Genomic DNA, 55855 nt, shown 5'->3' with positions numbered 1-55855 from the left:
CACCGAGGTCACGATGGTGGGCACCCGCGCCTCGTGCCAGCCGATGTCGGTGTTGATGATGGTGACGCCCGCCCGCTCCAATTCCTTGGCGAGCGTGACGATCTCTTCGAACGTCTGCCCCTTCTCCACCAGTTCGGCCATCGAGAGCCGGAACACGATGATGAAGTCGGTACCGACCGCCGCCCGCACGCGGCGCACGATCTCGAGCGGCAGCCGCCTGCGGTTCTCCGGCGACCCGCCCCACTTGTCGGTGCGCTTGTTGGTGCGCGGGGCGAGGAACTGATTGATGAAATAGCCCTCCCCGCCCATGATCTCGCAGCCGTCGTACCCCGCGAACTGCGCGAGCTGAGCGCAGCGGGCGTAGTCGTCGATGGTCTGCTCGACCCCGCGCGAGGAGAGCGCGCGCGGCCGGAACGGATTGATCGGCGCCTTGATCGAGGACGCCGAAACACTGCCCGGCATATAGGAATAGCGTCCGGCGTGCAGGATCTGGATGGCGATCTTGCCGCCCTCGCGGTGCACCGCCTTGGTGATGGCGCGGTGGCGGTAGGCCTCGGTCTTGTTGGTGAGCTTCGCGCCGAAGGGCAGCAGCCAGCCGGTGCGGTTGGGGGCGTAGCCGCCCGTGATGATCAGGCCCACACCACCTTTCGCGCGTTCGGCGAAGTAGGCCGCCAGCTTGTTCGTATCCCAGGCGCGATCCTCCAGTCCGGTGTGCATCGAGCCCATCACCACGCGGTTGCGCAGCGTGGTGAAGCCGAGGTCGAGCGGTTCGAACAGGTGGGGGAAGGAACTCATGGGGGCGTCTCGCCTTTCGCTCGGTCCGGGCGCGGGGCTGACGCGCCGGGACGCAGGGCTTGCAGTACCTCGTCGCACCATTCGGTGAACCCGGCCTCCACGCGGATACCGCCGCGCAGGACCAGGTACTGGTGCAGGGCCGTGCCGGAGAGCTGATCCGGCGCGGCGAAGTCGCGTTTCTCGATGAGGCGGTACACCTCGAGCCGGGCCGCGTGCTCGTCGCGGTGGCGGGTGATCTCCGCGCACAGGGCGTCGATATCGCCGTGGGCGGCGCCGCGGATCTTGACGCCGAGTTCGCTGCGCGGCAGGTCGGTGTTCGACGGCGCGGCGATCCAGCGGGCCAGTTCGGCGCGGCCCGCGGCGTTCACCGAGTACACCTTCTTGTCCGGCTTGCCCTCCTGCGCCACGGATTCGCAGTCCAGCCAACCGGATTCCTCCATGCGCCGCAGCACCCGGTAGATCTGCTGGTGGGTGGCGCTCCAGAAGAAGCCGATGGACTTGTCGAAGCGGCGGGCCAGCTCGTAGCCCGAACCGGCCCGCTCGGTCAGCGATACCAGCAGCGCGTGCTCGAGGGCCATGCGGCGACTTTACTCGGAACTCACAGTACTATGCAACCGAGTGCATAGCGTTCCGGCGCGCGTCGCGCGGCCGAACCCGGGTGCGCGACCTCCGCAGCCATTACGCTGCGTGGCATGACCGAGGTGGACGCGCGCGGCACGATCGGAGAGGCCGCCGGGCGCGGTCAGGTGGTCGCGTGGGGGCTGTGGGACTGGGGATCGTCGGCGTTCAACGCGGTGATCCTGACCTTCGTGTTCTCGGTCTATCTCACCAAGGAGGTCGGCGACGACCTGCCCGGCGGCGTGTCGGCCAGCGCGTGGCTGGCCTGGGCGCTCGCCGTCTCGGGCGTGGTCGTCGCGCTCACCGCGCCCGTCAGCGGGCAGTGGTTCGACGCGGCCGCGAAACGCAAACGCGGGCTGGGTGTTCTGACCGCGCTGGTGGTGTTGTCGATGATGGCGATGTTCTTCGTGCACGACGACCACCGCGACCTGTGGCTGGGCCTGGTGCTGCTGGCGTTCGGCGCCGCGGTCTTCGAACTGGCGAACGTGCCCTACAACGCCATGCTGCGCCAGGTGTCCACGCCCGAGACCGTCGGCCGGGTCTCCGGATTCGGTTGGGCCATGGGCTATTTCGGCGGCATCTTCCTGCTGCTCATCTGCTACTTCGGCTTCATCTCCGGTGACGGCGACACCCGGGGCATCTTCGGCATCCCCACCGACGACGGCCTCAATATCCGCCTGGTCGCGGTGCTGGCGGCGGTGTGGTTCGCCGCGTTCGCGCTGCCCGTGCTCTTCGCCGTGCCCGAATTGCCGCGCACCGGAGCCGATCCCGGCGCGGCGAGCGCGGGAATCCTCGGGTCGTACCGCGTGCTGTTCCGCGATCTGCGCGATCTGTGGCGCACCGATCGGCGCACGGTCTGGTATCTGCTGGCCAGCGCGGTCTTCCGGGACGGGCTGGCGGGCGTGTTCACCTTCGGCGCGATCCTCGCGGTGCAGGTGTACGGCATCGCCGACGCCGATGTGCTGCTGTTCGGCGTGGCCGCCAACGTGGTGGCGGCGCTGGGCGCGGTGGTCGCGGGCCGGTTCGACGACCGGGTCGGGCCCAAGCGGGTGATCGTGGGCTCGCTCGGGGCGATGCTGGTGTGCGGCGTCGCGCTGCTGATCGTGTCGGGCCCGGCTATGTTCTGGGTGTTCGGCCTGCTGCTCACCATCTTCGTCGGCCCGGCGCAGGCCTCGGCGCGCTCGTTCCTGGCGCGCCTGGCCCCGCCCGGCCGCGAGGGCCAGATGTTCGGCCTCTACACCACCACCGGCCGCGCGGTCTCGTTCCTCGCGCCCGCGCTGTTCGGCCTGTTCGTGTGGTTGTTCGACGCCGACCGGGCGGGCATCGTCGGCCTGCTGATCGTGCTCGGGCTGGGCCTGCTCGTGCTACTGCCCGTGCGCGCGCCGGAGAGGGATTCGGCGCAGACCGTCTGACGCGCCGGACTCGTCGGTGCGCCGGTCTCGTCTGAGCGTGTCGGTTCCGCCTGAGTGTGTCGGTCCGACCTGAGCGTGCCAGTCCCGCCTGAACGCGCCGAGCCCGCCTGACCACGCCGAGCCCGTCTGACGAGCCCGGCCCTCTCTCGCGTGGACGGTAGCCAGAGCCGCCGCCGAGGCGGGACTACCGGTCCGGGCCCGGCAACCGCACTACCGGTGTTCCGGCCGCCGCACGGACCACGGGAGGGAATCCCGGACTCGCCGGAGCCCGGACGAAGTCCGCGCTCACCGGTCCTTCGGCGGCCACCAGTTGTCCATGCCGAGCGCGATCAGCCGCACCTTCTGCACGGTGTTCGCGACGGCGTTGCGCTGCTCGCGCTCGTCGGCCGAGAGGTAGGTGGCGATACCGTCGGCGACGGTGCCCACCAGCAGGTCGGCGGCGATCTCCAGATCGCGCGGGCTCCAGTCGTCCAGGGTCGGCACCCGCGAGAGGTCGGCGACGAGTTCGCGCACGATCAGCTGGAGTTCCAGCGCGATCGCCTTGCGCAGGATGGCCGAACCGCCGTGCCGTTCGCGGGTGAGGAAACCGAAGATCGCGCGTTTGCCCGCCACCTGGTCGAAGACGAAGCGCACCGTGTCGGCCACGCTCGCGTCGGGCTTGCGGCGCACCTCGCGCAGCGCGAGCCGCAGCGCGGTGACGCCCTCGTCGACCAGGGCGGTGCCCAGATCGTCGAGCGAGGCGAAGTGCCGGTAGAAGGCGGTGGGCACGATGCCGGCCGAGCGGGCGATCTCACGCAGGCTCAGGGCCGCGAAACCGCGGTCCTCGGCCAGCGCCAAGGTGCCCTCGACCAGGGCCTGCCGCGTGCGCTCCTTGCGCTCGCCCCGGGTTGCTGCCTGCTCGCTCATCACGGTGAGCATACATCCGTTCACCATTCGCTTTTCCACGTTGTGTAGTTCGGGTCACATGCTTTGCCGGTTGACACCGGCCCATGTCCATCGGTCACACTAAGTGAGTGTACAGGCGTGCACTGAAATTTCGTCCAGTGACGATCCGCACGCCCGACGGCCCATCAGTACCCACGAGCAGAGGCACGGAGAACCGAATGGTGGATCTCATCGACCTGGTGCAGACCCTGACCACGCCCCACCCGCTGGACCGGTATCTCGAACTGGTCCGCCCCACCCTCACGGTGCGGCAGACGCGTGCCGAGATCACCCACGTGCGCCGCTCGGCGCCCGGCTCGGTGACGCTCACCCTGCGGCCCAACCGCCGGTGGCGCGGGCACGTCGCGGGGCAGTACGTCCAGCTCGGCGTCGTCATCGACGGCGTCCGGCACACCCGGTGCTATTCGCCGGTCAACCCCGAGGGGCGCCGCGACCGCCACATCCAGCTCACCGTCAAGGCGCATCCCGGCGGGCTGGTGTCGCAGTACCTCTACGAGCACGCCACGCCCGGCACGGTGGTGGATCTGAGCCCCGCCGAGGGCGTGTTCCGCCTGCCCGCGCCGCGGCCGGAGAAAGTGCTGCTGATCAGCGGCGGCAGCGGCATCACGCCGGTGCTGTCGATGATGCGGACCCTCGCCGACGAGGGCTACCCGGGGCAGCTCACCTTCCTGCACTACGCGCGCTCCCCGGAGGCGGTGCCGCACCGGGCGGAGATCGACGCGATCGCCGCGCGGCACCCGAACTTCCGCATCGAGATGCGCTACCCGGAACAGGGCCACGGCCCGTTCGGCTACGACGAGCTCGAGCGCGTCGCGCCCTGGTACGCCGAGGCGCAGACGTTCATGTGCGGCCCGCCGCCGATGATGGAAGCGGTCCGCAAGGTGTTCGAGGCCGAGGATCTCGGCGAACGCCTGCACTCGGAGGAGTTCACCCTCTCGGTCGCGCCCGTCGACGCGAGCGAGGTGACCGGTGCGACCACGTTCAGCGCCAGCGGCGTGACTTCCGAGAACGCCGGGGCCAGCCTGCTCGAGCAGGCCGAGGCCGCCGGACTGAACCCGGAGTACGGCTGCCGCATGGGGATCTGCTTCTCCTGCACGGCCGTTCGCCGCACCGGCTGCACCCGCAACCTGCGCACCGGTGAACTCGACAGCGACCCCGACCAGCCCATCCAGCTCTGCGTCAGCGCCGCCGTGGGCGATGTCGACATCGAAATCTAGACACGAAGGGGACTCTCGACATGACCATCCTGACCGAAACCAAAGACGGCCCGCTGGTCCTCACGCCCGAACAGGTGGAGGAGATCGGCAAGACCCTCGACGAGCTGCGCGCCCGCATCGTCGCCGACCTGGGCGATCGCGACCGCGAATACATCTACTCGATCATCAAGGCGCAGCGCGGACTCGAGATCGCCGGGCGCGGCCTGATGTACCTGGGCTTCCTGCCCCCGTTCTGGCTGGCCGGCGTCGCCGCGCTCGGTGTGTCGAAGATTCTCGACAACATGGAGATCGGCCACAACGTCATGCACGGCCAGTACGACTGGATGCGCGAGCCGGACCTGAACTCCCGCGAATTCGAGTGGGACACCGTGTGCCCGGCCGACCAGTGGCGGCACTCGCACAACTACATGCACCACACCTACACCAATATCCACGGCATGGACCGCGACATCGGCTACGGCATCCTGCGCATCGATGAGGGCCAGAAGTGGAACCCCTACTACCTGGGCAACCCGCTCTACGCGTTCCTGCTCATGGTGTTCTTCGAGTGGGGCGTCATGCTGCACGACGCCGAGGCGGAGAACATCGTGCAGGGCAAGCGCAAGTGGAGCGACCTGAAGCCGCTGGTCAAGGGCTGGTGGCGCAAGGCGGGCAAGCAGTCGCTGAAGGACTACGTGATCTTCCCGGCGCTGACCGGCCCGCTGTTCGTGAGCACCCTGCTGGGCAACGCCGCCGCGAACATCGTCCGCAACGTGTGGGCGTACTCGATCATCTTCTGCGGGCACTTCCCGTCGGGCGTACAGACGTTCACCGAGGACGAGACCGCCGAGGAGACCCGCGGCGAGTGGTACGTGCGCCAGATGCTGGGCTCGGCGAACATCGACGGCGGCAAGCTGTTCCACATCATGAGCGGCAACCTGTCGCACCAGATCGAGCACCACCTGTTCCCCGACGTGCCCGCCAACCGGTACCCGGAGATGGCGCCCGAGGTGCGCGCGCTGTGCGAGAAGTACGGCCTGCCCTACAACAGCGGGCCGCTGCGCAAGCAGCTCGGCGATGTGTGGCTGAAGATTTTCAAGCTCTCGCTGCCGGATCGTTTCGTCAAGGGGTCGCCATCACCCGGTGTTATCGTGATGCGACAGCGGAAGGCAACCGAAGTGGGCGTGTGAATGATCGGGAAATTCGAGACCAACAAGGATTTGATCCAGGAATTGACGTCGTCCGGTGCCCGGCACGTCGGAAATATCGCGACGATCATCACCGGCACCGTGCAGGAGGTCACCCGGGAGATCGGTGAGTGGATCACCGACGCGATCGAGATGAACGAGGCGGCCGCGGCGGCCCGCAAGGACGCCGCCGCGCACCGGGAGGCGGCGCTGTTCGACGACGAGGACGCCGCGGCCGGGTTCGACGAGCCCGCCGCCGCGGCCCCCGCCACCGAAAAGCCCACCGCCGAAACGTCGTTCGTGGAGGCCGAGGTCGTCGACACGGAGGTCGACGACCGCCGGTGATCACCACACCGGCAGCCTGCGCCGGTGTTCGGCGACGTCGGTGATCAGATCCTGATAGCCGTCGGCCAGCTCGGCCAGCCGGGTCCACTGCAGGCGGGCCTGGCCGTCCAGCCCGGCCGGCGGCCGATCGGTCGCGTCGGTGAAACCCAGGGCCTGTCGCGCCGCAATCCATTTCGCCGCCATTCTGTCGATCACCGCGCCGAGCGTCTCGGTGTGCAACGAGGCGCCGGTGCGGTGGACGACGTGGGTGGCCACCCAGCCGTTGATCCGGTCCACGAGTTCGGCGCGGTGCCCGTCGATGTCCTCGAGTGCGGTGCGCTGCGGGTCGCCCGCGCCCGCGGTCAGCGCCCGCCTGCGCTCGTGGCAGGCGGCCAGTTCGCGGGCGGTGTCCAGGACCGGGTGCCCGCGCCCGTCCCGGTCTCGGAAGGCGCGCAGCAGCGCCGAACTCGGCGGCAGCTCGTCGGCCCGGACGCGGCTCACGGCGTATTCGGTCGGCATGGCGCTCTCGCGATCAGGATCTCGGCGTGGATGCGCCAGGGCCGAGGGGGATTTCGGGGAGGAGCAGCCCCTCGGCGCCGGCGCAGCCCCGAGTCCGCGCGCCCCCACTCGATCCCCCGGCACGCCTCGGGGCGACCGGGAAATACGCGACGGTGCGTTGAGGAAGACGACCCGGTGAATCGGGACACTTTCAGGAAAGCGCGAGCGCGGAAACCGCGCAATAGTATGGTGTAAAAATCAACGCGCCGGCGGGAAATCGTTATCGTCCGTTACGTTTCGGTCACCGGGAATCCGCGGGGATCCGCGCCGGAATGGCGGTCGGCATATGCGCGGCAACCGATTCGGCGGGGCTGCTGCGCGCCTCCGGTCGATGGGCTAACCTCGGAGTTCGTGCCCGCCTACGTGTCGTCACCGGAGCTGACGTTCGGTTTCATGTTCGCCCTGGAAGACCCGGAGCGAATCGCGGAGGTCGTCCGCGGCCTGATCGTCCGGAAAACGGTGTCGGTGTACCGGCTCGCGCGCCTGTCCGACGACGGCGGCCCGCCCGAACGCTATGTCGTGAACTGGGGCGCCATTCCGCAGATCTCGATCACCACCACCGCGCCGGAGCCCGACGAGTTGCGCGCCAACCGGATCATGTTGGTCAACGCGTTTCTCAGCGAACGCGGTGAGGTCAGTCTGTATTCGGCGCAGGGGGAAGCGCCGACCTGATCGCACGCCTGGCCGCGAAGGCAACTGTGCCGCGAGTACAACTGTGCACCGGTACTCGCGTTCGTGCACCGGGATCCGAGTTCGGCTTGTCATTCGGGCGCCGGCGCCCTTCGGCTCCGGAAGCGCTGAGCTTCGGGGGTGGGCCGGACGCGACGCACCCGGCCCACCCCGTGCGCTCAGCCGACCGGGACGGGTGACTCCAGCCGCCCCGTGCGCGCCAGGCGGTACAAGCCCGCCGCCGAGGCCAGCCCGATCGCGATCAGCGCCGCCCACGCCAGCGAACTCACACCGGCCGCGCGCGCCGCGTCGAGCACCGTGCCGGTGCCCAGGTTTCCGAGCAGGATGCCGGTGCCGACGATGGTGTTGTACAGCCCGTAGTGGGTGGCCACCAGCCGGTCACCGCACAGCGCCACCACGGTGTCCATCTCGAACGGGAACACCGCCGCCGCACCGATGCCCAGTCCGGCGGCGGTCAGCAGCAGTGCACCCACCGCGACCGGAACGCCGAACGCCGTGCCGGGCACCAGCAGCAGCGGCACGAACGCCGCCGCCAGCACGCCCAGCCCGATCACCAGGCTGCGCGGCCTGCCCCAGCGCGCCGCGAACCAGCGGGTGATGCGCAGCTGCCCGGCGATCGCGATCACGCCCGACACCACGAACACCGCCGTCATCAGCGCGGCCGCCGCTCCCGCGCCGACCACGCGGTCGGCCTGCATGGGCAGCGCCAGATACACCTGGAACGAGAGCACGTAGCAGCCGATCATCGCCGCCGAGAACAGCAGGAACGGCCGGTTGGCCAGCGCCGTGCGCCAATCGTCCAGCACCGAGGCCGATTTCGGGGCCGCGCGGTGCTGGGGCAGCGCGCGCAACTGGGCCACCGTGAGCACGGCGAACACCGCGGCCGCGGCGGCGGCCGTCACCTGGAAGTCGAACGCCATCAGTACCAGCCCGAGGATCGGCCCCAGCAGGGTGCCCGCCTGGTAGAAGATGTTGAACAGTGCGAACGCCTCCAACCGGCGTTCGCCCGCGTCGACCGCCAGGTAGGCGCGCACCGCCGGGTTGAACAGCGCGCCCGCGAATCCCGTTGCCGCCGAGGCGATCAGCAGCGCGGTGAGCGAATCGGCGACGGCCAGCAACGCGAAACCGCCGGTGCGCAGCAGGCAGCCCGCGACGATCAGCGGTTTGTAGCCGAGCCGGTCGGCCAGCGTGCCGCCGACCAGGAACATGCCCTGCTGGGAGAAGTTCCGGATGCCCAGCACCAGTCCCACCGCCCACGCGGCCAGTCCCAGCGGGCCCGCCATGTGGGCGGCCAGGTACGGCATGAGCATGAAGAACCCGGTGTTGATGGCGAACTGGTTCACCATCAACATCCGGCTGGGCGCGCCGAAGCTGCGGTAAGTGGCGTAGAAGTTCCTCACCGCGCGGCTCCGGGCCGGGCTGGTACGTCGGGCATGTGCGGGTCCTCGGTCGGGTCGGTCAGCGGGCGCGCCTTCGGGTCCACCACCGTCGCGCAGCGCGTCCACGAGTCCACCACGGCCGCCGACGGGTGGGACAGGGTGGCCGGTTCGACGGGTGGTTCCCCGCCGAGCAGACCGTGTTCGCGGCAGTACGCGTCGTTGTAGACGGTGTCGAAGTAGCGCAGCGGCCCGTCGGGGAAGATCGCGGCGATGCGCTGGTCGGGGTCGCCGGTGCGGGCCAGCCAGCCCGCGACGAGCGCGACCGCGCCCACGCTCCAGCCGCCGCCCGTGTGGTGGGTGGCGGCCAGCGCCCGGCACGCCCACACGGCCTCGGCGGGCGCGACCCAGTGGACCTCGTCGAACGCCGGGTAGTCGACGTTCGCGGGATGGATGGAGGAGCCCAGCCCGCGCATGAGGCGGGGCCCGGCGGGCTGGCCGAAGATGGTGGAGGCCACGGTGTCGACGCCGATCAAGCGCAGGTGCGGAAACCAGCGGCGCAGCGCCCGGGAGATGCCCGCGGAGTGCCCGCCGGTGCCCACCGAGCACACCAGCGCGTCGATCCGGCCGAGCTGGGCGACGAGTTCGGTGGCGAGGGCGGTGTAGGCGTCGCGGTTGTCGGGGTTGCGGTACTGGTCGGGGCACCAGGCGCGCGGGTCGGCGGCGAGCAGGTCGGTCACGCGGTCGCGGCGGGCCTGCTGCCAGCCGCCCACCGGGTGCGGTTCGGTGACGGTCTCCACCCGCGCGCCATAGGCGGCGAGCATGCGCGCCACGATCGGCTCCAAACCGGGGTCGGTGACCAGCGTGACCGGGTGCCGATACACCGTGCCCGCCAGCGCGAGCCCGAGTCCGAGTGTGCCGCTGGTGGATTCGACGATCGGCGCGCCGGGCGCGAGTTCACCGCGCGCGGTGGCGCGTTCGACCATGTGCAGGGCGGGCCGGTCCTTCATCCCGCCCGGATTGGCGCCTTCGAGCTTTGCCCAGAACCCCCGGCCCGCGGGCGCGAGTGGTTCGGTGATCCAGAGGACGGGCGTGTTGCCTACCAGGGTGGCGGGGCGGGGGCAGCGCTGGGCGCTGGTGAGCAGTCCGGCGGGGCTCGGCGTCGCGTCGGGCGACGCGGGCAGGGGGTACTGCAAGGCTGCGGTCATGGAATCGTCCGATTCTGTGCGGGTCGGGGCGCGCGGGGACGCGCGTCACCGACGGGGTGTGGTGCGGGACGCACGGACACCGGCCGCGCACGCGGGCGCGGCCTGACGCGAACCGATCAGTTCCGATCGATCCCGAATCGGACGAGGAGATCCCGGCCGCCGAGAACCGGAAGGGCGCTACCGGGTGGCGCGCGGGGCGCCGCGCCGAGCCGCTCGGGGGCGGGCGGCGCGGCCGAGGGAGTGTCGAGGCCGGGCAGCAGATCCGGCCAGGACGGACCGGAGCGCGGCGGGGCGACGAGCAGCGCGTCGCCGGGCAGGTGCCGTTCCGGCGGGTTGACGTGCGCGTGCCGGTCGGCCGCCGCCCAGAGCGTGACGGTGTTCTCGACTCCCGGGCCGACGGACTCGATGTGCTCGTGGACGGCGGCGGCCCTGGCGAACACGTGACAGTCCGGCAGCACGAGGGCCAGGACCCACGCCGCGAACACGAACGCGACGACCGCCCGCGGGGCGGGGCGGCGTGCGGCAGCGAACGTCACGATCGCCGATGGTACAAGCCGAGGCTGAGTGCCCCGCTCAGGATTTCGGGCGCACCAGGCAGGCGACGCCGTCCTCGGCGCCGTCGAGCCGGTCCAATTGCACCGAGTAGCCGGGCTGATTGCGGCGCAGCGGGGCCTTGCCCGCGTTCCACGCGTCCTCGCAGGTGCGGTACGCGGGCGCGGCGGTGGTGCTGGTGGCGGCCGCCCCGCCGCCGGAGGAGGAGTGCGAGCGCTTGCGCTTGCCGTTGCTGCCGCCGCAGGCGCTGACGACGAGCACGGTGATGAGCAACAGGCCGACGACGGCCACCAGGGTGCGCGATCTACGCATGGTCGGATTCCCCCCAATCGCAACGGATTTCGAAACAACCGCCGAACAGTATTGCGCGGCCGTCGCGGTGGCGCAACGAAGCCCGCCGCGATTCGTCGGCGTGTCGAGCCCGCATCGTGGCCGGACCGCGCTCTTCGTCCGCCAGAATCGTGAAAATCCTCACAGCATGCTGCCGCCCGAAGGAGCCTCGACCATGGACATGGAGCTCGGCAAGCCGGAACCGGCCGCGCACCCGGTGCGGGTCAGGGGCGATCTGGACCCCGGACTGTCCCGGTGGATGTGGCTGGTGAAGTGGTTGCTCGCCATCCCGCACTACTTCGTGCTGTTCTTCCTGCACATCGGGTACGCCGTCGTGACGGTCATCGCGTTCTTCGCGATCCTGTTCACCGGGAAGTACCCGAAGGCGTTGTTCGAGTTCAATGTCGGTGTGATGCGCTGGAATTGGCGCGTCAGTTTCTACGCGCTCACCGTGCTCGGCACGGACAAGTATCCGCCGTTCTCGTTGCGGCCGGACCCGGAGTACCCGGCCGATCTGGAGATCGACCACCCGGAGAAGCTGCATCGCGGGCTGGTGCTGGTGAAGTGGTGGCTGCTGGCCATCCCGCACTACCTGATCATCGGTGTGCTGATGAGCGGCACCGTGGCCAGTGCGGTGCAGGACGAGGGCACCGGCGCGTGGAACCTGGCGATGAGCTGGCCGGTGATCCACGTGCTGGTGGCCATCGCGCTGATCGGCCTGCTGTTCACCGCCCGCTACCCGAAGGGGCTGTACGACTTCGTGGTCGGCATCAACCGGTGGCTGCTGCGCGTGCAGGCCTACGCGGGTCTGATGCGCGACGAGTACCCGCCGTTCCGGCTCGATCAGGGTCCGCGCGAACCCTGATCAACCGGCCGGTGATCCCCCGCGTGCCTCGGCATGCGGGGGATTCGTGTATTCAGCGGGCGTTCTCGTAGACGCGGCGCACCACGTCCTCGATGCCCGGTTCCTCGATGGACAGGTCGCGCACCGCCGCCCGATCCGCGACGGCGGCGAGTAGCTGTGCGGCCGTGACGGATTCGGCGTCGAACGCCAGCCGCTGGCGCATCCCGTCGGCCTCGCTGGAGAGCAGTTCCGCGCCCGGGGGCAGGTCGCGCAGATCGGGGGCGGGCTCGGCGAGGTCGAGCACGAGGACCCGGCGCGCACCCACCGTCGCGCCGAGGCCGGGCAGGGTGCCGTCGTAGACGAGACGGCCGTGATCGACGACGAGCACACGGTCGCAGAGCCTTTCGATATCGCCCATGTCGTGGGTGGTGAGCAGCAGGGTGGTGCCGCGGTCGGCCCGTTCGGCGCGCAGGAACTCGCGCAGCCGCTGTTTGGAGAGCACGTCGAGTCCGATCGTGGGCTCGTCCAGGATGATCAGCTCGGGCGAATGCAGCAGGGCGGCAGCCACTTCCGCGCGCATGCGCTGGCCGAGGGAGAGCTGCCGCACCGGGGTGCCGAGGGTTTCGGCCATCTCCAGTTGTTCGACCAGTTCGTAGGTGCGTTTGCGGGCGAGGTCGGGATCGAGCCGGTGGATGGCCGCGAGGATCGAAAACGATTCGCGCAGCGGCAGATCCCACCACAGCTGGGAGCGCTGCCCGAACACCACGCCGATCCGGGAGGCCAGCGCGCGCCGCCTGCGCACCGGCTCCAGCCCGCAGGTGCGCACGTGTCCCGAGGTGGGCACCAGGATGCCCGTGAGCATCTTGATGGTGGTGGACTTGCCCGCGCCGTTGGCGCCGATATAGCCCACGGCCGCACCGCGTTCCACGCGAAAGGTCATCCGGTCCACGGCCGTGATCACGTCACGTTCGCGGCGCCACCGGCCGTTCTTGCGGTAGAGCGTGAATTGCCTGGTCAGATCCTCGATATCGATGATCGCGTCGGGTAAGCCTGCCGCCGCCGTGTTCATCCCCCACCTCCCTGATAGTGCCTGGTGCCCAGCCGCCAGAGTCCGAAGGCCAGCAGCCACACCCACAGCGTCGCCACCGGGACCCACCACGCGAGCCAGGCGGGCAGCAGCGCCGGGCCGGGCAGGTCCAGCAGCGCGAGGGTGGGCAGATACGCGGTGAACGCAACCGGAATCGCGAAGCCGAACAACAGTTTCAGCGGCGTCGGGAACACCGACGCGGGCTGCGTGGCGGCGAAGGAGCCGCCGTAAGTGAAGCTGTTGGTGAGTTCGGAGCCGTCGATCAGATAGAACTGGAGTCCGGCGGCGCACACGAAGATCCCGGCGAACATCAGGACGCCGCAGACGAGTGTGGTCACCAGCAGCGCCACCGTGGCGGGGGTCCACGCGATGTCGTTGTGCGCCAAGCCGATCACCAGCACCACGATCGCCACGGCGGCGCGGGCGCAGCGGCGCAGCGAGATGTCGCCGGTCACGAGCTGGGCCAGCAGTGGTTGCGGGCGTAGGTGATACGCGTCCAGGGTGCCCATCCGGATCAGCGTCGGCAGGGTGTCGAGGTGGCCGACGAGCACCTGCGCGAGCGCGAACGCGGTGTTGGACAGGCCGAACAGCAGCAGCGCCGCCTTCAGGTCCAGCCCGCCGAGCACGTGCACGTTGTGGAAGATCACCCACACCTCGGCGAATTCGACGAGACCGACCAGCAGCGCGCTGAACATCTCGCTGGCGAAGGAAAGCCGGTAGGCGCGCTGCGCCCGGATGCGCGAGCGCAGCACGGCGGCGTACGGGGTGAACCAGGTGCCCGCCGGTGCGGTGCCGAGACGTTCAGCCACCCTGGACCTCCAGCTTGCGCCGGCCCGCGCGCAGCAGGAACCGGCCGAGCAGGCCGATGGCGAGCACCCAGAACGCCTGGGTGGCCACCACACTCACCGCGTCCATGCCCAGGACGCGGCCCGACAGGACGTCGATCGGCGCCTGGAGGATGGACGGGAACGGGGTGGCGTGGGCGAGCGCGCGCAGCCAGTCGGGGAACATGTGCACCGGCACGAACAGCCCGGCCAGGAAGGTGCCGAGGATCTGGTACAGCGTCCGCACGCCGCGCGTCTCCACCACCCAGAACCCGACCAGGCCCACGGCGAACAGCCCGAGGAACGACAGCGAGACGGCCAGCACCATCGAGATCAGGCCCAGCACATAGGGTCCGGGCGTGCCGGGCAGCGCCAGCCCGAAGGTGACCACCCCGAACAGCACGCTGGGCAGGAAACGCGGGATGAGCGCGCACGTGGCGCGGCCGAGATCGGCTGCCAGGTAGGCGAATTGGATGTCGACGGGACGCAGGAAGTCGACGGCCACGTCGCCGTTCCTCACACGCTCGGCCAATTCCAGTGGCGGGCCCATGAATTGGGTGAGGGCGATCATGCCTTGGGAGAGCCAGACGTAGGCGGCCATGCTGCCCTCGTCGTAGCCGCCGAACTCGCTGCCCGCCCGCACCGCCGCCAGCAGCACCGAGGCGCGGACGAGTCCGAACACGCAGTTGGTGAACAGGCCGGCGAACATGGCCAGCTTGTACTGCGATTGCCGGCGGAATCCGGCCACCGCGAGGCGCCAGTAGAGGGTGGTTTCGCGGCGGGTGCGGGTGGTCGCCGTCAGTGAATTCCGGCCTACCTCACCCCAGCGCACAAGGAGTTGACATTACAGCCCGCGCGCGGCACGGGGAAGTGTTCGGCGCGGATTCGGCCGAAACCGCCACGGATCCGTCGCGCGAGTGTTAGAAACGCACTCACTTCACATATGTGGAGAGGTCGCGCACGACAGGAAGGATCGTCGATGACTGTCGCCGAGTCGACCGTTTTCGAGGCACTCGAATCGAACGTGCGCGGTTACTGCCGGTCCTGGCCCACGGTGTTTCGCACGGCCAGCGGCGGCTGGCTGCGTGACGAACAGGGCCGCGAGTACCTGGACTTCTTCGCCGGCGCGGGCGCGCTCAACTACGGCCACAACAACCCGGTGCTCAAACGCGCCCTCCTCGACTACATCGCGGGTGACGGGATCACTCACGCGCTCGATATGTCGACGGTCGCCAAGCGTGCGCTGCTCGAGACCCTGCGCGACCGGGTGCTCGCGCCGCGCGGGCTGGACTACAAGGTGCAGTTCCCCGGTCCGACCGGGGCGAACGCCGTGGAGGCCGCGCTGAAGCTGGCGCGCAAGGTGACGGGGTGCCAGGCGGTGCTGAACTTCACCAACGCGTTCCACGGGATGTCGTTGGGCGCGCTGTCGGTGACGGGAAACGCCGCGAAGCGGGCGGGCGCGGGCGTGCCACTGGTGCACGTGACGCCCATGCCCTACGACGGGTACCTCGAGTCGGGCGACGAGTTGGCGTGGATGGCGCGCGCCCTCGACGACCCGTCGTCCGGCGTGGACAAACCTGCCGCCGTGATAGTGGAGACCGTGCAGGGTGAGGGCGGCGTGAACGTCGCGCGGGCGGAATGGTTGCGCCGGTTGGCGGAGCTGTGCGCGGCGCGCGGGATCTTGCTGATCGTGGATGACGTGCAGATGGGGTGCGGACGCACCGGGCCGTTCTTCTCGTTCGAGGTCGCGGGCATCACCCCCGACATCGTCACGCTGTCGAAGTCCATCGGCGGTTACGGATTGCCCATGGCGCTGGTGCTTTTCAAATCCGAACTGGACCAGTGGGCGCCCGGGGAGCACAACGGCACGTTTCGCGGCAATAACCCGGCGTTCGTCACCGCGCGCGTCGCGCTGGAGCACTACTGGTCGGACGACGCGCTCGAACGTTCCACCAAGGCGAAGGGGGAGCGGATCGCCGGGGTGTTGTCGCGGATCGCGGCGACGGTGTCCGGTGTGTCCACGCGCGGGCGCGGGCTGGTGCACGGGTTGGTCTTCGAGGACGCGTCGCGCGCGGGGAAGGTTTGTCAGGCGGCCTTTGAGCGTGGCCTTTTGGTGGAGACCTCCGGGTCGTTCGACGAAGTGGTGAAGCTGTTGCCTCCGCTCACGCTCGCCGACGACGAGCTGGATCATGGCCTCGATTTGCTGGGGAGTGCCGTGGACGTCGTTTGCGGCTGATTGTGAAGCAACTCATCTCCTGATTGCTGGCATCCCGCGGAGTCCGAGGCTAATCTGGAGTTATTCCAGAAAAGCCCTACCGAGGACTTTCCACGAGAGGAGCTGCAATGACTTCGACCCTGCCGAAGAGCCCCATCACCAGCCCGTTGGGGAAGGCGGAGCAGAAGGCCGTCGGCGTGGTGTTGGCGGACGCCCTGTCCGATCTGATCGACCTGTCGCTGATCGGCAAGCAGGCGCACTGGAACGTGGTCGGCAAGAACTTCCGTGAGCTGCACCTCCAGTTGGACGAACTGGTCGGCAGCGCCCGCGAGTTCTCCGACTCGGTGGCCGAGCGCGCCGCCGCCCTGGGCATCTCGCCCGACGGCCGCGCCGCGACCGTGGCCGCCACCTCGGCGCTGCCCGAGTTCCCGGCCGGCTACCTCGCCGACCACGACGTGGTCGAGGCGATCACCGACCGGCTGGACCTGCTCGTGCGCCGCATGCGCGAACGCGTCGAGGCGACCGATACCGCCGATCCGGTGACCCAGGATCTGCTCATCGGCATCACGGCCGAACTGGAGAAGCAGCGCTGGATGTTCCAGGCGCAGCTCGCCTGATCGGCTCGAAGTAATTCGCGCAGCGGGAATTCGCCATGGCGGCGGGTTCCCCGCTGTTGCGTTTCCGGACAAGCGGGACCTGGGCTTGATCGCGGCGATGTCGGGTCTATGGCCGTGCCCCGGTGAGCAGGCGTTCGGCGGCGTCGCGGGCCTTGCGTGCCACGTCCGGATCGCCCGTGATACCCGCCGTCACCATCGCGCCCTCCGCCAGGAGGTAGATCGCTTCGCCCGCATCGGATCCGGCCGCGTCCACCCACCCCGTGATGTGAGCGTGGAACGCCTCCTTGTGGGCGCGGACTTCGGCGAGCACGGCGTCGGAGGTCGGTCCGAGTTCGCCGTGTGCGTTGATCCAGGCGCAGCCGCGGAAGCCGGGTTCGGCGAACCAGTCGCGCAGCCAGTCGAAGAGGGCGAGCACGCGCCGGGTGGGGTCGGCGAATCGTTCGACGTAGTCGACCAGGCGGGTGCGCCAGCGGAGGTCGCGGCGGCGCAGGACCGCGACGGCGAGGTCGTCCTTGGTGGGGAACATCGCGTAGATGCGCTTGAGCGACAGGCTCGACGCCGCGCGGAGACGGTCCATGCCGACGGACTGGAAACCGTGGGCGTAGAACAGCGATTCGGCGACGTCGAGGAGCGCCTCGCGGTCGCCTGCTTGTCGCTCGGCGGTGAGGGCGGCGGGCATCGGGGCTCCCTTGACGTGGAGAACGGTCGTTCCCTACTGTAGCGCGGGAGTGGAGAACGTTCGTTCTCCACCTGTGAGAGGAGTGCCCATGCCGGACGTTCGCCCGCCCTTCCCGCCGTTCACCCCGGAGACCGCGGCGCAGAAGGTCCAAGCCGCCGAGGACGCGTGGAACACTCGCGATCCGGAGCGCGTAGCCGCCGCGTACACGCCGGATTCCTTGTGGCGCAACAGGGACGCCTTCGTGAGCGGCCGTGCGGAGATCGTGGAGTTCCTCACCGCCAAGTGGGAACGCGAGCTCGATTACGCACTTCGCAAGAGCCTGTGGGGTTTTCGCGAGAACCGCATCGCCGTGCGCTTCCAGTACGAGTGGCACGATCGCGCCGGACAGTGGTGGCGCAGCTACGGAAACGAGTTGTGGGAGTTCAGCTCCGAGGGTCTGATGTCGCGACGGGAGGCCAGCATCAACGACGTGGCCATCGCCGAGGCGCAGCGCCGGATCTTCGGCCCGCGCCCCGCCGGCCAGCACGGCGTCGACATTCCGCTGCGGTAGCGCCGCGCGCCACCGCCGGGCCGGGTCAGGCGAATCGGGTGAACCCGGTGAGGAACGGCCGCACGGTCGCCTCGCCGGCGGGCCCCGACCGCAGACCGTCGAGCACGTCGTCGGACATCTCGCCGAAGGTCTCGAAGGACTGGACGGTGCAGTGCGCCATCACATCCCGGATGTAGGGGTCGGACAGCTTCCAGTGCGCGAGGACCGCGTCGGAGTCCGCGTAGAGCTGGAAGCTGTGCGCGAGCCCGCGCGCCTCATCCAGGAAGACCTGCACCACCAGCTGCGGCCCGTGCTCCTCGACGAAGGCGACCGCGCGACGCACCGCCCCCTTGAACTCCTCGAGATGGCCGTCGGTGATCTTCATGGTGTTGTGGAACAGGATGCTCATGCTCCCGATCCTGAAACATCAACCGAACTCGAGGTCAACTCATATCCCCCTCAGCGGAAGGCGGCGGCGTTCTCCTCGGCCCACTGCCGGAACGAGCGACCGGGAGCGCCCGTGAGCCGGGTGACGGTGTCGCGCACGGTCCGCAGTTCGTCGTTGACATCCCCGCCGGTCACGTCGAGCACCGCGTCGGCGGCGTCCTCGCCGAAGGCGTCCACCATGCACGGCGCCGGGCAGATCCAGCTTGCCGCGCGGCCCGCGCACCGCGTTGTCCACGCCGCGCAGCACGGCGAACACCGCCACCGCGACGAACACCACGTTCACCCACATCACGGCGCGCCACCCCACGTACTCCGTGAGCAACCCGTTCAGCACCACACCGGCCGCACCGCCGGCCGCGCCCGCACCGCCCCACGCGGCCATGGCCCCGGACCGTGCCGGCCCCTCGGCGAACTCCGCGGTGACCAACGCCGGCGACATCGGCGCCAGCACCGACGCGGCCACACCTTGAATGGCCCGCGCCGCCAGCAATTCCGGTGCGACTTGGGCCAACCCGCCCCACGCGCTGGCCACTCCGAACACGGCGAGGCAGGCGAGCAGGAGCGTGCGCCGCCCGGTGAAGTCGGCCAAGCGGCCGCCGAACAGCATGAGGCCCGCGACGGGGAGCAGATAGGCGTTGAGCACCCAGCTCAGCCCCGACGCCGAGAAGTCCAACTCGGCGTCGATATCCGGCAGTGCCACGTTGACGATCGAAAGATCCAGGGACACAAGGAACATCACGGTGAAGACGGCGGCGAGGGTCCAGCCCGCCCGGTTCCGGTCCGTGTGGTCACGGCGACCTCCATAATTTAGTAACGCGTGTGTTTATTATGGTCAGCACAGCCTTACCTCGCTGTCGAGACCTTCGCATCGAAGAATGGGCCCATGACAGGCGCGACTACACCCCGGCGACGCGGACGCCCCGTGCGGGTGACCCGCGAGGAAGTCGTGGCCGCCACCACCCGCATGCTGAAACAGGACGGATCGGCCGGGTTCAGCATGCGCAGACTCGCCGACGAACTCGGTGTGAGCACCGCCGCCGTCTACCACCACTTCCCGGGCAAGGCGCAGCTGTTCATCGCCGTGCTGAGCGAGGAGGCCGAGCGGGTGCCGCGCCCGGACCTGCCGGACTCGCCCCGCGACCGGTTGATCACCCTCGTGATGCACGTCATCGAGGTGCTGCACGAATTGCCGTGGGTGGTGGACGTACTCGTCGCGGGCGAATCGTTCGGTCGCGCGGCGATGTGGATCCTCGACGAGTTCGTCGGCGCGGCAATGGAACTCGGTGCCGACATCCGCCACGGCACCTACATGTACTCGGCGATGTGGCGTTTCGTGCTCGGCGAGCTCATGATGCGCCGCGTCGCGGACGAACGCGCGGCCGCCGCCGCGGCGGGGGACCCGCGCCCGCTGTGGAGCGATCTGGTGGCACCGGACGAGTTCGCGGAATTCGACCGCGTCGGGGAGTTGCTGCCGGAACTGTCGCGGATGCGCGAGGAGTTCCGCGCCCGCACCGCCGTGGCCGAGTTCGTGGACGGGATGGTGCTCGGCATCCCGCGCGGGTGAGTGGCTCGCTCAGCGAATCCTGTTGTTCGCCTTACCCAGTGGGCTCCTCGATTGTCGGGGAGTGCGACCACCCGCGCGCCGCCGGGTCGAGCGTCGCGGATCCGCTCACGCGTCAAGCGATTCCGATCGCTCGGCGCAACACCGCCTCGATGTGCTCGACATCGGCGGGCATATCGTCCAGCAGCACGGCCGTGCACAGCCCGTCGGACGTCGCGACCAGCGACGCGATCGCCTCGGGGTCGTCGGTGCAGTGCCCGCCGAGTTCGGCGACATTCTCCCGCCAGCGGCGCGCGACCGGCCGCAGCGCGGGCCTGCGCGCCGCCATGGTCGACAGTTCGCGTTCGGCCAGCGCCCGGTCGCGCCCCGGACCGGCCGATTCGGCGATGAGTTCGGCGAGGCCGCGCAGCTTGTCGTCGCGGCCGTCGATGATGCCGCGGATGCGGGCGGTGTAGTTCTCCGCGACGCTCGTGAGCGCCGCGACGAGCAGGTCGTCGAGGGTGGCGAAGTAGTAGGTGCTGAGGCTGGTGGGGATGCCCGCCTCCTTGGCGACGGTGCGATGCGTGACCCCGGCCGCCCCGTCGCGCCGCACGATCGTCAGTGTGGCGTCGATGATCTCGGCGCGGCGCCGTTGGCCTCTGGCCTTGCGCCCGTCGGTGATCACGTCCTCCTCGCCCATGCGCCCTCCTGCCCACAGGCTAGACGACGCTCACCCGCCGCCGAGGGGCCGGATCCCGCGCAACGCGACTGCGCACAGCGCCGCTACCACCGCGATCGCCACGCCCGCCACCGCCGCGGACACGTTCAGGCCGGTGGTGAACGCGGCGGCGGCGCTGTCCATCGCGGCGGCGGGCGCGCGGTCGGCCGCGGCGACGGCGGCGTCGATGCTCTCGCCGATCCGGTCGGCCACCTCGGGCGGTGTCCCCTCGGGAATCCGCACCCGAGCGCGGTAGAGAGCGGTCGTGAGACTGCCGAGCACGGCCACGCCGACGGCCAGGCCCAACTCCTGCACCGTCTCCGAAACCGCCGCCGCCGAACCGGATTTCGCGGGCGGCGCGGCGCCGACCACCATATCGGTGCCGAGCGCGGCGATCGCGCCGAGCCCGGCGTAGATGAACGCGAAGCCGAGCACGACGGCGTGACGGCTGTCGGTCCCCGCCGTCGCCAGGAGCGCGTAGCCGATCACCGAACCGCCCAGCGTGCCGGCCATGACCCACCCGGGCCGCACCCGCCTGGCCAGCAGCGGCGCGCCGATCGCCGCCGCGAACATCGCCAGCGCGGGCGGCCCCATCCACCACCCCGCGGCGGCCGGGGACAGGCCCGCGATCATTTGGAGGTACAGCGTGACCAGATACATCGCCCCGCCCACACCGACGAGCCCGGCCAGCAGCACCGCCGACGCCGACGCGAACACCCGGTCGGTGAACAACGTGACGTCCAGCAGTGGATCATCGAGGCGTATCTGCCTGCGCACGAACGCGATTCCCGCCGCGATGCCGACCCCGCCGGTCAGGACGACCGTGACGTCCGGACCGTGCGCCGCGAGATGTTTGACCGCGTAGACGACGGGCAGCAGCATCGCCAGCGACAACGCGACGCTGACCGGGTCGAGCCGGCCGCGGCCGGGCGAGGTGTACTCGGGCAGCAGCCGGGGCGCGCCGGCCAGGACGATCACCGCGATCGGCAGCGCGGGCAGGAACGCCGCGCCCCACCAGAACCGCTCCACCAGCAGGCCGCCCACCACGGGTCCGGCGGCCATGCCGAGGGCGAACATCGTCGCCCACACGCCGATCGCGACCGCGCGCTGTCGCGGCTCGGGGAACAGCGTCGCGATCAGCGACAACGTGGAGGGCATGAGCGTCGCGCCCGCGATGCCCAGCAGGGCCCGCGCCGCGATCAGCGCCTCGGCGGTCGGGGCGAACGCCGCCAGGACCGACGCCGCCGCGAACGCGGCCATGCCGAGCACCAGCAGTCGTCGCCTGCCGATCCGATCGCCGAGTGTGCCCATGGTGAGCAGGAATCCGGCGATGAAGAAGCCGTAGGAGTCCATGATCCACAGCGTTTGGGTCGCCGTCGGGTCGAGATCGGCGGACAGGGCGGGCAGGGCGAGGTAGAGCACGGTCAGGTCGAGGCCGAGCAGCACGGTGGGCAGGGCGAGCAGGGCCAGGCCCGCCCATTGGCGCGCGGTGGCGGGTCGGGTGCCGGTGCGGGTCATGCGGTCCTCCTCGGGATGAGATATTTGAACGATAGTACAAATAGAACTATCGTTCAAATATCTCTGCGAGGGCCGACGCCGGGCGAGGTGATCTCGGAACCGGATGCGTCGGGCGGAGTTGGCGCCGCGCTCGGATGACGAGTTCCGCTGCGGATGCCCCTCCGGTTCCGAGGTGGCCGGCCCACCGAAAGCGCGAGGCGCATTCGATGGGCCGGCCGGTTCCGGGATCAAGCGGGCGGGACCCCGGCAGTGGCCGAATCGTCCTGCGCTTCAGCCTCTTCCGGGTCCGGCGTCTCCGCCGGGACCACCGTCCTCGCGAGCACCACCACCCCGAGCAGCAGCACCGCGCCGAACGCGCCCGCCAGCGCGAACCCGGCCGTGAACGCCGAGCGGGCGGCCTCGGCGAGTGCCGCTCCCAGCTCGCCGGGGAGTCCCGCAGCGATGTCGAGCGCCGACGCGACACCTTCCCGCGCGTTGTCCAGTACACCGTCAGGCAGGCCGTCGGGCGCGGCTTCCGGGAGCCGCGAGCGATACGTCGCGGCCAGCAGGCTGCCCGTGGTGGCGATGCCGAGGGCCACGCCGAGTTCCCCGGCGGTCTCCGACACCGCCGCCGCCGACCCGGCGCGTTCCGGCGGCACCGAGCCGACCACCAGGTCGGTGCCGATGACGCCGGTGGGGGTCGCGCCGAACGTCGCGAGCGCCACGCACGCGAGGACCAGGGGCAACGCGGTGCCGGTCCCGATGAACAGGATGCCCACGCACGCGCCCGCCGCGATGAGGGCGGCGCAGGCCAGCACGGCCCGGCGGCCGTAGCGCCGGGCGAAACGCGGCGTGAGCAGCGAAGCGACCACCGAGACCAGCGCGACCGGCACCAGCCACAGGCCCGCGCCGAGGGGCGAGATGTCGCGGACGAGTTGCAGGTACTGCGGCGTGAGGTAGTAGATGCCGTTCACGGTGAGCGTGCCGAGCATCATCAGCGCCACCGCGCCCGCGAAGGCGCGCCGGGTGAACAGCCGCACGTCCAGCAGCGGGTCCGGCGACCGCAGCTGACGGCGCACGAACAGCACACCCGCCACGATCCCGGCCACGAGCACGAGCACCGCGTCCACCGAAACACCGCGCGCCGCCATCTCTTTCACGCCGTAGGCCACGGGCAGCATGGTCGCCAAGGACAATCCGACGCTGAGCGGGTCGATCCGCTTGGCCCCGTCGGCCTGCCGGTGTTCGGGCAGCAGCGCGGGTCCGAAGACCAGCAGTACCAGCATCACCGGCACGCCGATCAGGAAAACCGCACCCCACCAGAAGAATTCGAGCACGACACCGCCCACCACGGGGCCGATCGCGACGCCCGCCGAGAACACCGTCATCCAGATCGCGATGGCGAAGGTGCGCTGGTGCGGATCGCGGAACATCGTGGAGATCAGCCCCAGCGTCGAGGGCATCAGCGTCGCGCCGGCGACACCCAGTAGCGCCCGCGCGGCGATCAGCAGTTCCGCGCTGGGCGCGTAGGCCGCGATCACCGACGCCACGGCGAACGCCGCGCCGCCGAGGAGCAGCAGCCTGCGCCTGCCGATCCGATCGCCGATGCCGCCCATCGTGATGAGGAAACCCGCGATGAGGAAGCCGTAGATGTCGAGGATCCACAGCTGCTGGGTGGCGCTCGGGCGCAGTTCGGCCGACAGGTGCGGGGTCGCGAGGAACAGCACGCTCACATCCAGCGCGAGCACCAGCAGCGGTGCGGCGAGCAGGCCCAGGCCCAGCCATTCCCGCCGGCCCGCCTTCGCGGGGATCTCCTGCGCGGTCACTGCCCGCCTCCGGTCACCCGCAGCGGACGGTGGGCGCGCTGGCGGCGCAAACCCTCTGCCCACCAGACCAATTCGTCCAGCATGCCGTCGGCGTAGCGGTCGTAGCGCGGCGCGTCCACGGGTTCACCGTCGTCGCCGAACAGCTCGGGGTAGTTCGGGAACGCCACGCTGGTGCGCACCGACATGGCGTGCACCTCGTTGAACACCAGCCGCAACTGCTCCACGGCGCGCAGCCCGCCGCTGATCCCGCCGTAGCTGACATAGCCGACGGGTTTGGCCTGCCATTCGTCGGAGAACCAGTCGATGGCGGTCTTGAGGGCGGCCGGGAAGCTGTGGTTGTACTCCGGCGTGACCACCGCGAACGCGTCGGCGGCGTCGAGCCAGCCGGACAGCTCGCGCACCGGCGCGGGCGGTTCGGTGACGTCGTCGCCGGCCAGGACCTCGGGCAGCCAGGCCGTGGCCAGGTCGATCACGTCGACCTTCAGGTCCGCGCGGGCCCGCGCGCGGGCGGCGAACCACTCGGCCACGGTCGGGCCGAAACGTCCGGTGCGGGTGCTCGCGATCAGCACGGCCAACCGGATCGGTGCGGTGTCGTCGGGCATTGCGTCCTCCTCGTTCGGAATCCGTCCCGAGGGTGCGGCCGGGCGGTTCGGGTTCGCTTCGGACGCGCTTCGGGTGCGTCCGAGGTCCGGTAACGTCGGCGGCGTGCGTTTCGGTGTGCTCGGCCAACTCGAGGTGCGCACCGAGCGCGATGAGCCGGTGCGGGTCCCGGAACTGAAGGTCCGGCTGCTGCTGGGCCATCTGCTGCTGCGGTCGGGCGAGCCCGTGCCGGTGGACCGGTTGATCGAGGAGTTGTGGGGTGCGCGCCCGCCCGCCGATCCCAAGGGCGCGGTGCAGGCGAAGGTGTCCCAGCTGCGGCGCGTTCTGGACGACGCCGAGCCGGGCGGGCGCGACCTGGTGGTGTTCGACGCGGCGGGCTACCGGTTGCGCGTGCCCGGCACGGCCGTCGACGCCGGACGGTTTCTCGAACTGGTGGAGCGGGCGCGCGCCGAGGGCGATGCCCGCGCGCGGGCGGCACTGCTCGACGACGCGCTGAACCTCTGGCGCGGACCGGCTTTCGCCGATCTGGGCGACGCGCTCACCGCGCAGCCGGTGGTGGCCCGGTTGCACGACCAGCGGATCGCGGCCGTCGAGGAGCGCGCCGAGACGCTGCTGGCACTCGGCGAACACGTACTGCTGGCCGACGAATTGGCCGAGGTGGCGGCCCGGCACCCGCTGCGGGAACGGATGCGCGCCGCGCAGATGCGTGCGCTGTACCGGTCGGGGCGGGGGCACGAGGCGCTGGTCGTCTTCGAGGAGTTGCGCACCGGGCTGCGTGACGAACTGGGTGCCGACCCGTCACCGGAGCTGGTCGAACTACACCGGGAGATGTTGCGGCACAGCCCCTCCCTGCGTTCGGCGCCCGTGCCGTCGGCGGGGTACCGGCCGCCGCCGCTGCCCGCGCCGCTGACCCGGTTGATCGGGCGCGACGAGGACGTCGAGCGCGTCGTGGCGCGGCTGGCGGGTGCGCGGTTGGTCACGCTGACCGGATTCGGCGGTGTCGGTAAGACCCGGCTGGCGCTGGCCGCGGCGGCGCGGTGGGCGGAGCGGCTGTCGGACGGGGTGCGGTTCGCCGAACTCGCCGGGCTGGGCGCGGGCGAATCCGTCGCGGCCGTAGCGGGTGTGATCGGCACGGCGCTCGGGGTGAAGGCGGGCACCAGCGTGGGCGCCGGGGCGGGGTCCGCCGACGCGCTGGCGCAGCTGATCTCGGTGATCGGCGACGTGCGCGGCCTGCTCGTGCTGGACAACTGCGAACATCTGACCGGCGCGGCCGCCGAGGTGGCGGGCCGCGTGCTCGCCGCCGCGCCGGGCCTGGTGGTGCTGGCGACCAGCCGGGAACCGTTGGGGCTGGCGGGCGAGGCGCTGTTCCCGGTGGCGCCGCTGCCTCCGAGCGGCGCGGCGCTCCTGTTCGCCGAACGCGCCGCCGACGCCGACCCGGGCTTCGTCCTCGACGAGCACACCGAGCCGCAGGTCCTCGCGATCTGCGAAAGTCTCGACGGCATCCCTCTCGCTCTGGAACTCGCCGCCGCCCGTCTCCCCGGGCTCGGTCTCGGCGAACTGACCGTGCGGCTGTGCGACCGGTTCCGCACCCTGTCCGCGCCCCGCCCCGGCGTCCCCGAACGCCAGCGCACGCTGTGGTCGATGATCGACTGGAGCTGGTCGCTGCTCACCGAACCCGAACAGGTTGTGTTGCGCCGGTTGTCGGTCTTCGCGGGCGGGTGCGCGCTCGAGGCGGCGGAGGAGGTGTGCGCAGAGCGATCGCGCGCGTCGGTGGAGTCCCCCTGCGCGGAGGGGAATGCGATTGCGGCCGAAGGTGATTCGACCGACGCGAAGAGGGAAGGGGTACCGGCTTCCGGCGGTGACGGTGGCGTATCGGGTTCCGGGCCGAGCGTTCGTGGGCCGGAGGGTTTCGGGCACGAGGGTGGCGCGCGAGTCGGCGGCGGGGCGGAGAGCGGAGCCGGGATCGCCGTGGCCGATGTGGCCGGGGTGATGGCCCGACTGGTCGACAGGTCGCTGCTGGTCCGGGCCGACGGCGACCGGTATCGCCTGCTCGAGTCGGTGCGCGAGTACGCGGGCAAGCGATTGGCCGAGGCGGGGGAGGACGAGCGGTTCGGCGAGCGGCACGCGGAGTACTTCCTGGGGTTCGCCGAGTGCGCGGAGCCCGGACTGCGGGGGCGCGAGCAGGGCACGTGGCTGCGCGCCTTGGACGCCGAAGAGGCGAATATGCAAGCGGCGCTGGCACGTTCACCGGTGGACCGGCGTCTGCGGTTGGTGGACGCGCTCGCCTGGTACTGGTTCCTGCGCGGCAGGCCCGGGGTCGCGCTCGACGCGGCCGACGCCGCGCTGGCGCTGCCCGGCGGGGACGACGACGTGCGGGCCGGGGTCACGGTGTGGCGCACGGGATTGGCGCTGTGGTCGCGACCCGGTGCCGCGGTCGAGGACGAGGGGCAGGCGGCACTGGACCTGCTCGGTCCCGACAATCCGCGCCGGGCGCGGGCGCACTGGTTTCTCTCCTTCGCGCGCTGGGGTTTCGGCGATATGGGTGTCGCGACGCGTTGGGCGGAGGTCGCATTGGCCGCGTGCCGGGCGGCGGGCGACGAATGGGGTTGCGCCGCCGCGCTTTCCACCCTGGCGAGCTATGCGTCGCTGCGCGACGACATCGCCACGGCACGCCGCGACGCCCGGCGCGCGGAGGAACTGTTCGCCGCCCTCGGCGACCGCTGGGGGCGACTGCAAGCGCTCGACACCCTGGCCGGGACCTCCGAGATCCTCGGTGACTACGCCGAGGCGATCCGATTGCAGTCGACCGGCCTGCGGATCGCGGAGGACCTGTCCTTCGATCCGGAGATCGCCGGACGTTTGTCCGCTCTGGGCCGGGTCATCATGCTGACCGGCGACCTCGACACCGCCTACGCCCACCACGAGCGAGCCCGGGCGCTGGCCGTGAACCAGGGCAACGCGGGGCTGATCGGCTACGCCGAGTTCGGCATGGCGCTCGTCGCGCGCAGGCGGGGCGACCTGACCACCGCCGAACGGCTGCTGACCCCCTGGGTGACCGGCGAACGGGCGTCCGACACCTTCGCCGCCCTCACCCCGCTGGCCGAACTCGGCTTCATCGCCGAACTCCGCGGCGACGGCGCGACGGCCCTCGGCCTGCACGAACAGGGCTACCGCATGGCGCTGGCCACCGGCGGCGGCCCCCGCGCCCTGGCCCTCGCGCTGGAAGGCATGGCTGGCGCGAAAACGCTGCTGGGCGACCCGGATTCGGCCGCCCGCCTGCTCGGCGCCGCCGACGCCGCCCGCCGCTCGGTGGGCGCCCCGCTCCCGTCCGCCGAACGCTTCGACGTCGACCGCATCACCGGTGCGGCCCGAAAATCCTTGGGAGCGGACGGCTTCGATGCCGCCTTCGCCGAAGGTGCCACGTCTCCACCTCGTGTAGGTGAGGCTGATCGGCCACGGCAAGGCGCCGCTCCACGGTGAGGTGCCGCTCCACGGTGAGGTGCCCACTGTGGAGGCGGACCGGCCACGTCGGGGCGTCACGCCATCGGCCCAGCCGCGACAATCCGCTCGGCGCGCCGGATCGTCGGCGACCGGCCCTCCGCTCGCCGCGGGCGACGCCCGTTCTACTGTGGGGAGATGATTCGCACGGCTGCGTTGGCGCACGTTCGGGACCGCCGCCTGTTGCAGGCGCGGTCCACCGGTAAGGACGTCTTCTACATGGCGGGCGGGAAGATCGACGCGGGGGAGACGCCGGTGGCGGCGCTGCACCGGGAGATCCGGGAGGAGTTGGGGGTCGGGGTGGCCGCCTACGCGCACCTGGGGGATTTCGAGGCCGAGGCGTACGGGCACGCGCCGGGCACCCGCCTGCACATGACCTGCTTCACCGCCGACCTCGACGGCGACCCGCACCCGAGCGGCGAGATCGCCGAACTCCGCTACTTCACCGTGGCCGAGTACGCCGCCATGACCCACGTCGCCCCCGGCTCGATGCTGGTCTTCCGCCACTTGCAGTCGCTCGGCCTCATCGACTGATCAGGCGCGGTCACCCTGGATGAGGGTCAGCCGGGCTTCGAGTCCGTCGAGTACCCGATCCAGGGCGTAGCGGCAGTATTCGGCGTGGGCGGCGGCGCGCTCGGCCGCACCGGAGGCGAAACGCGCGGCCATGCGCCGCATCTGCTCGGCGCCGGGGCCGGGGTGGGCGTCCAGGGAGTCCAGCAGCGCGGTCAGGCCGGGGTCGTTGCCGTCGGGAAAACGAGTGTCGCCCAAGGCGATCAGGCCAAGGCAGGTGTTGAACGCCACCGTGTAGGCGGTCACCGCCTCCTCACCCCAGCCCGCCTCCAGCATGCGCGACACCCCGGCGTCCATCACCGGCACCAACTGCTCGGTGCGAGGCCCGTTGCGCAGCAACCACGACGCCACGCCCGGATACTCGGCGAGCCGATCGATCATGGGGTACAGCATGTTTCGCAGCAGCGCGCGCCAATCCTCGTCGTCCGTCGGGAGATTCATCTCCGCGTAGACCTTGTCGACCACCGCCGCGCACACCTTCTCCCGGTCGCCCACGTGGTGGTAGATCACCGACAGCGACGTGTCGAGCCGGGCGGTGAGCTCCCGCATGCTCCACCCGTCGAGCCCGCGTTCGGCCGTGAGCGCGGCCGCGGCCGCCACGATCGCGTCGCGCGAGAGGCCGGTCCGATAGGCGCGCCTGGTACCGCTGGGCATGCCCGCCACCCTAGCGGGCGCGTCGGGCGGCCCTGATCGCCGCCGAATCGCACCGGTCCGGTGCGGCTGCCTGCCGTGCACTTGCACCGAACCTCGCTCGGTCCGGTTGGACGCCCGCGCACCCCTTGCGCCCGCTCCGCCCATCGGTACACTCCAAATTAGAACACTGATCTAATTTGGAAAGGGGACCCATGAGCAACCGCATCCGGCGCGCTGCCCACCGACCGGGCGAGGTGCGGGCATGACCGCGCCGAGCCCGACACCGGACGAGGCGAACCAGCCAGAAGGAGGCCTCGGGGTCGTCCTCGGCCCGGTGCGCGGCAGATTGATCGCGGCGGCCGCACTCCAAGCCGCCGCCTCCCTCGCCGGACTCGCCCCCTTCGTCGCCGTGGTCGAGATCGCCCGCGAATTCCTCCGTGACGGCCCCACGGATCGCGGCGCGGTCTGGGCGTGGGTGGCCGTCGCGGTCGCGGCGTTCGCCGTGCGCACCTTCGGCAGCGCGGCCGCCTACACCCTCAGCCACGCCGCCGACGCCGACCTGGGCCTGCGGCTGCGTCGCGAAATGGCCGCGCACCTCGGCCGCGTGCCGCTCGGCTGGTTCGCCGACCGCGGTTCCGGCCGGGTCAAGCGGGCGCTCACCGACGACGTGGGCGCCGTGCACCACGTGGTCGCGCACGCGTTCAACGACCTGGTCGCGGCGGTGGTCACCCCGCTGGCCGCGCTCGGTTACCTGTTCTGGCTCGACTGGCGCCTGGCCGGGCTGAGCCTCGTGCCGTTCCTGCTGTGGGGTGCGGCGGTGGCGCTGATGACGCGCGGCGAGGCCGAGCGCCAGCGGAGGTGGAGCGCCGAACTGGACCGGCTGGGCGCCGCCGTCGTGGAATTCGTGGACGGGATCGCGGTGGTGAAGGCGTTCGGCGGCGCGGGCAGCGCGCAGGACCGATACCGCAGGGCCGGCGACGATCTCGCCCGATTCCTCGGCGAATGGCTCGTCCCGTTGCGCGGCCTGGAGGCGCTGGCGGCCACCGTGATCTCACCGCCCGTCCTCCTCGTCACCGCGTTGGCGGGCGGCGTGTGGCTCGGCTCCGACCCCGTCGACATCGTCGCCTTCGCCATGCTGACCGTGGGCCTCGGCGCGCCGATCACCGCCCTCGGTTTCGGCGCGCTGTCGCTGCAAGCGGCGACCGCTGCGGCGGGGCGCCTGGCCGCCTTGCTGCGCACGCCGGAGCTGCCGCCCGCCACCGCGCCGAAGTCGCCGGACGGGGCGCGCGTCGAGTTCGACGGCGTGCGCTTCTCCTACGACGGACGCACCGACGTGCTCGACGGCGTCGACCTCACCCTCGAACCAGGAACGGTGACCGCCCTGGTCGGGCCGTCCGGCTCCGGCAAATCGACACTGGCACGGCTGCTTCCGCGCTTCTGGGATGTTACCGACGGCGCCGTGCGCATGGGCGGCGTCGATGTCCGCGAGATCGCCGAACGCGACCTCTACCGGCAGATCGGCTTCGTCTTCCAGGAAACGTCGTTGCTGCGCACCAGCATTCGCGACAATATCGCCCTGGCCCGGCCGGACGCCACGCTCGCCGAGGTCGAACGGGCCGCACGCGCCGCCCAGATCCACGAACGCGTCACGGCCCTGCCGCGCGGCTACGACAGCGTGGTCGGCGATGACGCCCACCTCTCCGGCGGTGAAGCACAACGGGTTTCGATCGCCCGCGCGCTGCTCGCCGACGCGCCCGTCCTGGTGCTGGACGAGGCCACCGCCTTCGCCGACCCCGAATCCGAAGCGGCCGTGCAGGACGCGCTGTCACGCCTGGTGGCCGGCCGGACACTGCTGGTGATCGCGCACCGCCTGAACACGATTCGCGACGCCGCCCGCATTGTGGTCCTCGCGCGCGGCCGCGTCGTCGAATCGGGCGCCCACGACGAATTGCTCGCCCGCGACGGCGAATACGCGCGCCTGTGGCGCGCCCAGACCCCCGCCTGGGAGGAATCACGATGATCGCCAAGCTCTTCCGCCTCGTCGATCCCGGTGACCGGCCGCTGTTCGCGCGCTGGATCGGCTTGATCGTGCTGTTCTCGGTGCTGCAAGGCCTGTGCGTGCTGCTCGTGGTCCCGGTGCTGCGCCCGCTGCTCGACGGCGACCGCGACGCCGCGATGCCCTGGCTGGCCGGGCTGGCAGTGGCCGCAGCGGCGTCGGGCGTTGCGTTCTACGTGCAGTCGATCGAAGGTCAGCGCGTCGCCGACCTGCTGCTGCTCGGCCTGCACCACCGCATCGGCGACCACCTGGCGAAGCTTCCGCTCGGCTGGTTCGACACCGACCGCACCGGCCGTCTCACGCACTCCGTCTCGCAGGGCACCACCAATATCATCGGCGTGCCGGCGCACCTGATGCAGCCGGTGGTGAGCGCGGCGGTCACGCCCGCCGTGGTGGCCGTGGGCATGATCGCGTTCGACCCGGTGCTCGGCCTCGCGCTGGTCGTGGCGGGCGTGGCGCTGCTGGGCACGCACCGCGCCGCGCAGTCCGCGATCGCCCGCGGTTTCGACGCCATCGACGCGACCGCCGTGGAGGCCGCGAGCCGCGTGGTGGAATTCGCGCAGCGCCAACCGGTTCTGCGCGCCTTCGGCCGCACGGGTGAGGGGCACCGGCTGCTGGACGACGCGCTCACCGGGCAGCGCCGCGCCTACGGGGAGATGAATCGCGGTGCGGTGCCGGCGCTGGTGCTGTTCTCGGTGGCGGTGCAGATCGCGTTTCTCGCGCTGATCGTGGCCGGGGTGCTGCTGGCGTTCGGCGGGTCGCTGGACGCGGCCGAACTCGTCGCGCTGCTGGTGCTCGTCACGCGGTTCCTCGGTCCGCTGGTCGAGATCGTGGATCACGCGGCGGCGCTGCGGATGGCCGCGGAAGACCTCGACCGGATCGATGAAGTGCTCCGCGTCCCGCCGCTGCCGGAAGGTGAGGCGCTGCGTGCCACGACACCGGGCACGGTGTACTTCGATCGCGTCACCTTCGGGTATGGAGACCGGAAAGTGCTGCGGGACATCAGCTTCGAAGCCAGCCCCGGCACGGTCACCGCGATCGTCGGGCCGTCCGGCGCGGGGAAGACCACGATCCTGCGCCTGGTGGCGCGTTTCTGGGACGCCGACGCGGGCACCGTGACGGTGGGCGGTGTCGACGTGCGCGAGTACGCCGCCGACGCCCTGTTCGACCAGATCGCGCTGGTGTTCCAGGACGTCTACCTGTTCGACGACACCATCGAAGCCAATATCGGCGTCGGCAGGCCGGGCGCCACCACCGCCGAGATCCGGGAGGCCGCGCGGCGGGCGCGCGTGGACGAGATCGTGGACCGGCTGCCCGACGGGTGGGACACGCGCGTCGGCGAGGGCGGCGCGAACCTCTCCGGCGGTGAGCGCCAACGTATTTCGATCGCCCGCGCGCTGGTCAAGGACGCCCCGATCGTGCTGCTCGACGAGGCGACCGCCGCCCTCGACCCCGGTAACGAAGCGGCCGTCGCCGACGCCCTGCGCACCCTCGCCGCCGACCGCACCGTGCTGGTGGTGGCGCACCGCCTGCACACCATCGCGGGCGCCGACCAGATCCTCGTCCTCGACGGCGGCGAACTCACGGCGGTGGGCACGCACGCCGAACTCCTCGCCGCGCCCGGGCGCTACCGCGACTTCTGGCGGGAACGCGAGCGTGCGCGGGGGTGGCGAATCACGGTGTGAGGTAGGGGCTTGTGCGCGGACCCGTCCGCATCGCAGCGCTCCTCTACCCGCGCCCCGCCCCGAGCCCATCGACAAAAAGGGCGACCAGACTGTCGATCCCGCGCTCCGGATCGCCCGTCCAGGACCGGACCATCGACTCCGCCGCCGCGGCGATCATGCCCGCCGTCACCTCGGGGTCGGCGGGCAGCCGGACGCCCGCCGCGGCCAGTTCGCCCAGCCACGCCACCCACGGACACAGCTGTTCGGCGCGGAAGGCGCGCATCCGCTCGGCGAAGGCGGGCGCGGCCAGCGCGGCTTGATCCATCGCCGCGATCACGTCCCGGTTCGCCGCGAAGGTGTGCCAGAAGATCGAGAGGTGGGCGCGGGTGGTCCGGCGCAGCGCGGCGGCCGGGTCGTCGCCGGTGCGGGCGGCCGGTGTGCGCTCGGCCCGCACGTCGGCGTCGGCGCCGATGTCGTCGGCCAGCGCGGCGAGGATGTCCTCTTTGCTCTGGAAGTGGTTGTAGAACGAGCCCGCCGCCCGCCCCGCCTCCGCCGTGATGTCGGAGATCTTGGTGTTGAGGTACCCCTGGCGCGCGAAGACCGCCCGCGCCGCGGACTTGAGCTCGCTGGTCGTGCGCGCCGCCTGCAACTGCCTGCGCGTCGGCCCGGCCGATGTGGCGATGTCGATCCCTCCTTGACAGCGTTCCCGGGCAGTGTACTGTGATGAATCGTAATTCACTGAATGTTGATTCATCGAATGGAGGCGGCATGAAGGCCGCGATTCTGCGTCGTTTCGGCGCACCGGAGTACGGGGAGTTCGACGCCCCCGATCCGGCCGCGTTTCCCGGCGCCACCGCGATCGAGGTGGCCGCCGCGACGATCAACGCCATCGACCGGATCACCGCCGCGGGGGAGCACTACCTGAGCCCGGAGTCCTTCCCGGTGATCACCGGGATCGAGGGCGCCGGCGTCACCGCCGACAACCGGCGCGTCTATTTCGGCAGGCCGCTCGCGCCCTTCGGTGCGATGGCCGAATACACCGTGGTACCACCGGGTTTCGCGATACCGATACCCGACGGTGTCGACTTCCCGGTCGCGGCCACCCTCGGCAACAGCGGGATGGCCGCCCTCATGCCGCTCACCGATGCCGCGCGGATGCGCCCGGGGGAGCACGTCGCGCTGCTGGGTGGCAGTGGGGTGGTCGGCAGGCTCGCGGTGCAGGCGGCACGGTTGCTCGGCGCGGGCACCATCACCGTCGTCGGCCGCGACCCCGAAGCCCTGGCCGACACGATCGAACTCGGCGCGACCGCGACGGTGTCGACCGCAGGGGGGTCGGACATCGTGGGTCTGACCGAGGCGATCCGGCGGGCCTCGGGCGGCGGGGTCGACATCGTGGTCGACTACACCTGGGGCGATCCGGCCGTCGCCGCGCTGGCCGCGGGCAATCCGGGCGTCCGGTTGGTGCAGGTGGGCGACCGCGCGGGGGCTTCTGCGTCGCTGCCCGCGCAGGTGCTGCGCTCGCTCGGCGCGACGGTCGTCGGGTTCATGCCGGTCCACCACGGGCCCGAGGCCATGACGCGCTCGTACCGGCAACTGGCGGAATGGGCCGATCGGGGCGAGCTGCGGGTCGACTGCGAGCGCGTCCCGCTGGCCGAGGTGGCGCGGGCATGGGAGCGGTCGGCTCGGGTGCGGCACAAGATCGTCCTGGTGCCGTGAACCCGGTGAACGACCGCCGCGCAAGCGAAGATGGGGGAGATGATGGGCGACATCCGGCTCGGCGCGGTGCTCATCGACCGGAAACCGTTGTCCCACCCGGAGTTCCGGCGATTGTGGCTGAGTGGGATCGTGTCGGTCTCCGGTGCGCAGCTGACCGTGATCGCGGTGCCGTTCCAGATCTACGCGATCACCGGATCGTCGGCCTACGTGGGACTGGCGGGCGTGTTCGTGCTCGCGCCGCTGGTGGTGTTCGGGCTGTGGGGCGGGGCACTGGCCGATGTGCTCGACCGGCGCACCCTGTTGCTCGCCAGTTCGGCCGGGATGGTCGTGGCGACGGCGCTGCTGGCCGCGCAGGCCTTCCTGCGGCTGGACAACGTCTGGCTGCTCTACGCCGTCCTGGTGTTCCAGCAGGCGTGCATCGCGGTGAACCAGCCGACCCGCAACGCCATCTTCCCGCGCATTCTGCCCGCCGATCGGCTCGCGGCGGCGAACACGCTGGAGATGACGGTCATCCAGATCGGCGGAATCGCCGGAAGCCTGTGTGCGGGAGTCCTTCTCGCCGGTGGCGGCCCCGCCTACGCCTACCTGCTCGATTCGGTGGCGATGCTCGCGACGGTGTGGGCGGCCTACCGCCTGCCCGCGTTACCGCCGAGCGGACGGGTCACCGCGTCCGGGGTTCGTGAGATCTGGTCCGGCCTGGTCTACCTCTCCTCGCGGCGGCTGCTCGCGGCCGTGTTCCTCCTCGATCTCGTCGCGATGGTGGCGGGACTGCCCCGGGTGTTGTTCCCGGAACTGGCCGACGACCATTTCGCCGCGGGCGGGGACGGTGAAATGGTCGTCGGCGTCCTGTTCGCCGCGCTGGCGATCGGCTCGGTGCTCGGCGGCGTCTTCTCCGGCTGGGTGTCGCGGGTGCGCCGCCACGGCGCGGCGGTGGTGGTCGGCGTCGTCATCTGGGGCGTGGGCATCACCGGTTTCGGGCTGAGCGCCCTGCTGGGCAGCGGCGGCCTGATCCCCGCGCTCCTCTTCCTCGTCCTGGCGGGCGTGGGCGACCTGATCTCGGTCATCTTCCGCTCCACCATGATTCAGCAACTCACCACCGACGACATGCGCGGCCGCCTCCAGGGGCTGTTCAACGTCTCTGTCGCAGGCGGCCAGCGTCTCGGCGACCTCGCCCACGGCGTCACGGCGGCCTCGGTCGGCACCACCCTCGCTGTCTCCGGTGGCGGCGTCCTGGTCGTCATCGCGGCAATCCTTGTGGCGCTTCTCATCCCGATCACCCTGCGGTATCGCTTCGACCCGGCACGCGTGGGCAATGGCACCCCGGTCGATCATCCGGCCGCGGTTGAGCTGGATTGACGCGCGCAGACAGTCGCGGTCGAAAAACCGCTGCCGCCTCTCCTCGAGTAGCCGCGTCCGTGCCCGCCGCGCTGCGGAAGTGCCGAACGGCGGTCGAGGCGCCGGTACCGGCGAAGGAGTCCTGACACGGCGCACCGGCCGGGTCGCGGTGTCGGACGCTGCCGGCGATCCGATTCCGGTGCGCTCGCCGAATGCGTTGTGCCACTGATGATCAGCGGCTCACGGTGCTACACCGACGTGTCCGGCACGAGTTCGAGCACCGTGATGTCGGAGGGGGCGGCGACGCGGGTGGGCGGGCCCCAGGCGCCTGCGCCGCGGGTGACGTAGAGCTGGGTGTCGCCGTAGCGTTCCAGGCCCGCGACGGTCGGGTTGGCCAGGCCGGCGAGGAGGTTGCCGGGGAAGAGCTGGCCGCCGTGGGTGTGGCCGGACAGTTGCAGGTCGACGCCGTGGTCGACGGCGTCGTGCACCAGGACCGGTTGGTGGGCGAGCAGCACGCACGGGCGCGTGGTGTCTCGGCCGCGCAGGGTCGCCGCCATATCGGGACCGCGGCCGTAGGCCTCGCCTTCCACGTCGTCCACGCCCGCGATATCGAAACTCGCCAGCGAGACACGGCTGTTCAGCAGGACCCGCATGCCGAGTGAGGGCAGGTATTCGATCCATTCGTCCGGGCCGGAGTAGTACTCGTGGTTGCCCATGCCGAAGAACACGCCGTGCGGGGCGCGCAGGTCGGCCAGTGGCGCGGTGGCGTCTCGGAGATCGGCGACCGACGCGTCCACGAGGTCGCCCGCGATCGCGATCAGATCCGGACGGGTGCCGTTGACGGCGTCGACCACCGTCCGCGTGAAGTCGCGGCCCAGGACCGGGCCGAGGTGCAGGTCGCTGACCAGCGTGATGCGGAATCCCGTTGCGTCGGCGGGCAATCGGCGCAGCGGCACGGTGACATAGTTGACGGCCGGGCCCTTGAGTACGCCGTAGGTGCCGCCGCCCACGGTCGCGACGGCCGCCACCGCGGTGACACCGGCGAGCGCCCTGCTGACGAACACCCGGCGGGAGAGGGGAGTGGGTTGTGTTGTGGTTTCGGCTTGCTCCGTGGCGGGCGAGGCGGGGGTGACCGCCACGGTTTCGTTCGACGCGGGAGCCGTTCCGGCGGTTCGTGATTCGGACGAAGTTCGCTCGGTCGTGGCGGTTCCGGCGTGGGCGCGCTCGGGTGTGTCCGTCGCGGAGGACGCGGATCCGGTGGTGAGCGCAGGCGTTTCACGATCGCTCGGTGCCCGAGCGGCACCCTTGGATTCGGCCGAATCTCCCACGGCTGCAAGGTCTCTCGCCGTGCTCGTCGCCCGACCGTCCTTCGACCGGAACGGCAACCGCGCCAGCAGCGGCCGCACCACTTCCCCCACCAGCACGCCGAGCAACAGGTAGATCAGCACCGCCGCCCACAGGAACCCGACCGTCGACACCACCCGGACGAGCGCGAACGGCACATCGCCGATCCGGGTCGCCAGCATGGCGCCCAGGGACAGCCCGCCGAACACGATCACCCCGGTCCCGAGCCGCCTGCCCAGCGACCCGGTCGCCGTGCTGTCTCGCACCAACCGCCGCCACACATACCAGTGCATCCCGGCGACGATGCCGAGCATCACGACACCCACCAGCACCGCAAGAACCGTTCCCACGCGAATACCTTCCGGAACTCCCGAAACTCCCGACCCCGCCGAATCTACGCGTTCAGGCCGTAGTTGCGCTCGGGCGCAGGTCGGCGGCCCCCGTCAGACGACGAGCTGAGCCGACACCACCACGGGCAGATTCATCGGCAGCGCCGTGACCCCGATCGCCGTGCGGGCGTGCGCGCCGACGTCTCTCCGAACACCTCGAGCACGAGTTCGGAGAACGGGTTGATCACGGCGGTCGTCTGCGGTAGCCCGCGTCGGCGTTGACGAAGCCGTCGACCCGCGCCCACGCCCGGATCGCGTCCAGGCTCCCGAGTTCGCGCCGGAGCGCGGCGAACATCGCGAGCGCGGCCGAGCGCGCCGAGGACTGCGCGTCCTCGAGCGACACCTCGGAGGGCACGCGGCCGAACGGCGGCGCGGGCGCCCCGACCCGTCGAGCGCGCCGTGTCCGCTGACGAAGCACTGGCCGCCGACGACACGCACCCACCGGAAGGGGACGGACACGTGCGGCGGCAGGCGCGGCTCGGGTGGGAGTACCAAGCCCAGCTCGGTGCGGCGTCGGTGCGGCGCTGCTCCGGCGTCATCCGTCCATTGTCCGCCGTCACAGCCGTTTCGTGGCCGAACGGCGAATATCGGGCAACCCCGCGTCGGTGCCTTGTGGAGTGTGCCAGTGCGGGGGTACCCGTGCTCGTGGTGTGTACCGAAGTGCGCGGTCCGCCACTTCCGGGCCCGGGTTTCGGCTATCGTGCCGGGAGTTTCGTTCCTCGACCAAGGATGGGGTCACCGTGAGCTCGGCAGTGCAAATGCCCGACGTCGCGTCGCAAGTGGGGTACTACTACCAGGCGGAGGGCACGTTCGAAGTCGGGCGCGAGAAGATCCGCGAATACGCGCGCGCGGTGCAGGACTTCCACCCGGCCCACTGGGACGAGGGCGCCGCGGCCGACCTCGGCTACTCCGGTCTGGTGGCGCCGCTGACCTTCGTCTCGATTCCCGCGATGGCGGCCAACCGGCGGCTGTTCGAGGAGGTCGTGCGCGGCTACGACACGTTCGTGCAGACCGAGCAGGTCTTCGAGCAGTACAAGCCGATCGTGGCCGGGGACCGGCTCGTCACCGACGTCGAACTGTCCTCGGTGCGCCAGATCGCGGGCAAGGATCTGATCACCGTCACCAACACCTTCACCGATCCGCTGGGCGAGGTCGTGCACGCCATGCACACGACGGTCGTCGGCGTCACCGGCGAGGGCGTGGATCCCGCGCTGACGGGTGCGGTGGCCGGCGTCATGATGCACGGCATCACCGTGTTCACGCCCAGGGACGAGGTCGTGTCGAGCGACGAGCCGATGCCGCGCCGCCCGGAAGGCGAGGTCCGGTACTCCCTGGAGGGCGCCGCGCGCACCCCGGCGACCACGCTCTCGTTCGACGACCTGACCGTCGGCCTCGAGCTTCCGCTGCGCGAGGCCACCGTCTCCCGCGGCGACCTCGTCAACTACGCGGGCGTCTCCGGCGACAGCAACCCGATCCACTGGGACGCCAGGATCGCCCGCCTCGCGGGCCTGCCCGACGTGATCGCTCACGGCATGCTCACCATGGGCCTGGGCGCGGGATTCGTCTCGGCCTGGTCGGGCGACCCCGGCGCCGCCGCCCGCTACGGCGTCCGCCTCTCCAACTACACCGTCGTGAGCGCCGAGTCCGGCGGGCGGATCGAATACACCGGCCGCGTGAAGTCCCTCGACCCGAACACCCGCACCGCGGTCATCGCCATCGTCGCGAAGTCGCTGGGCCGCAAGATCTTCGGCCTCGCGACCACCAACGTCAAGTTCCGCTGAGCCCGGCCCTCGCCGGTCCGCACCCGCGGACCGGCGCTCGGCGCGCTCGGCTCTGGCGTCGGTGATCCGATAGTTCGGGCCGGAATCGGTTCACTGTGGAGCGGTGCCGGACTAGCGTTTCTGCTGGAAGCTATCGGTGGCGGGATCGAGAAGGCTGTACCGATGACCAAGCGGATTCTGCACGTTGTCACGAATGTCGCCCATTACGACGACCCGTCCGAGCCGACCGGGTTGTGGCTCTCGGAGCTGACGCACGCCTATCACATCTTCGAGGAGCAGGGGTATGAGCAGCGGATCGTCAGTCCGCAGGGCGGGCTGTCCCCGCTGGAGCCCCGGTCGCTCTCGTTCCCGAACTACGACAAGACCGCGAAGGCGTGGCGGGCCAGCGCGGAGCGGATGGCGCTGCTGGCGAACACCGCCGCCCCGGACGACATCGACTCGGCCGACTTCGACGCGATCTACTTCACCGGCGGCCACGCCGTGATGTGGGATTTCCCCGACAGCGAGGGCTTGCAGCGGATCACCCGGGAGATATGGGAGCGCGGCGGGATCGTGTCGTCGGTGTGCCACGGCTACTGCGGGCTGCTCAACACCGAACTGTCCGACGGCACGCTGCTCGTCGCCGGACGCAAACTCACCGGCTTCGCCTGGCAGGAGGAGGTGCTGGCCAGGGTCGACAAGCTGGTGCCGTACAACGCCGAAGAGGAGATGAAGAAGCGCGGCGCCCGGTACGAGAAGGGGTTGATTCCGTTCACGCCGAAGGTCGTCGTCGACGGCAAGCTGGTGACCGGCCAGAACCCGCAGTCGGCCAAGGCGACGGCCAAGGCGGTCGTCGCCGCGCTGTGAGCGCCTATTCCACGGAGAACGGCGCCGTGGCGGCCTCGGTACGCCCCACGTAGATGATCCGATAGGTGCCCGGATCGCCTGCGGTCCAGGTGATGTCGGCGGTGAACCGCAGTTTCCGGTCGCGGCGCCAGACGATCGTGGTGTCGGGGGCGGCGTCGTCGGCCACGGTGGTCCACCCGTTGTCGGTGCGGCGTTCGACGCGCAGGTAGGTCGGGCGCAGTGCGGCGTTCGGATGGTCGGCGTCGAACGTGGCCGTGACGGTTCCGCCCGGGCGCGCCGACGTGGCTGCCCGGCGCGCCCGGACCGGCCCGCGCCGTTCCCAGCGCGGCGAGCCGACGGGACTCTCGGGAAGCCGGAATCGGCGCGGCGGCGGGGGAGTGCCCGGCTCCACCGGGTGTCCGTCGCGCATCGCGGCCGCCAGTGAGGTCGCCGCGTCGATCAAGGTCACCAACTGGTGCCGCCCGAAGATCGTCGCGCCGCCCTCGTAGAGTTGCTCGTCGTACTCCTCGGGCGTCGTCACGTAGTGGCCGTAACCGTTGGCATAGCCTTGCAGCACAACGTGTTCGAGGTCGATGTCCAACGCGTCGGCCACGGCGCGCCGCAGGCGCAGACCGGCGACCACGGTCACCTCGAACGGCAGGCACAGCAGGTGGAGCTGCCCGAGCCGGACCAGCTGCACCAGGTAGGTCTCCTGGACCCAGCGCAGTTGCCCGACCGGCAGGAAAAGGTCCTTCGGCGCGTGCGCCGCCGCGAGACGGGGGAAGCGGGCGTAGAGGCGCCGGCTCAGCCGTTCGAGCCGGGGGTTGCGTTTACCCTCGTGGAACCACGGCGAGCCCGGACCGTCGGTCATCTTGCCCGAGGCGAAGCTCGCGCCGAGGATCGCCCGCGCGGGGAAGCGGACGTAGCGGTGCCGGGTGTCGAGGCCGGGCGCGAGCTCGTCGCCGGGGGAGGCGGCGGCGCGGCGGGCCGCGGCGAGCTGGCGTTCGCCGATGAGCCGGGTGTTCTCGCGTTCGTCGCCGGTCGGGCCGGTGCCGGGCTCCAGGTCGAGATTCGGGGAGAGGTCGCCCGCGTTGGTCTGCGCGAACGCCGCGACGAGACCGGGCGCCTCGGACTCCCACCGCGTCGCCGCCCACCCTTTGTTGTCGGCGCTGATGAGCCGGTTGCGATTGGTCATCGACGTGTTGTGCACCGGGAACCAGTGGACGACGCCCACCAGTTCGCCGTCGCGCTCGACCCGCAACAGCAGGCCGCGCGGATCAATGCCCTCGGGGAACGCTTCCCGGTCCTCGGACGGGTTGCGCTCGAACGCCGCACGGGCCCGATTGGCGCTCGCGTCGGTGAGCCGCTCACTGGCGAGCACCGCCCGCGCGGGCGCGACATCGGCGTCGGCCGCCGCGATCGCCTCCACCACACCGGACACCAGACGCTCGAACGTGCGCCCGTGAAACCCGGCTGTCGTGAGGTTGTAGAGCACATCGTGCCCGTGCCCACCCGGCCCGCAATGCGTATGCGTCGCTGTCAGAACAACATTCGCGGCCGTGTACCGCGTCCCGAACCGCTCACCCAACCGCTTGTGAATCGCCTCGACAGCCGCCTGAAAGAACATCCCGATTTCGGCCACCACGAACGCGACCCGCCCCCGCCCACCCTCGAACACGAACGCCCGCGCATACTGCCGCGACAGAATCCCGCACGTGCGCTGATCAGGCATCCCATACCCCATCATCGCCACGCCCCAAGGCTCCCCGGTCACGTCGGCGACACCCCGCCCGATAGCCCATGCGTCGGTCATACGAGGTGATGGTAGTGAGGTGACCCCATGTCACACTCCCCGTTCGCGCTTCGTCTCCTGGGTGGACCATTCGCGAGTAACAGGAGAGTTCCATGGCGCTGACCATCAGCAACCCGTCCGAACTGCACGATCCGACCGGCTTCGGCTACAGCCATGTGGCGCGGGTGAGTGGGGAGCTCGTGTTGATCGCCGGGCAGTATGACTCCGATGCCGAAGGGCACGTCACCAGAGAAGATTTCGGTGGGCAGGTCGAGCGGGCGTTCGTCAATCTGGGGACGGCGTTGCGGTCGGCCGGGCTCGGCTACGGTGATGTCGCTCAGTTGCGCACGTTCATCGTGGACCACGATGTGGACAAGCTGGGGGTGCTCGGCGCGAAGATCGCCGAGATCTGGGGCGATACACCACCGGTCCAGACCTTGCTCGGCGTCGCATCGCTGGCCTTGCCGGGAATGCTGTTCGAGGTGGACGCCGTCGCGGTCCGGGGGTAAGGGGCCGAATCTGCGTCGGCCGGTGCGGCCACCCCGAATCAGCCCGGGTGCGCGGCGGCGTCGGTCACCGACGCCGCCGCGCGGGTGGCGATGGCGGTGGCCAGTTCGTCGGTGGTAGAGGTGCCGTCCAGGTCGGGAGTGCGGACGTTCCCCTCCGCGAGGACTTCGTCGACGGCGCGGTGGATGGCGGCGGCCGGGGCGTGCGCCCCGAGGTGGTCGAGCATCATTGCGCCCGCGAGGATTTGGGCGACGGGGTTGGCGATGCCCTGACCGGCGATGTCGGGGGCGCTGCCGTGGACCGCCTCGAACATCGACGGCGCGCTCCGGTCGGGGTTGATATTGCCGGAAGGCGCGAGGCCCAGCCCGCCGGTGACGGCGGCGGCGAGATCGGACAGGATGTCGCCGAACAGGTTGGACGCCACAATCACGTCGAGCCGATCCGGACGCAGCACGATCTCGGCCGCCAAGGCGTCCACGTGCACGGTGCGCGTCGTGATATCGGGGTAGTCGGCGGCGACGTCGGCGAACACGCTGTCCCAGTACGGCATCGAGTGGATCAGCCCATTGGATTTCGTGGCCGAGCACACCGAGCCGTCGCGTTCGGCGGCCCGCTCGAACGCGTAGCGCATGATGCGTTCGCACCCCACCCGGCTGAACACCGATTCCTGGAGGACGAATTCCTCGGGCCGCCCCGGATTGTGGATGCCGCCGATCTCGGAGTACTCACCCTCGGAGTTCTCGCGCACGATCAGGATGTCGAGGTCGTCGGCCGTGCGGCCGCGCAGCGCCGATTCCGTGCCGGGGAGCAGCCGCACCGGGCGCAGGTTGACGTACTGGCCGAACGCCCGGCGCAGCGGGATCAGCAGGCCCCACAGCGAAACATGGTCGGGCACACCGGGAAAGCCGACGGCGCCGAGCAGGATCGCGTCGAACCCGGCCAGCAGGTCCGGCCCGTCGGCGGGCATCATCGCGCCGGTGCGCAGGTATTGGGCGCAGGACCAGTCGAATTCCGTCCACTCGATCCCCGGCTGCACGGCGTCGAGCACGGTGATGGCCGCGGCGGTCACGTCGACGCCGATCCCGTCGCCGGGGATGGTCGCGATTCGATAGCTCACAGTCGCACTCCGATGTATTTGGTCTCGAGGAATTCGTCGATGCCGGTCAGGCCGCCCTCGCGGCCCAGTCCGGACTCTTTCACACCGCCGAACGGCGCCGCCGGATTCGACACGACGCCCTGGTTCAGCCCCACCATGCCTGTCTCCATCGCCTCGCACACGCGCAGACCGCGCCGCAGGTTCTCGGTGAACACGTAGCTCACCAGGCCGTACGGTGTGGCGTTGGCGCGGGCGATCACCTCGTCCTCGGTGTCGAACGGGGCGATGGCCGCGACCGGTCCGAAGATCTCGGTGTGGCACAGCTCGGCGTCGTCGGGGACATCGGTGAGCACGGTGGCGGGGTAGAAGTGCCCGGGGCCGTCGAGGGCGGTGCCGCCGGTGCGCACGGTCGCGCCGCGCCGGACGGCGTCCGCGACGAGCCGTTCGACCTTCGCCACCGCCGCGCCGTCGATGAGCGGTCCGACCACGACGCCGGGCTCGGTGCCGCGCCCCATCGGCAGCGCCGCCAACCGCTGCGCGAGCCGCCCGGCGAACTCCTCGGCGACGGAGCGCTGCACGAAGATCCGGTTCGCGGCGGTGCACGCCTGCCCGATATTGCGCATCTTCGCCGCCACCGCCCCCTCCACGGCCGCGTCCAGGTCCGCGTCCTCGAACACGAGAAACGGCGCGTTGCCGCCGAGTTCCATCGACGTGCGCATGACGGTGCGGGCGCACTGTTCGAGCAGGCGTTTGCCGACCTCCGTCGACCCGGTGAACGACAGCTTGCGCGAGCGGTCGTCCAGGATCAACGGCGTCATCACGGCGCCGGGATCGGAGGTGGTGAGCACGTTGACGACCCCGGCGGGCACCCCGGCGCGGTCGAGGATGTCGGCCAGCGCGAGCATCGAGAGCGGGGTCTGCTCGGCGGGTTTCACCACGCAGGTGCAGCCCGCCGCGAGCGCCGGCCCGATCTTGCGGGTGCCCATGGCCAGCGGAAAGTTCCACGGGGTGATGAGCAGGCTGGGACCGACCGGCTGCTTGGTGACCAGGAACCGGGAGCCGCCGCCGGGGGCGGGGAGGTAGCCGCCGTCCATGCGCACCGCCTCCTCGGCGAACCAGCGGAAGAACTCGGCGGCGTAGGCGATCTCGCCGCGCGCCTCGGCCAGCGGTTTGCCCATCTCCAAGGTCATGATCACCGCGAGGCGTTCGGTGTCGGCGAGCAGTGCGCGGTGGGCGCTCATGAGCAGATCGCTGCGGTCGCGGGGCGGGGTGCGCGCCCAGTCCGCCTGCGCGTCGGCGGCGGCGGTGAGGGCGTCGAGACCGTCGGCGGGGGAGGCGTCGGAGACCTCTCGCAGCAGCGCGCCCGTGGCCGGGTCCGTGACGGGTAGCCGCGCCGCCGTCTCGCGCCACCGCCCGCCGAGGTAGAGGCCGGTGGGCACGGTGGCCAGTGCCTCGCGTTCCGTCGCGGCGAGCGTGGTGTCGGCGAGCATCGGTCGCGCTCCTTCCGTTCCGCCGCGGCGGTCGTTGCCGCGAACCCTCCGGCCATGTTATGCATATTGTCAACAATCCGACAATATGACAGTCGATATCGACGACCGCGCGCGGGCCACGCTCCGCGCGCCGGGAGGCGGACCACCATGACCGAACTATCGCCAGTCCTCAAGCAGGCCACCCCGGTGACCGTCGACCACGGCGAGGGGTGCTACCTCTACGGCACCGACGGCAGGCGCTATCTCGATTTCACCGCCGGGATCGGCGTCACGAGCACCGGGCACTGCCATCCGCACGTCGTCGCGGCGGCCCAGGCGCAGGTGGGGAAGCTGATCCACGGGCAGTACACGACCGTCATGCACCGGCCGCTGCTGGAACTCACCGAACGCCTGGGCGCCGTGCTGCCCGAGGGACTGGACGCGCTGTTCTTCGCCAACTCCGGCAGCGAGGCGATCGAGGCGGCGCTGCGGCTGGCGCGGCAGGCCACCGGACGCCCGAACGTCATCGTCTTCCACGGCGGTTTCCACGGCAGGACCGTGGCCGCGGCGACCATGACCACCTCCGGCACCCGGTTCTCGGCGGGGTTCAGCCCGCTGATGTCCGGCGTGCACGTGGCGCCGTTCCCCACCGCGTTCCGCTACGGCTGGTCGGAGGCCGAGGCCACCGAGTTCGCCTTGCGCGAGCTGGATTACCTGTTCGCCACGCTCACCTCGCCCGCGGAGACCGCCGCGTTCATCGTGGAGCCGATGCTCGGCGAGGGCGGCTACATCCCCGGCAACGCCACCTTCTTCCGCGGCTTGCGCGAACGCGCCGACCGGCACGGCATCCTGCTGGTGTTCGACGAGATCCAGACCGGGTTCGGCCGGACCGGAAGGTTCTTCGGCCACCAGCACTTCGGCGTGCGCCCGGATGTGATCACCATCGCCAAGGGCCTCGCCAGCGGGTTCCCGCTCTCGGGGATCGCCGCCCCGCGCGAGCTCATGGCGCGGGCCTGGCCCGGTTCGCAGGGCGGCACCTACGGCGGCAACGCGGTGGCCTGCGCCGCCGCCGTCGCCACCCTCGAGGTGATCGAAGCGGAGGGCCTGGTCGACAACGCCGCCGCGCGCGGTGCGCAACTGCTGGCCGGTCTGCGCGCAGGCGCCACCAAGGCCATCGGTGACGTGCGCGGCCTCGGATTGCTGGTGGGCGCCGAATTCACCACGGCGACAGGCGAACCCGACACCGAGACCGCCTCGGCCGCGCAACGCCTGGCCGTCGAGAAGGGATTGCTGCTGCTCACCTGCGGCGCGCACATGAACGTGGTGCGGATGATCCCGCCGCTCGTCGTCACCGAATCCCAGATCGAGGACGCGCTCGCCGTCTGGTCCGACGTCCTCGCCGAACTCTGATCGCCCGCACCGACTCCCGGAAGCAGGTTTCATGGCCCGCTACATCAGCATCACCCTCACCAAGGCCGCCGTCAGCTGCCGCGCGCGACTGCTGGACGACGAAGCGCCGGCCACCTGCGCGGCGGTGTGGGACACGCTGCCGCACGAGGGCGCCGCCTTCCACGCCAAATACGCCCGCAACGAGGTGTACACCCTCGTGCCGCGCATCACGGCCGCACCGCGCCGGGAGAACCCCACCGTCACCCCGATCCCCGGCGACGTCTGCCTGTTCGATTTCGAACCCTGGGAGATCGGCAACCCCGCCTACGGCTACGAACCGGGGTCGGCCGCGCATCACGAACTCGGCGCGACCGACCTCGCACTCTTCTACGGCCGCAACAACCTGCTGATCAACGGCGATCTGGGCTGGGTGCCCGGCAATGTCTTCGCCACTATCGAGGAGGGGCTGGCCGACATCGCCGCCGCCTGCAACGACCTGTGGATCCACGGGGTGTACGGCGAGACACTGGCTTTCGCGCGCGCGTGAGTGGGTTCGCGAGCGGACCGCCGGTCTGGTCCCTCGGCCGCCTCGCGATGCTGCCGAGCCGCCCGCTCACGACGACAGCACGTGCTCCGCGTAGCGGGCCACCGCCAGCACCAGGTCGTCGGAGTGGCGGGGGCCGACGATCTGCAAGCCGACCGGCATGCCGGTGGCGGTGGTCCCCGCCGGAATGCTGATCGCGGGCTGCTGGGTCATGTTGAACGGGTAGGTGAACGGCGTCCAGCGCGCCCAGCTGTCCATGCCGCTGCCCGGCGGCACGTCGTGGCCCGCCTCGAAGGCGGTGATCGGCACGGTCGGCGTCACCAGCACGTCGAAGGCGGTGTGGAACGCGCCCATGGTGATCCCGAGCTGGGCCGCCTCGTCTCGGGCGGTGAGGTAGTCGATCGCCGAGACGCGCTCGCCGCGCTCCCACACCGCGCGCAGCCCGGGGTCCACCCGCTCGCGCGATCCTTCGGGGAACTTCGCAAGCATGGCCGCCGCCCCTGCCGCCCACAGCAGTTCGAACGCCGCGCAGGGGTCGGTGAAGCCGGGATCGGCCACGGTTACCCGCAGTTCGGCGTCGGCCAGCCGGTGCACGGCCGCGTCGACCACGGCGGCCACCTCGGGATCGACCTCGGCGTACCCGAGGGTGGGGGAGTAGGCCACGGTGATGCCCCGCACGTCGCGGGTGATCTGCCCGCGGAACGTGGTGATCGTGGGCGCCAGCGCCGTGGGGTCGCGCGGATCGGGCAGCGAGAGGATGTCCATCAGCAGCGCGGCGTCGTCGACCGTCCTGGTCATCGGCCCCGCGTGCGCGAGCGGGCCGAACGGGCTGGCCGGGAACAGCGGAACCCGGCCGTGCGTCGGCTTGAACCCCACGATCCCGCAGAAGGAGGCGGGGATGCGGATGCTGCCGCCGCCGTCGGTGCCGACCGAGACCGGCCCCAGGCCCGCCGCGACCGCCGCCGCACTGCCGCCGGAGGACCCGCCCGGTGTCTTCGACGGGTCGACGGGGTTGCGGGTGACACCGGTCAGCGGGCTGTCGGTGACCGCCTTCCACGCGATCTCCGGCGTGGTCGTCTTGCCGAGGAAGACCATGCCGTCGGCGCGCAGGCGCGCCGCGACCGGGCTGTCCACCGGCCACGGCCCGGCCGGGTCGATCGCGGTGGACCCGCGCCGCGTCGGCCAGCCCTCGGTGAGGAAGACGTCCTTGATGGAAATCGGCACGCCGTCGAGCAGCCCGCGCGCGTGACCGGAATGCCAGCGCGCCTCGGAGTTCTTGGCCTGCACGAGGGCCCGGTCGGGGTCGACGAGGCAGAACGCGTGCAGCGCGCCGTCGCGGGCCGCGATCGCGTCGAGCGCCGCCTCGGTCACCTCGACGGGGGACAGGACGCCCGCCGTGTAGGCCGAGACGAGTTCGGCGGCGGTCATCGCGAGCGGGTCGGCGGGCAGATCGTTTCCGGGGTGGCTCATAGCAGGGCTCCTTCAGCCGGGCACGTACCCCAGCTCCTTGTCGACCACATTCTCCATTGGCCGGGCGGCGATCCAGTTGTCGAAGTTCGCGCGGAACGCGCGCACCACCTCGTCGCGCCACCCGGCCACATCCCCCGAATTGTGCGGGGTGATCAGGACGTTGGGCAGCTGCCACAGCGGGTGCTCGGGCGGCAGTGGTTCCGGGTCCACCACATCCAGCGCCGCCCCGGCGATCGCCCCGCCGGCCAGCGCGGCCACGAGGTCGTCGGTCACCACGAGTTCCCCGCGGCCCACGTTGACAAACCTGGCGTGCGGCTTCATCGCGGCGAAGGCCTTGGCGTCGAACATCTTCCGGGTGTCGGGCGTGAGCGGTGCGATGGCGATGACGTAGTCGGCCCCGGGCAGCTCGGCGAACAGGTCGTCGCCGACGGAGCCGAAGTCGGGGTCGTGGTCGCGGGCGCGCCTGCCGACGCCGCGCACCGACATCCCGGCCGCGCGCAGCAGCCGGGCGATGGCGCGCCCGATCGGACCGGTGCCGACGATCAGCGCCGTGGCGCCCGCGATCCGCTCGGAATCGCGGTGCTGCCAGGTGCCGCGCTGCTGCAACCGCAGCGAGCCGGGCAGGTCTTTGGCGAAGGACAGGATCTGCCCGAGGACGTATTCGGCGATGGCGGTGTCGAAGACGCCCCGGGTGTTGGTGATGACGACATCGCTGGCCAATGCCTCGGGGAACAGGACCGGATCGACGCCGGTGGACCCCATGTGCACCCAGCACAACCGGTCGGCCGCGTGCCATGCTCCGGGGAGCGCGCTGGTGAGGAAGTCGTAGACGAACAGGATCTGCGCGCCGCGCAACGCGTCGGCGAGTCCCGACGCGTCGGTGTAGCGGAGTTCGGCCCGGTCCGCGATCGGGGCCATGAGATCGGCGTCGGGCACGGCGTCGTCGTGCAGGACGGTGATGATCGTGCCCTGGTCCACATTGACACGGTAGAATCACATCGTATGATTGTCAACAATCCGATCGTGTTCGGAGGTCTACCCGGCTGAGCGCGAGAGGGGCCGCAGTGGAACCCAGTTTTCCCGACATAGAGGGCCCCGTCGCGCAGCGGGGCATCGGGATCATCGCCCCCTTCGACCTCGCGCTGGAACGCGAACTCTGGCGGTGGGCGCCCCTCGACGTCAGTCTGCACCTGGCCCGCACGCCGTACGAGCCCGTGCCGGTGTCGCTGGAGATGGCCCAACTTGTTTCCGATCCGGCGCATCTGACCGCCGCGACCCGCAACGTCTTGCACGTGGAGCCCGAGGTGGTGGCCTACCTGTGCACCTCGGGCAGTTTCATCAACGGACTCGCTTACGAACGATCCTTGCGCGACACCATCTGCCGAGCCGGCGCCCGCGATGCCGTCACCACCTCGGGCGCGCTGGTCGAGGCGATCGGTCACCTGGGCATCGGCAAGATCTCCGTGATCACCCCCTACGACGAGATCCTCACCAACAAACTGCACGACTTCCTCCACGAGGCGGGCTGTGAGGTGGTGCGCTCGGACCATCTCGGGCTCGGCGGCGGCATCTGGAAAGTCAACTACCGCACCATCGCCGAGCGGATCGTCGGGGCCGATCATCCCGACGCGGAAGCGATTTTCGTCAGCTGTACCAACCTGCCCACCTACGACGTCATCGAGCCGCTGGAACGCGCGCTCGGAAAACCCGTCCTCACCGCCAATCAGCTCACCATGTGGGCTTGCCTCGGGCGCATGAAACTCCCGATGATGGGGCCGGGTAAATGGCTGCTCAACGTCTTCTGAACGGAAACCACTCCATGCGCGCACCCACCATCGGCTTCATCTACCCCGACCACGCGGCCGAGGACGACTACCCCCTGGCGGCGTCGATCCTGGCCGGCTCCGGGCTCGAGGTGGAGCTCGAGGTCGCGCACATCTACGGCACCGACCTGCACGCCGTCCCCGAATTGCTGGACCTGGGCAGCCCCGACAAGCTCCGCCACGGCGTGGAACTGCTCGCCCCGCGCCGCCCGGCCGCCGTGGTGTGGGCCTGCACGTCCGGCAGTTTCGTCTACGGCCCGCGCGGCGCCCGCGAGCAGGCCGCCGGCCTCGCCGCCGCGGCGGGTGTGCCGGCGACGAGCACCGGCATCGCCTTCGCCGACGCGGCCCGCGCGCTCGGCGTCGGCACGGTCGCGGTCGCCGCCAGCTACCCCGACGACGTGGCCCGCCTGTTCGTGGACTTCCTCGCCGACGCGGGGGTGGAGGTGGTCCACATGGCGAGCGCGGGCATCGACACCGCCGCCGAAGTGGGCACGCTGGACGCGGCGCGGGTGCGGGAGCTGGCCCTGTCCAACGACCACCCCGACGCGCGGGCCGTCTTGATCCCCGACACCGCCATGCACACCCTGGCCGTTCTCCCGGAACTCGAAGCCGCACTGGGCAAACCGGTCCTCACCGCCAACCAGGTGACCGTCTGGGGCGGGTTGCGGCTGGCCGGTCTGCACGCGGACTGCCCCGCGCTCGGCGCCCTCTTCGCGGAAAGGCGCGCCCGTGTCGCTCCTTGATTTCGAGCCCGTGAACCGGCGGTCGACCGCCGAGATGATCGCCGACCGTCTCCGCGAGGCGATCATGCGCGGCTCCCTCGCGCCGGGAGTCCAGCTCGGGGAGGCAGACCTGGCCGCCCGATTCGCGGTCTCGCGCGGGCCGATCCGGGAAGCGATGCAGAGGTTGGTGTCCGAGGGCCTGCTCTACAGCGTCCGCAATCGCGGCATCTTCGTCATCGAGCTGACCGACGACGACGTGGCCGACATCTACCGGGCCCGCACCGCGATCGAAGGCGGCGCGCTCGAACTCGTCCTCGACGGTCGGCGCGAGCACGCCGAGGCCGCGCTCGGCCCCAGCCTCGCGCGCATGATCGAGGCCGCCGAGAGCGGCGACGCCGTCGCGGTCTCCGACGCCGACCAGGAGTTCCACGAGGCCCTGGTGGAGAGCGCGGGCAGCCCGCGCCTGGTCCGGGCCGCGCGCACCCTGCTGATCGAGACGCGAATGTGCCTGGGCGCCCTGCAAACCACCTATCCCGATCTGCGCGAGCAGGCGCGCGAACACGTCGAACTGCGCGAGGCGATCGCCTCGGGACCGCCGCGCCGGGCGCGAGCGCTGCTGGTGGAACACATGGACGACGCGGTGCGGAGGTTGCGGGAACGCACGACCGTCTGACGTCGACGGTTTCGCGACGTCCCCGCTCGCGCGCCACGGCAGCCCGGAGCACCGGTGAGTCGATGGTCCTCGACGGCGGGATCACGCTGACCGGCGTTGTCCGACCACAGTATTCGACTCCGGACGAGGCCACCGTCGACGCTGGCGTTGCCCCCGCGGGGCGATTGCGGAGAAGCGCGACGCGCAAGCCCAGCCGGGCGGCCGAGGGTGTGTCCGCCGTTGGTGACGGTGAAGCGCCCCGGGTGGTGCGAGGGCACTCAAGCCTTGGTGCGGACCCAGAGGTGATGGGCGCCCGATCGAGGGATCTCGATCGTCGCGCGGGCGTCGGCCACCGGCACCCCGAGTCCGTGCGCCAGCAGACAGGGCATCTCGACGTCGAACTGCGAGTCGAGCAGCCAGCCGCCGTGGTCGTGAAAGCCCTTGGCTTGCAACAGAATACCGGCCGCGCTCGGAGCATCTTGCCGGGCGATCGTCGCGTGCGCCGGGCGGCTCACCGAGAGGGGCTGGGACCGATGGCCCGTCGTCGTCTCCCTGATGCAATGGGGAGACAAGTACACCGCCGACCCGGAGGGCTGGTTCCTGGACGTTCGGCACGCCGGCTGTGGCGCGCCCGTCCGAGTGGTCGTCGAATGCCGCCGCGATCACGCCCCCTCACCCACACGCACGTGGATGTTCGCCCCGGCGTATCGGCCCGCCCGCGCTCGGTGTCCCTGCGCCGGGACACCGAGCGCCGCACCACAGAAGCGTGTCCGCCGAATCGAGTTCTTGAACAGGTCCGGATCACGATGGGCGCACCCTCAACAGCGCCCGTGCGAGGGAAACCCGTTGGCGCTCAACGCCCGGCAGGTGTGCGTCGCCTTCGCCGACCAGCGCGTTCCACCCGTCGAAAAGACGCTCGATCACCTCGTCCGGACCGGCCGCGGTGGCGGCGGCCCGCATCTGCGCGTCGGTCGCGCCGGGCCGGCTGAGACTCCGCGACATCCGGACCGGACCTTTCCGCGCCGATTTGGGCGGGGGAGTACAGGGTGAGACTGTCGTAGCAGTGCGGCCAGGACTCGACGGGGTCGGGCCCGGCTTCGAGCATCACCGGGGTCAGGTGGTGGTCGGCGAGGGTGCGGGCGGCGGTGAGTCCGGATTGCCCCGCGCCGATGACGATCGCGTCGATCACGAATGACGTTCTTTTGCTCAGTATTTCGGGATGGTGGTCAGCGATAGTGCCGCGGCGAGGGCAGCGGCTGTGCCCAGGATCAGGAACGTGGCGGGATAGCCGCCCAGGTTCGCGGCCAGGGCCGTGGCCACGAACGGTGCTGAGGCCACGGTGGTGGTCATCGGCGCGGAGACGAGTCCGGTGAGTCGCCCGTAGTGGGCCGAACCCCACCGATCGGTGATCGCGGTGGCTTGCAGCAGGGTGAACACCCCGCGTGCCATGCCCGACAGGATCGCCGCGACGGTCAGTGCTGCCGCGGTGGTGAAGATTCCGAGCAGCATCGTGGTGGCGGCGATCGCGACCAGGATCACCGCCGTGCGGGTGCGCACACTCGTGCGGTCGGCGAACGCGCGGTAGCCGATCCGGCTCACGACCTGCCCGAGTCCGCCCAGTCCGAGAGCGACCGCCGCGGTGGTGGTGGAGATCCCGCGCTCGGTCATCAACGGCACGAGGGTGACCACGACCGCGAAGGACGCGAAGCCGGCGACGCTCAACGCGATCGCCAGGCAGATGAATGCCCGGCTGCGCGCGATGCTGCCGGGGTTGTCCAGGTGGGCGTGTTCGGCGTTCTCCTCTGGCCGGGGCGGCCAGGCCGATCGCAATCCGAACCAGTGACCGGGAATCGTCACGACCGCGAGGATCGCGGCGAGGATCAGATAGGTTGCGCGCCAGTCGAACCTGGTTGCCAGGGCTGCGGTCAAGGGTGCGAAGACGGTGGAGGCCAGCCCACCTGCGAGGGTCAGCACGGTCAGGGCCCGCACCCGGTCAGGCCCGTACCAGCGGGTTAGCGCCGCGAAGGCCGGGGGATACAGCACCGCGCCCATCGAGATCCCGGCCAGCGCCCAGCCCAGAAGAAACGCTGTCAGGGTTTGCGCGGTGGCGACGATGATCAGCGCCGTGACCGCGAGCGCCGAGCCCGCGGTCATCACCGTGCGGGGTCCGTGGTGGTCCAGGCGTCGGCCGACGAGTACGCCGGTGAGCGCGGTGAGTAGTTGTCCGGCCGAGAACACCCCGGTCAACGCGGTCGCCGACCAACCGGTGTCGGTGGCGATGGATCCCAGCAGGACCGGGAAGGCGTAGAACAGGATTCCCCAGCTGGTGATCTCGGTGACGCACAAGACCACCAGCACCCGCCGCAACCCGGTCGCGGCGGGTGCCGTCGGTGTCGAAACAACCTGCATCGCAGTGGATCAGCGCGCAGGCGAGGAGGTCAGGGGCAGTTCCTGGATCGCGGTCGGGACGCTGAGGGTCAGCTCCTGCACTGCGGTCGGGGCCCCACAGCATCCGCCCGCTGATTCATCGGCCGGGGCGTCGAAGAGGCCGGATCCGCCGCAGACACCGGTGTCGGGAAGGCTGAGTTCGACTCGTTGCGCGGCTTCGTGGTCACCGGCGAGGGCGGCGACGATCGAGCGAACCTGTTCGTAGCCCGTCATCGCCAGGAAGGTCGGTGCGCGCCCGTAACTCTTCATGCCGACCAGGAACACCCCGGGTTCGGGATGGGTGAGTTCCTTGACGCCGTGCGGGTAGACGGTGCCGCAGGAGTGTGCGTTCGGGTCGATGAGAGGTGCCAGCTTCGCCGGTGCCTGCAAAGTCGCATCGAGATCGAGGCGGATTTCCGAGAGCCAGGACAGGTCCGGGCGGAACCCGGTCAGCACGATCACTTCATCGACATCGGTGACGGGATCGCCTTCGGCGGGGATGAGCGTGAGTTGACCGTGGTCGGTGCGTTCGACGGCCTCGGTGCGGAAACCGGTGACCACGTTGATGTGTCCGGCCTCGACCGCAGCCTGAGCGCGCAACCCGAGTGCACCGCGAGCGGGCAGTTCGTCGGCTTGCCCGCCACCGAAGGTCGATCCGATCGTGCCTCGGCGCAGCAGCCACGTGATGCGAGTCCCCGGGTGCTCGCCGGCCAGTTCGGCCAGCACGACCAACGCGGTGAGCGCGGAGTGCCCGCTTCCGGCGACGACCACGTGGCGGGCGGCGTGGCGGGCCGCGATGTCGGGGTAGGTGAGGTCGGGAACGCGGTAGGAGATGCGGTGTGCGGCCGCGGCTTCGCCGACGGCGGGCAGCCCGTCTCCGCCGAGTGGATTCGGTGTCGTCCAGGTACCGGAGGCGTCGATGACCGCGCGGGCGGTGAGGCGCTCCTCGTGGCCGTCGGCGGTGCGCACGTGCACGGTCAACGGTTCGCTGTCGCGCCCCGCGTCGACGACTCGGTCGCGGCCGCGGCGCGCCACACCGGTCACTTCGGTGTCGAACCGGGCCGCTTCGCCGAGCGCTTCACCGAGCGGGCGCAGGTAGCCTTCCACCCACTCCGCGCCGGTCGGGTAGCCCTCGAGGTCGGGTTCGGTCCAGCCGTGAGCGTCGAGCAGGGGCCGTGCGGCCGGGGCGATCAGTTCGGCCCAGCGCGAGAACACGCGCACGTGATGCCACTGCGCGACAGCAGCACCGGCGTGCTGGCCGCGTTCGAGCAGCAGGAACGGCAGCCCGCGGCGGGCCAGCTCGGCGGCGGCGGCGAGACCGACGGGTCCAGCTCCGATGACAACAACGGGCAGGGAGTTCATGACGACCTTCTTCCATCGATGCAGATCGATTGACTGAGCCTGAGAGTATCGACCGGCATCGATGAATGCAACCATCGATCTACGTCGATATACTGGCCCCATGCCCATCGCTCTGCCTCAAGCTCAGGTCCTGCCGACCGGCGAAGCCGCCACCTACGCCGAGTGGTTCGCCTGCCT

Annotated in this window: 55 protein-coding genes (1 of these 55 cut by a window edge); 24 read left to right on the top strand and 31 right to left on the bottom strand. The window is 70.7% G+C overall.

All coding sequences use genetic code 11. The features are described from left to right. Both DFR74_RS32530 and DFR74_RS32525 read right to left on the bottom strand, forming a co-directional pair. Nucleotides 1–795: the beginning of an NADPH-dependent 2,4-dienoyl-CoA reductase gene (locus tag DFR74_RS32530; protein WP_067511273.1), read on the bottom strand. Its footprint begins 1236 nt before the window's first position; the window shows 795 of its 2031 coding nt (coding positions 1–795); the start codon lies at nt 793–795; the stop codon falls past the left edge of the window. After that, nucleotides 792–1373: a PadR family transcriptional regulator gene (locus DFR74_RS32525; RefSeq protein WP_067511272.1), complete on the bottom strand. Its 582-nt coding sequence runs from the start codon at nt 1371–1373 to the stop codon at nt 792–794. Before DFR74_RS32525 ends, DFR74_RS32530 begins: the two co-directional genes overlap by 4 nt. Before the next feature lie 114 nt (nt 1374–1487). Between DFR74_RS32525 and DFR74_RS32520 the strand changes: the two genes are divergently transcribed. Continuing rightward, nucleotides 1488–2825 (top strand): MFS transporter, encoded by a 1338-nt coding sequence (locus tag DFR74_RS32520; protein ID WP_067511271.1) that lies wholly within the window; start codon nt 1488–1490, stop codon nt 2823–2825. Nucleotides 2826–3110: 285 nt separating this feature from the next. Here the strand turns inward: DFR74_RS32520 and DFR74_RS32515 are convergent, their stop codons facing one another. Further along, nucleotides 3111–3731: a TetR family transcriptional regulator gene (locus tag DFR74_RS32515; protein ID WP_228801575.1), complete on the bottom strand. Its 621-nt coding sequence runs from the start codon at nt 3729–3731 to the stop codon at nt 3111–3113. 197 nt (nt 3732–3928) lie between these two features. Between DFR74_RS32515 and DFR74_RS32510 the strand changes: the two genes are divergently transcribed. From DFR74_RS32510 to DFR74_RS32500, 3 genes are read left to right on the top strand one after another with little or no spacing between them, the layout of a single operon-like run. Continuing rightward, nucleotides 3929–4987, top strand: a complete 1059-nt coding sequence (locus DFR74_RS32510) for a ferredoxin reductase (protein WP_067511269.1) — start codon at nt 3929–3931, stop codon at nt 4985–4987. A 20-nt stretch (nt 4988–5007) separates the two neighbouring features. Next, the gene (locus DFR74_RS32505) at nt 5008–6156 is read left to right on the top strand and encodes a fatty acid desaturase family protein (RefSeq protein ID WP_067511268.1); all 1149 of its coding nucleotides are present in this window, start codon (nt 5008–5010) and stop codon (nt 6154–6156) included. Then, nucleotides 6157–6498 carry a hypothetical protein gene (locus DFR74_RS32500; RefSeq protein WP_067511267.1) on the top strand — a complete coding sequence of 114 codons (342 nt, stop codon included), beginning with the start codon at nt 6157–6159 and terminating at the stop codon, nt 6496–6498. Here DFR74_RS32500 and DFR74_RS32495 read toward each other — a convergent pair whose 3' ends face one another. Beyond that, entirely contained in the window at nt 6499–6996 is a 498-nt protein-coding gene (locus DFR74_RS32495) for a DUF4254 domain-containing protein (protein WP_067511266.1), read from the bottom strand. A gap of 390 nt (nt 6997–7386) precedes the next feature. On the opposite strand from DFR74_RS32495, the gene DFR74_RS32490 reads away from it, so the two are divergent. Continuing rightward, nucleotides 7387–7707 carry a hypothetical protein gene (locus tag DFR74_RS32490; RefSeq protein WP_067511265.1) on the top strand — a complete coding sequence of 107 codons (321 nt, stop codon included), beginning with the start codon at nt 7387–7389 and terminating at the stop codon, nt 7705–7707. Nucleotides 7708–7883: 176 nt separating this feature from the next. On the opposite strand, the gene DFR74_RS32485 is transcribed toward DFR74_RS32490, so the two are convergent. From DFR74_RS32485 to DFR74_RS32470, 4 genes are all read right to left on the bottom strand, one after another. Then, nucleotides 7884–9077, bottom strand: coding sequence for an MFS transporter (locus DFR74_RS32485; protein ID WP_067511264.1), 1194 nt, complete (start codon nt 9075–9077; stop codon nt 7884–7886). Nucleotides 9078–9121: 44 nt separating this feature from the next. Then, nucleotides 9122–10309 carry a PLP-dependent cysteine synthase family protein gene (locus DFR74_RS32480; RefSeq protein ID WP_198161800.1) on the bottom strand — a complete coding sequence of 396 codons (1188 nt, stop codon included), beginning with the start codon at nt 10307–10309 and terminating at the stop codon, nt 9122–9124. A 116-nt stretch (nt 10310–10425) separates the two neighbouring features. Further along, a complete protein-coding gene (locus DFR74_RS32475; RefSeq protein WP_067511263.1) occupies nt 10426–10845 on the bottom strand; it encodes a hypothetical protein in 420 nt (139 codons plus the stop codon). Between the two features lie 37 nt (nt 10846–10882). After that, nucleotides 10883–11173: an excalibur calcium-binding domain-containing protein gene (locus DFR74_RS32470; RefSeq protein ID WP_067511262.1), complete on the bottom strand. Its 291-nt coding sequence runs from the start codon at nt 11171–11173 to the stop codon at nt 10883–10885. Between the two features lie 193 nt (nt 11174–11366). Between DFR74_RS32470 and DFR74_RS32465 the strand changes: the two genes are divergently transcribed. Continuing rightward, entirely contained in the window at nt 11367–12056 is a 690-nt protein-coding gene (locus tag DFR74_RS32465; RefSeq protein WP_228801576.1) for a DUF4389 domain-containing protein, read from the top strand. A gap of 52 nt (nt 12057–12108) precedes the next feature. Here the strand turns inward: DFR74_RS32465 and DFR74_RS32460 are convergent, their stop codons facing one another. The 3 genes from DFR74_RS32460 to DFR74_RS32450 are packed head-to-tail and all read right to left on the bottom strand — an operon-like array spanning nt 12109 to nt 14778. Beyond that, nucleotides 12109–13104: an ABC transporter ATP-binding protein gene (locus DFR74_RS32460; RefSeq protein ID WP_067511261.1), complete on the bottom strand. Its 996-nt coding sequence runs from the start codon at nt 13102–13104 to the stop codon at nt 12109–12111. Continuing rightward, a complete protein-coding gene (locus DFR74_RS32455; protein WP_067511260.1) occupies nt 13101–13931 on the bottom strand; it encodes an ABC transporter permease in 831 nt (276 codons plus the stop codon). Before DFR74_RS32455 ends, DFR74_RS32460 begins: the two co-directional genes overlap by 4 nt. Then, complete coding sequence (locus DFR74_RS32450) at nt 13924–14778, bottom strand: ABC transporter permease (RefSeq protein ID WP_232331823.1); 855 nt, start codon at nt 14776–14778, stop codon at nt 13924–13926. Before DFR74_RS32450 ends, DFR74_RS32455 begins: the two co-directional genes overlap by 8 nt. A gap of 147 nt (nt 14779–14925) precedes the next feature. On the opposite strand from DFR74_RS32450, the gene ectB reads away from it, so the two are divergent. Together ectB and DFR74_RS32440 are read left to right on the top strand one after the other, a co-directional pair. Next, entirely contained in the window at nt 14926–16182 is a 1257-nt protein-coding gene (gene ectB, locus DFR74_RS32445; protein WP_067511259.1) for a diaminobutyrate--2-oxoglutarate transaminase, read from the top strand. A gap of 107 nt (nt 16183–16289) precedes the next feature. Next, nucleotides 16290–16778 carry a Dps family protein gene (locus tag DFR74_RS32440; RefSeq protein ID WP_067511258.1) on the top strand — a complete coding sequence of 163 codons (489 nt, stop codon included), beginning with the start codon at nt 16290–16292 and terminating at the stop codon, nt 16776–16778. A 106-nt stretch (nt 16779–16884) separates the two neighbouring features. Here the strand turns inward: DFR74_RS32440 and DFR74_RS32435 are convergent, their stop codons facing one another. Continuing rightward, on the bottom strand, nt 16885–17457 hold the full coding sequence (locus DFR74_RS32435) for a TetR/AcrR family transcriptional regulator (protein WP_067511257.1): 573 nt from the start codon (nt 17455–17457) through the stop codon (nt 16885–16887). An 88-nt stretch (nt 17458–17545) separates the two neighbouring features. Here DFR74_RS32435 and DFR74_RS32430 point away from each other — a divergent pair, with 88 nt between their 5' ends. Continuing rightward, complete coding sequence (locus DFR74_RS32430; RefSeq protein WP_067511256.1) at nt 17546–18007, top strand: nuclear transport factor 2 family protein; 462 nt, start codon at nt 17546–17548, stop codon at nt 18005–18007. Nucleotides 18008–18032: 25 nt separating this feature from the next. Here DFR74_RS32430 and DFR74_RS32425 read toward each other — a convergent pair whose 3' ends face one another. Together DFR74_RS32425 and DFR74_RS32420 are read right to left on the bottom strand one after the other, a co-directional pair. Further along, nucleotides 18033–18395: a hypothetical protein gene (locus tag DFR74_RS32425; protein ID WP_067511255.1), complete on the bottom strand. Its 363-nt coding sequence runs from the start codon at nt 18393–18395 to the stop codon at nt 18033–18035. A 39-nt stretch (nt 18396–18434) separates the two neighbouring features. Then, nucleotides 18435–19169, bottom strand: a complete 735-nt coding sequence (locus tag DFR74_RS32420; RefSeq protein WP_084537898.1) for an MFS transporter — start codon at nt 19167–19169, stop codon at nt 18435–18437. Nucleotides 19170–19316: 147 nt separating this feature from the next. Between DFR74_RS32420 and DFR74_RS32415 the strand changes: the two genes are divergently transcribed. Next, nucleotides 19317–19997 (top strand): TetR/AcrR family transcriptional regulator, encoded by a 681-nt coding sequence (locus tag DFR74_RS32415; RefSeq protein ID WP_067511253.1) that lies wholly within the window; start codon nt 19317–19319, stop codon nt 19995–19997. 112 nt (nt 19998–20109) lie between these two features. Here DFR74_RS32415 and DFR74_RS32410 read toward each other — a convergent pair whose 3' ends face one another. The 4 genes from DFR74_RS32410 to DFR74_RS32395 all read right to left on the bottom strand — a co-directional run bounded on the left by DFR74_RS32410 (nt 20110) and on the right by DFR74_RS32395 (nt 24616). Then, on the bottom strand, nt 20110–20673 hold the full coding sequence (locus DFR74_RS32410) for a TetR/AcrR family transcriptional regulator (RefSeq protein WP_067511252.1): 564 nt from the start codon (nt 20671–20673) through the stop codon (nt 20110–20112). 30 nt (nt 20674–20703) lie between these two features. After that, entirely contained in the window at nt 20704–22209 is a 1506-nt protein-coding gene (locus tag DFR74_RS32405) for an MFS transporter (protein ID WP_067511251.1), read from the bottom strand. A 227-nt stretch (nt 22210–22436) separates the two neighbouring features. Then, nucleotides 22437–24014: an MFS transporter gene (locus DFR74_RS32400; RefSeq protein WP_067511250.1), complete on the bottom strand. Its 1578-nt coding sequence runs from the start codon at nt 24012–24014 to the stop codon at nt 22437–22439. After that, nucleotides 24011–24616, bottom strand: a complete 606-nt coding sequence (locus tag DFR74_RS32395; protein WP_067511249.1) for an NADPH-dependent FMN reductase — start codon at nt 24614–24616, stop codon at nt 24011–24013. The genes DFR74_RS32400 and DFR74_RS32395 overlap by 4 nt, the downstream gene beginning before the upstream one ends. A gap of 103 nt (nt 24617–24719) precedes the next feature. Here DFR74_RS32395 and DFR74_RS32390 point away from each other — a divergent pair, with 103 nt between their 5' ends. Together DFR74_RS32390 and DFR74_RS32385 are read left to right on the top strand one after the other, a co-directional pair. Then, nucleotides 24720–28094 (top strand): BTAD domain-containing putative transcriptional regulator, encoded by a 3375-nt coding sequence (locus DFR74_RS32390; RefSeq protein WP_067511248.1) that lies wholly within the window; start codon nt 24720–24722, stop codon nt 28092–28094. A gap of 156 nt (nt 28095–28250) precedes the next feature. Beyond that, nucleotides 28251–28646, top strand: coding sequence for an NUDIX hydrolase (locus DFR74_RS32385; protein ID WP_067511247.1), 396 nt, complete (start codon nt 28251–28253; stop codon nt 28644–28646). Here the strand turns inward: DFR74_RS32385 and DFR74_RS32380 are convergent, their stop codons facing one another. Further along, nucleotides 28647–29336, bottom strand: a complete 690-nt coding sequence (locus DFR74_RS32380) for a TetR/AcrR family transcriptional regulator (RefSeq protein ID WP_067511295.1) — start codon at nt 29334–29336, stop codon at nt 28647–28649. Nucleotides 29337–29577: 241 nt separating this feature from the next. Here DFR74_RS32380 and DFR74_RS32375 point away from each other — a divergent pair, with 241 nt between their 5' ends. Continuing rightward, complete coding sequence (locus DFR74_RS32375) at nt 29578–31335, top strand: ABC transporter ATP-binding protein (protein ID WP_067511246.1); 1758 nt, start codon at nt 29578–29580, stop codon at nt 31333–31335. After that, complete coding sequence (locus DFR74_RS32370; RefSeq protein ID WP_067511294.1) at nt 31332–33056, top strand: ABC transporter ATP-binding protein; 1725 nt, start codon at nt 31332–31334, stop codon at nt 33054–33056. The genes DFR74_RS32375 and DFR74_RS32370 overlap by 4 nt, the downstream gene beginning before the upstream one ends. A 43-nt stretch (nt 33057–33099) precedes the next feature. Here DFR74_RS32370 and DFR74_RS32365 read toward each other — a convergent pair whose 3' ends face one another. Then, entirely contained in the window at nt 33100–33774 is a 675-nt protein-coding gene (locus DFR74_RS32365; protein ID WP_232331822.1) for a TetR/AcrR family transcriptional regulator, read from the bottom strand. A 29-nt stretch (nt 33775–33803) separates the two neighbouring features. On the opposite strand from DFR74_RS32365, the gene DFR74_RS32360 reads away from it, so the two are divergent. Both DFR74_RS32360 and DFR74_RS32355 read left to right on the top strand, forming a co-directional pair. Then, a complete protein-coding gene (locus DFR74_RS32360; RefSeq protein WP_067511245.1) occupies nt 33804–34751 on the top strand; it encodes a quinone oxidoreductase family protein in 948 nt (315 codons plus the stop codon). 30 nt (nt 34752–34781) lie between these two features. Continuing rightward, the gene (locus DFR74_RS32355) at nt 34782–36107 is read left to right on the top strand and encodes an MFS transporter (RefSeq protein ID WP_198161798.1); all 1326 of its coding nucleotides are present in this window, start codon (nt 34782–34784) and stop codon (nt 36105–36107) included. A gap of 227 nt (nt 36108–36334) precedes the next feature. On the opposite strand, the gene DFR74_RS32350 is transcribed toward DFR74_RS32355, so the two are convergent. Next, on the bottom strand, nt 36335–37780 hold the full coding sequence (locus tag DFR74_RS32350) for a metallophosphoesterase (protein ID WP_232331821.1): 1446 nt from the start codon (nt 37778–37780) through the stop codon (nt 36335–36337). A 223-nt stretch (nt 37781–38003) separates the two neighbouring features. Then, nucleotides 38004–38174: a RidA family protein gene (locus DFR74_RS37880; RefSeq protein WP_324192039.1), complete on the bottom strand. Its 171-nt coding sequence runs from the start codon at nt 38172–38174 to the stop codon at nt 38004–38006. Nucleotides 38175–38577: 403 nt separating this feature from the next. Here DFR74_RS37880 and DFR74_RS32340 point away from each other — a divergent pair, with 403 nt between their 5' ends. Together DFR74_RS32340 and DFR74_RS32335 are read left to right on the top strand one after the other, a co-directional pair. Beyond that, nucleotides 38578–39600: a fused (3R)-hydroxyacyl-ACP dehydratase subunits HadA/HadB gene (locus DFR74_RS32340; RefSeq protein ID WP_067511244.1), complete on the top strand. Its 1023-nt coding sequence runs from the start codon at nt 38578–38580 to the stop codon at nt 39598–39600. A 162-nt stretch (nt 39601–39762) separates the two neighbouring features. Further along, nucleotides 39763–40446, top strand: coding sequence for a type 1 glutamine amidotransferase domain-containing protein (locus tag DFR74_RS32335; RefSeq protein WP_067511243.1), 684 nt, complete (start codon nt 39763–39765; stop codon nt 40444–40446). A gap of 4 nt (nt 40447–40450) precedes the next feature. Here the strand turns inward: DFR74_RS32335 and DFR74_RS32330 are convergent, their stop codons facing one another. Further along, nucleotides 40451–42238: a neutral/alkaline non-lysosomal ceramidase N-terminal domain-containing protein gene (locus DFR74_RS32330; RefSeq protein WP_067511242.1), complete on the bottom strand. Its 1788-nt coding sequence runs from the start codon at nt 42236–42238 to the stop codon at nt 40451–40453. A gap of 92 nt (nt 42239–42330) precedes the next feature. Here DFR74_RS32330 and DFR74_RS32325 point away from each other — a divergent pair, with 92 nt between their 5' ends. Then, a complete protein-coding gene (locus tag DFR74_RS32325) occupies nt 42331–42726 on the top strand; it encodes a RidA family protein (protein WP_067511241.1) in 396 nt (131 codons plus the stop codon). A 38-nt stretch (nt 42727–42764) separates the two neighbouring features. Here DFR74_RS32325 and DFR74_RS32320 read toward each other — a convergent pair whose 3' ends face one another. Together DFR74_RS32320 and DFR74_RS32315 are read right to left on the bottom strand one after the other, a co-directional pair. After that, on the bottom strand, nt 42765–43841 hold the full coding sequence (locus DFR74_RS32320) for a tartrate dehydrogenase (protein WP_067511240.1): 1077 nt from the start codon (nt 43839–43841) through the stop codon (nt 42765–42767). After that, nucleotides 43838–45310 carry an NAD-dependent succinate-semialdehyde dehydrogenase gene (locus DFR74_RS32315; protein WP_067511239.1) on the bottom strand — a complete coding sequence of 491 codons (1473 nt, stop codon included), beginning with the start codon at nt 45308–45310 and terminating at the stop codon, nt 43838–43840. Before DFR74_RS32315 ends, DFR74_RS32320 begins: the two co-directional genes overlap by 4 nt. Nucleotides 45311–45457: 147 nt before the next feature. Between DFR74_RS32315 and DFR74_RS32310 the strand changes: the two genes are divergently transcribed. Then, nucleotides 45458–46699 carry an aspartate aminotransferase family protein gene (locus DFR74_RS32310; RefSeq protein ID WP_067511238.1) on the top strand — a complete coding sequence of 414 codons (1242 nt, stop codon included), beginning with the start codon at nt 45458–45460 and terminating at the stop codon, nt 46697–46699. A 31-nt stretch (nt 46700–46730) separates the two neighbouring features. Further along, nucleotides 46731–47225: a DUF3830 family protein gene (locus tag DFR74_RS32305; protein ID WP_067511237.1), complete on the top strand. Its 495-nt coding sequence runs from the start codon at nt 46731–46733 to the stop codon at nt 47223–47225. A 66-nt stretch (nt 47226–47291) separates the two neighbouring features. On the opposite strand, the gene DFR74_RS32300 is transcribed toward DFR74_RS32305, so the two are convergent. Continuing rightward, on the bottom strand, nt 47292–48692 hold the full coding sequence (locus tag DFR74_RS32300) for an amidase (RefSeq protein ID WP_198161797.1): 1401 nt from the start codon (nt 48690–48692) through the stop codon (nt 47292–47294). Nucleotides 48693–48704: 12 nt separating this feature from the next. Beyond that, nucleotides 48705–49610 (bottom strand): D-2-hydroxyacid dehydrogenase, encoded by a 906-nt coding sequence (locus DFR74_RS32295; RefSeq protein ID WP_084537905.1) that lies wholly within the window; start codon nt 49608–49610, stop codon nt 48705–48707. Nucleotides 49611–49756: 146 nt separating this feature from the next. On the opposite strand from DFR74_RS32295, the gene DFR74_RS32290 reads away from it, so the two are divergent. From DFR74_RS32290 to DFR74_RS32280, 3 genes are read left to right on the top strand one after another with little or no spacing between them, the layout of a single operon-like run. Then, the gene (locus DFR74_RS32290) at nt 49757–50497 is read left to right on the top strand and encodes a maleate cis-trans isomerase family protein (RefSeq protein WP_067511235.1); all 741 of its coding nucleotides are present in this window, start codon (nt 49757–49759) and stop codon (nt 50495–50497) included. A gap of 14 nt (nt 50498–50511) precedes the next feature. Beyond that, nucleotides 50512–51258 (top strand): maleate cis-trans isomerase family protein, encoded by a 747-nt coding sequence (locus DFR74_RS32285; protein ID WP_113975388.1) that lies wholly within the window; start codon nt 50512–50514, stop codon nt 51256–51258. Nucleotides 51259–51292: 34 nt separating this feature from the next. Beyond that, the gene (locus DFR74_RS32280; RefSeq protein ID WP_067511234.1) at nt 51293–51910 is read left to right on the top strand and encodes a GntR family transcriptional regulator; all 618 of its coding nucleotides are present in this window, start codon (nt 51293–51295) and stop codon (nt 51908–51910) included. Nucleotides 51911–52167: 257 nt separating this feature from the next. On the opposite strand, the gene DFR74_RS32275 is transcribed toward DFR74_RS32280, so the two are convergent. The 4 genes from DFR74_RS32275 to DFR74_RS32260 all read right to left on the bottom strand — a co-directional run bounded on the left by DFR74_RS32275 (nt 52168) and on the right by DFR74_RS32260 (nt 55678). Continuing rightward, nucleotides 52168–52404 carry a hypothetical protein gene (locus DFR74_RS32275; RefSeq protein WP_067511233.1) on the bottom strand — a complete coding sequence of 79 codons (237 nt, stop codon included), beginning with the start codon at nt 52402–52404 and terminating at the stop codon, nt 52168–52170. Nucleotides 52405–52690: 286 nt separating this feature from the next. Next, nucleotides 52691–52891 carry an ABC transporter ATP-binding protein/permease gene (locus DFR74_RS32270; RefSeq protein ID WP_067511232.1) on the bottom strand — a complete coding sequence of 67 codons (201 nt, stop codon included), beginning with the start codon at nt 52889–52891 and terminating at the stop codon, nt 52691–52693. A 204-nt stretch (nt 52892–53095) separates the two neighbouring features. Further along, a complete protein-coding gene (locus tag DFR74_RS32265) occupies nt 53096–54298 on the bottom strand; it encodes an MFS transporter (RefSeq protein ID WP_067511231.1) in 1203 nt (400 codons plus the stop codon). A 9-nt stretch (nt 54299–54307) separates the two neighbouring features. Further along, the gene (locus tag DFR74_RS32260) at nt 54308–55678 is read right to left on the bottom strand and encodes an FAD-dependent oxidoreductase (protein ID WP_067511230.1); all 1371 of its coding nucleotides are present in this window, start codon (nt 55676–55678) and stop codon (nt 54308–54310) included. Nucleotides 55679–55855 lie beyond the last annotated feature (177 nt).

Source organism: Nocardia puris, assembly GCF_003315035.1.
In the GTDB taxonomy this organism is placed as follows: Bacteria; Actinomycetota; Actinomycetes; order Mycobacteriales; family Mycobacteriaceae; genus Nocardia; species Nocardia puris.
Note: the sequence above shows the minus strand (reverse complement) of the source record. Positions and strands in the feature narration are given on the sequence as shown.

Coding starts and splice junctions, on each gene's coding strand:
- DFR74_RS32525 (WP_067511272.1), bottom strand. CDS start 1,373: ATGGCCCTCGAGCACGCGCTGCTGGTATCGCTGACCGAGCGGGCCGGT.
- DFR74_RS32520 (WP_067511271.1), top strand. CDS start 1,488: ATGACCGAGGTGGACGCGCGCGGCACGATCGGAGAGGCCGCCGGGCGC.
- DFR74_RS32515 (WP_228801575.1), bottom strand. CDS start 3,731: ATGAGCGAGCAGGCAGCAACCCGGGGCGAGCGCAAGGAGCGCACGCGG.
- DFR74_RS32510 (WP_067511269.1), top strand. CDS start 3,929: ATGGTGGATCTCATCGACCTGGTGCAGACCCTGACCACGCCCCACCCG.
- DFR74_RS32505 (WP_067511268.1), top strand. CDS start 5,008: ATGACCATCCTGACCGAAACCAAAGACGGCCCGCTGGTCCTCACGCCC.
- DFR74_RS32500 (WP_067511267.1), top strand. CDS start 6,157: ATGATCGGGAAATTCGAGACCAACAAGGATTTGATCCAGGAATTGACG.
- DFR74_RS32495 (WP_067511266.1), bottom strand. CDS start 6,996: ATGCCGACCGAATACGCCGTGAGCCGCGTCCGGGCCGACGAGCTGCCG.
- DFR74_RS32485 (WP_067511264.1), bottom strand. CDS start 9,077: ATGTTGATGGTGAACCAGTTCGCCATCAACACCGGGTTCTTCATGCTC.
- DFR74_RS32480 (WP_198161800.1), bottom strand. CDS start 10,309: ATGACCGCAGCCTTGCAGTACCCCCTGCCCGCGTCGCCCGACGCGACG.
- DFR74_RS32470 (WP_067511262.1), bottom strand. CDS start 11,173: ATGCGTAGATCGCGCACCCTGGTGGCCGTCGTCGGCCTGTTGCTCATC.
- DFR74_RS32465 (WP_228801576.1), top strand. CDS start 11,367: ATGGACATGGAGCTCGGCAAGCCGGAACCGGCCGCGCACCCGGTGCGG.
- DFR74_RS32460 (WP_067511261.1), bottom strand. CDS start 13,104: ATGAACACGGCGGCGGCAGGCTTACCCGACGCGATCATCGATATCGAG.
- ectB (WP_067511259.1), top strand. CDS start 14,926: ATGACTGTCGCCGAGTCGACCGTTTTCGAGGCACTCGAATCGAACGTG.
- DFR74_RS32440 (WP_067511258.1), top strand. CDS start 16,290: ATGACTTCGACCCTGCCGAAGAGCCCCATCACCAGCCCGTTGGGGAAG.
- DFR74_RS32435 (WP_067511257.1), bottom strand. CDS start 17,457: ATGCCCGCCGCCCTCACCGCCGAGCGACAAGCAGGCGACCGCGAGGCG.
- DFR74_RS32430 (WP_067511256.1), top strand. CDS start 17,546: ATGCCGGACGTTCGCCCGCCCTTCCCGCCGTTCACCCCGGAGACCGCG.
- DFR74_RS32425 (WP_067511255.1), bottom strand. CDS start 18,395: ATGAGCATCCTGTTCCACAACACCATGAAGATCACCGACGGCCATCTC.
- DFR74_RS32420 (WP_084537898.1), bottom strand. CDS start 19,169: ATGTTCCTTGTGTCCCTGGATCTTTCGATCGTCAACGTGGCACTGCCG.
- DFR74_RS32415 (WP_067511253.1), top strand. CDS start 19,317: ATGACAGGCGCGACTACACCCCGGCGACGCGGACGCCCCGTGCGGGTG.
- DFR74_RS32410 (WP_067511252.1), bottom strand. CDS start 20,673: ATGGGCGAGGAGGACGTGATCACCGACGGGCGCAAGGCCAGAGGCCAA.
- DFR74_RS32405 (WP_067511251.1), bottom strand. CDS start 22,209: ATGACCCGCACCGGCACCCGACCCGCCACCGCGCGCCAATGGGCGGGC.
- DFR74_RS32395 (WP_067511249.1), bottom strand. CDS start 24,616: ATGCCCGACGACACCGCACCGATCCGGTTGGCCGTGCTGATCGCGAGC.
- DFR74_RS32385 (WP_067511247.1), top strand. CDS start 28,251: ATGATTCGCACGGCTGCGTTGGCGCACGTTCGGGACCGCCGCCTGTTG.
- DFR74_RS32380 (WP_067511295.1), bottom strand. CDS start 29,336: ATGCCCAGCGGTACCAGGCGCGCCTATCGGACCGGCCTCTCGCGCGAC.
- DFR74_RS32375 (WP_067511246.1), top strand. CDS start 29,578: ATGACCGCGCCGAGCCCGACACCGGACGAGGCGAACCAGCCAGAAGGA.
- DFR74_RS32370 (WP_067511294.1), top strand. CDS start 31,332: ATGATCGCCAAGCTCTTCCGCCTCGTCGATCCCGGTGACCGGCCGCTG.
- DFR74_RS32360 (WP_067511245.1), top strand. CDS start 33,804: ATGAAGGCCGCGATTCTGCGTCGTTTCGGCGCACCGGAGTACGGGGAG.
- DFR74_RS32355 (WP_198161798.1), top strand. CDS start 34,782: ATGGGGGAGATGATGGGCGACATCCGGCTCGGCGCGGTGCTCATCGAC.
- DFR74_RS32340 (WP_067511244.1), top strand. CDS start 38,578: ATGCCCGACGTCGCGTCGCAAGTGGGGTACTACTACCAGGCGGAGGGC.
- DFR74_RS32335 (WP_067511243.1), top strand. CDS start 39,763: ATGACCAAGCGGATTCTGCACGTTGTCACGAATGTCGCCCATTACGAC.
- DFR74_RS32330 (WP_067511242.1), bottom strand. CDS start 42,238: ATGACCGACGCATGGGCTATCGGGCGGGGTGTCGCCGACGTGACCGGG.
- DFR74_RS32325 (WP_067511241.1), top strand. CDS start 42,331: ATGGCGCTGACCATCAGCAACCCGTCCGAACTGCACGATCCGACCGGC.
- DFR74_RS32315 (WP_067511239.1), bottom strand. CDS start 45,310: ATGCTCGCCGACACCACGCTCGCCGCGACGGAACGCGAGGCACTGGCC.
- DFR74_RS32310 (WP_067511238.1), top strand. CDS start 45,458: ATGACCGAACTATCGCCAGTCCTCAAGCAGGCCACCCCGGTGACCGTC.
- DFR74_RS32305 (WP_067511237.1), top strand. CDS start 46,731: ATGGCCCGCTACATCAGCATCACCCTCACCAAGGCCGCCGTCAGCTGC.
- DFR74_RS32300 (WP_198161797.1), bottom strand. CDS start 48,692: ATGAGCCACCCCGGAAACGATCTGCCCGCCGACCCGCTCGCGATGACC.
- DFR74_RS32295 (WP_084537905.1), bottom strand. CDS start 49,610: ATGGCCCCGATCGCGGACCGGGCCGAACTCCGCTACACCGACGCGTCG.
- DFR74_RS32285 (WP_113975388.1), top strand. CDS start 50,512: ATGCGCGCACCCACCATCGGCTTCATCTACCCCGACCACGCGGCCGAG.
- DFR74_RS32280 (WP_067511234.1), top strand. CDS start 51,293: ATGATCGCCGACCGTCTCCGCGAGGCGATCATGCGCGGCTCCCTCGCG.
- DFR74_RS32270 (WP_067511232.1), bottom strand. CDS start 52,891: ATGTCGCGGAGTCTCAGCCGGCCCGGCGCGACCGACGCGCAGATGCGG.
- DFR74_RS32265 (WP_067511231.1), bottom strand. CDS start 54,298: ATGCAGGTTGTTTCGACACCGACGGCACCCGCCGCGACCGGGTTGCGG.
- DFR74_RS32260 (WP_067511230.1), bottom strand. CDS start 55,678: ATGAACTCCCTGCCCGTTGTTGTCATCGGAGCTGGACCCGTCGGTCTC.